The following is a 41,365-nucleotide window of genomic DNA, read 5'->3' as shown; positions in this document are numbered from 1 at the left end:
AATAAAAAGGGAGCCAGTAGGCTCCCTTAAATATTATGGCTTAACTGTTCGCTGAAATTAGAACGAACGGCTGTATTGTACGCCGTATAGCCATGCATTAGCACGCGTAGTTGCTGTTACGCTTCCAACTGGCATTTTTGATTCTTCAACGTTAATATCTTTGCCCATAAGGTAAGTCAAGCCAAAATCGATGTTTGATTTGTTATCAATATGGTAGGTGAAACCACCAGATAGCCATTGGCGATCTGAATCAGGTACAGAGATTGATGTTAGCTTATCTTGTGCACTAGTATCGTACATGTAACCCGCACGCAGTTCCCAATCGTTGTTTAGGTAGTAAGTACCACCGAGTGCGTAGTGCCAACCGTCTTTCCACTCGTATTTATTCAGCTCTGTACCGCCAGTTGTTTCCAACTTGTCGAATTCGCTCCAACGGATCCATTGTACGCTGTAGTGAACTGCGAACTGGTCGTTGAGTTTGTGGAAGCCAGAGAATTCAGCCATGTCAGGTAGTGGCATGATTAGCTTGTCGTTAGAGATATCGTCGGTAGCATGCTTCAGATCGCCCGAAGCTTCAAGATCTGGGCTGTAGCGGTAAGATAGGCCAAAGCGGTGATCTTCATTTACTTCGTAAACACCACCAATATTCCAGCCAAGTGCATAACCATCAGCATCAATATCAACTAGATCTGTTTTGGGTACATCAATAGGTTTTGTTGGATCCATTGGGTTTGGCACTTGGAATGCTGGAACATAACGTTGCAGTTTACCGCTACCATAGATAAGGTCTAAACCACCACCAACACTGAATTGCTCATTGATGCGGTAAGCTACGCTTAGCGCGAAGTTGATGCTTTTAACGTCAGTTAAGCCACCGAATGCATTGGCAGAAAAGCTGTCATCGAACTCAGTTTTAGTACCAAAGTTAGAGTAGATGCCACCACCGACAGTAAATTTGTCGTTGATAGGGTGAATGTAGTAAATGTTTGGTACGTATGCAGTACCGCCAACACTTTGATTACTTTGGCCAGGAATAGATTGACCTGCAAATTTATAATCGATGTCTTTAACTTGGATGTCAGTATCGATAACGTTAAGGCCAAGAGAGATTGCAGGTGCATCGAATAAAGCCATTGCTGCTGCGTTACGAGATAGTACAGATGCATTATCTGCGATTACCGCATCACCAGCGAAAGCACGGCCAAGTCCAGTTGCCGATTGACCATTAAGTTGGAAACCAGCAGCTGCCGCTTGCTGAGATGCCATTGCCACTGTCAATGCTACGATTGACTTAGTAAACAGACGCTTCTTGTTCATATTTATTATTATTCCTAATTATTTTGTGCAGATATATCTTCTACTTTGGAAGATTGCGCAAGATTGTAGGTGTGTAGCCTGGTCTATCAAAGCTGACCAGTTGCTATTTTATTGATACGTTTAACTAAAGTTAACGTTTCGTTACGGATTGTATAGCAATTGAGCGACTGTAGGGGAGGAGTAATAATCTATTATGCAACAGGGGTAACACTTTTACGTGGTCTATGTGAAAAAAGAATAAAGGCTACGCGATCTCGTAGCCTTTAATGCGTAACCTATTGAACAATAAGTAACCAATCCTTATAGGGGGATAATTATTGGTATTGCTTTATATTTGCCATTGAAGCTCAGACTTTATTGTTTTAGCAACCGGATCCATATCAGCCCCTTTCTCACCAACCACAATTAAACTGGCATTTCGGAGTGGCAGTAATACGCCTCCCATCGTTTTATCGTTAAAGTTAGTAACAGTTGGGCTTTGTTCTGGAACAATAAAGACGGTGACTTTACCTTCAGGTGTATCGACTACCATGTGAAGCGCATTTTGCTCCCCAAAAGAGCAGTGATTTACGTAGTACACATGGCCAGGTAATGATGATAATTCTGTTCCAAAAGGTTTGAGTTTGGCGTTAACCTGGCTCAATTGGACTGATTCATCTATGGTATCAATAAATGGTGCTTCAGCATGTACATGACTAAGTGCAATTTGCCCTAATGACGATGCTTCAGCAGAGCGTATTACTTCTGCATTTGATAGGATTTGGTCAAATTGCCCCGTAAATACCCCAAAAGCAAAGGCGACTGATGCTGCAATAGCTAAATGCACTCGGGTTGTTTTGGGTTTCGCCGGCGTTTGTCCTGATTGATGGAACAAAATACGATCAACCAGATCGTCTGGCACATCGACCTTTAGTGCTTTTTCAAGTTTAGTATCGAGTTGCTGTAATTCATCGGATAGCTTTCTATTCACCAAGGATGAATTCTTCGCTTCGATCATTTCAGCGCTATTATCGTTAGGATCCGCGAGAATACGCCTACGGAATTCAAGATCGTCCATTGTGATGACCCCTCTGTTCGGATTGTTTCTCTAATTGTTCTTTTAATTGATTTCGTGCTCTGAACAAGCGAGTCATAACGGTATTACGGTTTAGATCTAGAATTTCAGCAATTTCATCACCACTAAAGCCTGCCATAACCTGTAATACCAATGGTTCTCTGTATTCTGGGGTTAGCTTCATTATTTGACGGTGTAGCTGCTGTTGCTCTAATTCCATCTCATTATCTTGCTGGTGCGTGTCAGCAATGGCGTAATCATCAATATCAACTAGATCGAATTGTTTACGTTCAAAACGACGGGCATTTTCACGCCTAAGAATGGTAATTAACCATGCTTTAGCTGCTTTGTCATCTTGTAAACTGTCGAGAGAGCGCCATGCCCGCAAGCAAGTTTCTTGGACTAAATCTTCTGCAATATGCTGATCGTGGCAAAGCCAGTATGCATATCGGTAAAGATCTCGGTGCCATGCCCTAACGAGGGCTTCGTATCGTCTTTGCTTATTCATATCAACAGAGACCGAGGCATCCGGCTTTTTCTTACGAAAAAATTGTTTAATCATACTTTTGCCTAAACCAGTGATGGTTATCCTTGCAATCTGAGTGAATTGTCGCCGTTGGTTAATCAAAAAATTGTGTTTTCAGCCTTAAAATTGATCTGCTTCAAATTATGACTGCTCAGGCAAGTTATAGTAGTCCTCGTCATCTGGTAGAGATGGTTGAGCGCAAGTTCTGAGGATTCAGGGTTGCGAGCAGCAGAATCTATCTGTTGAGCAAGATGACAACTTCCTTTTGAAGGCTGACTTTACTTTCTCCTATCAGGTATTGCCTGATTTGCAATTGGCTTTATGTTAATTGACTTTATATTCATTACGTAGATTGCTTTCCGCGTAAATTATAACCATACCATATAGGTGTGGTTTTTTTTTGCCTATAGAAAAGTATATACCTAAGTAAAGGTAAGATACCTAATGAAGTTTCATACTTTAAATATCGATGTTTCTCTTCTCTTCTCTTCTCTTCTCTTCTCTATGGGCTGTGCTTTCTACTTTACTGTGGTTGTGATTACCTTCTAACTCCTCAAATATCTGGCTGATGAATAGCGAAATTATCGCTTAAAAGTATCGATGTTCATCATGTTTCTTAAAACATTCGTTTGAATTAAATAACAAATTGATTACAATTGGTGTGGTCTGACCTCTATTTTAGTGATCCTTGTTAGCTGTCGACGACGGTAAGGATCGCAATTAGCTGCAATTTAATCATTAATAAGGAGTAGCGATGACACGTCTCCAGAATCTCACCACCTCACAAGGTGAGCGCATCGCCGTTGTAAGTGGATTACGTACCCCTTTTGCTCGCCAAGCGACCGCCTTTGATGGTGTGTCTGCGCTTGATATGGGCAAGATGGTAGTGAATGAAATGCTTAATCAAGTCGATATTGATCCTAAGCTGATCGAGCAAGTTGTCTTTGGTCAGGTTGTGCAAATGCCTGCAGCCCCGAACATTGCGCGTGAGATTGTTCTGGGTACTGGCATGCACATTGGTACAGATGCTTATAGTGTGACGCGTGCTTGTGCTACCAGCTTTCAAGCAGCAGCCAATGTAAGCGAAAGTATCTTGTCGGGCACGATTGATATTGGTATCGCGGGTGGTGCTGACTCATCATCGGTATTACCGATAGGCGTGTCGAAAAAAATGGCCGCGACCTTATTGCAGCTAAGCAAAGCAAAAACCATGAGTAAGCGTTTAAAGCTGCTCAGTAAATTAAGCTTAAAAGATTTAATGCCAGTACCGCCTGCGGTTGCTGAATATTCAACAGGACTAAGCATGGGACAAACGGCGGAGCAGATGGCTAAAAGCCATGGCATTACCCGTTTGGAACAAGATGCATTAGCGCACCGATCTCATACTTTAGCAGCGCAAGCATGGCGTGATGGTTTGATCCAAGGTGAAGTGATTACGGCTTTTCCTGAACCTTATCGCCAGTGGATTGATAAAGATAATAATATTCGTGAAGATTCTAGTATGGAATCTTATGCCAAACTTCGCCCGGCGTTTGACCGTAAGTTTGGTACCGTGACGGCGGCAAACAGTACGCCATTAACCGATGGTGCTGCTGCTGTGCTCCTGATGCGAGAAGGCCGCGCTAAAGAGCTGGGTTTTACCCCGCTTGGTTACATTCGATCTTATGCATTTTCTGCCATTGGCGTAGAGCAAGATATGTTAATGGGGCCGTCTTACGCGACACCGATGGCGTTGGATCGCGCAGGGTTGTCGTTATCTGATTTAACCCTGATCGATATGCATGAAGCATTTGCTGCTCAAGCATTATCGAATGTGAAGATGTTTGGCTCGAAGAAATTTGCCCAAGAAAAGCTCGGTCGTAGCGAGGCGATTGGTGAAATCGACATGGATAAATTTAATGTCCTTGGTGGTTCTATCGCTTACGGTCACCCTTTTGCGGCAACGGGTGCGCGAATGATGACGCAAACACTGCGTGAGTTAAAACGTCGCGGTGGTGGATTTGCATTGAATACCGCATGTGCCGCTGGTGGCTTAGGTGCAGCAATGATTTTGGAGGCAGAGTAATGACACAATCAGCATTTACATTAACGTATGGCGATAACGGTGTTGCTTGGCTCAAGATCGATGTGCCTGATGAAAAAATGAATACGCTGCAATCAGCATTTGTCGATCAAGTGACAACTGTACTCGAAGAGCTGAAAACAAAGTCAGATCTTAAAGGTATGGTGGTGCATTCAGGTAAGCCTGATAATTTTATTGCTGGCGCAGACATTAAAATGTTGGCGGCATGTACAACAGCAGAAGAAGCACAGCAACTGGCCGCGCAAGGTCAGGTGTTGTTCTCGCAATTAGAGGCATTACCGTTTCATGTGGTGGCGGCAATTCACGGCCCATGTTTAGGTGGTGGGTTAGAGCTGGCTTTAGCATGTCATAGCCGCGTCTGTTCTGATGATGATAAGACTCGATTAGGCTTGCCTGAAGTACAACTTGGCTTATTGCCTGGTTCGGGGGGAACCCAGCGTTTACCACGTTTGGTCGGTGTTGCTAATTCGCTTGATATGATTTTAACCGGTAAGCAATTACGTGCTAAAAAAGCGAAAAAGATTGGTTTAGTTGAAGAGTCGATCCCCTTGAGTATTTTGCTTGATGTTGCAGAGAAGCAAGCACTAAAACCCAAGCCTAATCGTAAAAGTTCACTACAAGAATGGGCGCTGGGTGGTAATGCGCTGGGCCGTTCATTGGTGTTTGATCAAGCGGCCAAGAAAACCCATGAGAAAACCCGCGGTAATTACCCTGCGGTTGATGCAATTCTTGAAGTGATTAAAGTCGGCTTGCAAGATGACTTGAAAAAAGGCTTTGATCTTGAAGCGAAACGCTTTGGTGAACTGGTCATGAGCCCAGAATCTGCTGCACTGCGCAGCATCTTCTTTGCTACGACAGCCATGAAGAAAGAGCATGGAGCTGATGCTGAACCTAAAACGGTTAAGCGGATTGGCGTATTAGGTGGTGGTTTAATGGGGGGCGGGATCAGCCATGTATCGGCCGTTAAAGCTAAGCTATCGACTCGCATTAAAGATATTGCTAATGATGGCATTAAAAATGCCATGAACTACAACTTTAAACTGTTAGAGAAGCAGCGTAAGCGCCGCATTATTAGTAAAGCAGAGCAGCAATCTAAGATGCTCTCTATTTCAGGTGGTACCGACTACACTGGCTTTAATCATGTTGATGTGGTTATCGAAGCGGTATTTGAAGATTTGAATCTTAAGCATCAAATGGTGAAAGAAATCGAGGAAAACGGCAACGCGCAGACGATCTTCGCAACCAATACTTCATCGCTACCTATTCATCAAATCGCTCAAGCAGCTGAACGTCCTGAAAATGTGGTTGGCTTACATTACTTTAGCCCAGTAGAAAAGATGCCCTTAGTTGAAGTTATTCCACACGAAGGGACATCAGAGCAAACTATCGCCACCGTAGTCGCACTCGCGAAGAAGCAGGGTAAAACCCCGATTGTTGTTGGCGATAAAGCAGGTTTTTACGTAAACCGCATACTGGCACCATACATGAATGAAGCCGCGTCGGTGTTAATGGCTGGCGAACCGATTGAGCATATTGATAATGCCTTGCTTGATTTTGGTTTCCCTGTTGGTCCTATTACGTTACTTGATGAAGTTGGTGTTGATATTGGCGCGAAAATCATGCCGATCCTTGTCGCTGAATTGGGTGAGCGTTTCCAAGGTCCAGACGTTTTCGATGTGTTGCTTGCGGATAACCGTAAGGGGAGAAAAACGGGTAAAGGCTTCTATAAGTACGACAGTAAGAAAAAAGAAGTCGATAAAACCGTGTATAAACTGCTGAATATTGAGCCACAGCAGCATGCTGCCGCAATTGATATCGCTCAGCGTTGTAGCTTAATGATGCTTAACGAAGCTGCCCGCTGTCTAGATGAAGGTGTGATTAAATCGGCGCGTGATGGTGATATTGGGGCAATTTTTGGTATTGGTTTTCCACCATTCTTAGGTGGCCCATTCCGCTATATGGATCAAGTGGGTATCGAGCGTATTGTCGAGCTATTAACTGACTGCACTGATAAATACGGTGAACGCTTCCAGCCATGCGATAAGTTGGTGGCGATGGCGAATGAAGGCCAAACCTTTTATTCGTAGCTGATTTGTACTAATACCTGCACGTTTTATCAGTGACGCGCTTTATTGAAGGTCTGCCTTGTGCAGACCTTTTTTATGGGGGCGTCTTTCATCGTCACTATCACTCATTGTTTTAATATCAACTTGTTGGTGGTTTAGGGTAAGAGCGTAAACGAAAATGGCTTTCGATAAAGCGAGGCCGAATAAAATGATAAAGCAGTAAGGCCAGACTAAGTGCAATGAAAACGTGTAAGTGCAAAACGACAACGGCAATGGTCGAAAACAAAATAATAGTAACAAAAGCATAGATAAGAATATCGAGCTCATCGTGCATTAGCTCTTGTTGGCAATGTGGGCAGCGAAACGATTCTTCGTATTGGCTTAAAAGAGGCGCATGGATATTGCGCTTACAGTGAGGGCAGACATGTTTCATCATTAACCTTTAGTAGATGAATGACGTCCTTATCAGTAACAAAGATCTGTGATTGTAGGTCTTCAATACAAGCTGGCAATTCACTGTGTTAATTGTGTCGATAAGAAATGCTTCTCGTATAGGGCTTTTTTAGCTTATTTATTGTTCTAAAAAGAAATATAGCAAAGGCGCTGAAATTCTCTGTTGCGGAATAGAATAAAAAAACGACCAGAGAGTAACTGGCCGTTAGGTAAATGTCGTCGAAATGAGGTTAACGCGCTTGTTTTTTGAACTCATCAATAGAGTCGATAGGTTGGCCTATATTTAATGGCTCAAGATTCGCATGTGCACCACCTTGGCAATGCATGACCACACGGTTTGCCGTTCGGGGTTTGACGATATCAACAATGAAACGCACCATGTCGGCACGACTTAACGATTTTAGCGCTTCAATGACTTTCTGACGCTGATTAAAACTTTCGTCCTTGTTACCAATACTCACCCAGAATCGTTGGGCGCGGGTGCGTAAGTTAGTATCAGGGTCTGATATTTGGGCAATTAACCCTTGTTTACTGGCTTGCCATTGTTCTTCATTTAATTCGAGTAACACTAATGCGAATTCATTGGTGAAATCATCAATCGCTTCAGACAAGTAACTTGGCCCAGCAACAGGGGATTGAATGTATAAGATCAGCCCTGGGTGGCGGTTAAGCGGTAAATTGGCGGTCCCCACCATATAGCCTAATTGCTGCTTGGTACGTAATTCATGGAAGAAGGTGGTCGACATCAAGTGATTTGCCAGCGTATAGATGGCGATTTTACGCGGTGTCGTTTCTCGCGATTGGTAATACATCAAAATGGCTGAGTCAGCATGGTTACAACTGATCTCATGCGTTTGTGTGCCGCCTTCGCCTAAACGCACTAATGGGCGTTGTGCTTCGCCATATAGTTGGTCGGTAACCCGGAAAGCATCTTTGAGTATTTCCGCCAGTGCGAGAGCATCGTCTTTTAGCCAGTTACCGTAGACGAAAGTATCGATATGAAGCTCGGCAAACATGGCTTCAACAAATTCAGGGAGCTCATCCAGCTCTATGGATTCTAACGCTTCAATTAATGCTGGGTAAGGCGGATTATTGGGTTGTAATAACCCCGTAAGTTCATTGAAGAGTTGGGATATGGGCTTGTCTTCCGCAGCATTACGCCAATTGCGAAGCATCTGTGCTTTGATGTTACGAAAACGCTCTGGGTCAAAGTTACGATTGCCAAACTTATCCAGAATCAGTTTCATCAATAAGGTTTGTTTTTCACTAAAGCCTGACAGTTGTAATGTTACACCGCCTTGGTGCGCATATAAGTTATAAGACATGCCTGCGATTTCAGCAGGGTAGGTACTCTCATTAATTGCTTCTAATAACATCTCTACACATAAACGTGTTTTGACAATATTTCGGGGTGAACTAACAGCGTGTGGACTATCAATCGCCACATAGACCACCCCTTTAGGTACGCGGAATTCATGCTCTTGTTTGTGCCATAAACGAAACCCTGGTAAATCTTGAATAAGTTCGGGGGGCTGTTCGGCATTGTCTGCAAGTGGGTGCGGATCTAGGCTTTCACAAATAAATGGGTTCGGTTCGGGCAGCGTTAACTCAGACGATACGGTAACATTTTGCCAGCGACTCAGTTGAGCGTCAGTAAAGGGTACTACCGAGTAAGGTGTGTGATACCACTGGGCAATTTGGTCATAGTGCTGGCCTTGTGCCACGAGCACTAAACGCATGTTGTCAGGTTTAAGGTACCCTAATAAACCTTGAATAAGCTCTTCATCATATTCCGCCATCATGTAATCGCCATAGACGATATCTTCAGGCGTGTAGTGTAGTAGGTTCATCACTAAATAACTGACGGTATCAAGTGGGCGGCTTTTTTCTTGATAACGGAATGCAAACTCTAACACTGAACGTTTTTCGTTATAGCGCCACTCGTTTAAGCCCTGTGTTTTAATTAATTCAATGTATTGGAAAACCGATTCAACGATTTCATCGATGTTTTCAAGCCCTTTGGGTGTCAGGTTTAATCCCACTGTAAATTCACGGAAGTTATCGCCACTCACACCGCCACCTGCTGCAAGGGTGTTGATTAACCCTCGTTTTTTCAAATATGACATCAGGCTACCTTGCCCTTCATTACCCAGCAAATGGGCAATGTAAGACAAGGGTTTCTTATGATAAAAAGCATCGACTGATGGCATAGTGAAAGACAGTGTTAACTTACGAACTTCTTTAATGGGTTCGATTTGTATGAAACGAGCTGTTTCTTTTTCGGTGACTAACGGTATGTCAATTTTAGGGCGCGGCAAACCGTTTGAAGGAATGAGGCTGAAAAAGTCAGTGGTATATTGCTCCAGCTCGTCTAATGACTGTGGGCCAAGTAAGACTAAGCCCATCACACTGGCTGAATAATGGGTTTGATAAAAGTTGATGAGCTCATCGCGTACCGAGGACTGATCGCGATCATTGAGTGTTGTTAGATCCCCGACAGAAAACTTTGAAAATGGGTGAGCGGGGTTGGTGGTTTCTTTATGTACTTGATATAAGCGACGTACATCGTCTTTTATTTTTAATTTGTACTCGGAGTCAACGGCTTGTCTTTCTTTGTCGACAGCATCTTCATTAAATAAGGGCGCCGTAAAAAACTGACCGAAGCGATCTAGTCCTTCTTCAAAAGTGTGAGGACTGACTTCAAAAAAGAAGGTGGTATTTTCTGTACCTGTCCACGCATTGTTACTGCCGCCACTGCGATTAATGAAGGTTTGGAAGTCGCCGATGACTGGGTATTTTTCCGTTCCAAGAAACAGCATGTGTTCAAGAAAATGAGCCATCCCTTGACGGTCGATAGGGTCATCAAAATGGCCTACATTGACCGTTAATGCGGCTGCAGATCGGGGAGCATCTTCATCATGTACTAATAAGACCTTGAGCGCATTAGGCAAGGTCAGACAGCGATACTGTTTGGGATCATTCGGACTAATGTGCACAGGAGAGCCTATATTATTATGATAATTAGGCTAATTATGACGCTCAACCTTCATGCTGGCAAACTTAACACGCTAACTATGTTGACTTTATTATCATTTTTATCACTTTTTAATTGAGCAATTAACATGGGTTATTACGTACAAATGATAATCAAAGGATTATTGCGAGTCTATTAACGGACATTTGAAGAAACGCTAGTTGAAAATAGCGTTTCTGAGGTCACGGAATAGGAATAGAATTGCCGCAATAGCTATTCAGCATCGGCAAGGCTTGTTAGCATTGTGACGAAATAGAGTATCGGATTAGATCATGCGAATTTTTATTATGCGTCATGGTGAAGCTCAAAACTTTGCCCCAAGTGATGCCGAGCGCCCCCTCACACCACGAGGTGAGTCGCAGTCACGTCAAATGGCGGAACATTTAGCAGAGCAGCTAGATGGCCAACTCGATATGGTATGGGTAAGCCCATACTTACGTGCGCAACAAACGTGGCAAACCATGGTCGATTGCTTACCATCTGCGGCGAAAGTAATGACAGTGGATGACATTACACCCTATGGTGAAGCCGAACAGGTTGCTGCGTACATTAAAGCCGTTATTGGTGTCGAACGCCCCGACACTTTATTGGTTGTATCACACTTGCCATTAGTGGGTTACTTAACGGCAGAGTTAGTTGCCGGTATACAGCCCCCAATGTTCCAAACATCAGCGATTGCGTCTGTAGAATATAATCCAGACACTGACGTTGCTACCTTCCTTGAACAAGCGATTCCGCACGGTTAATTCACCGTGCTATATCATTATTCGCGATCTTTTCTTGTTGGTGCAGTTTTTGCTTAAGAAACGGAAAGGATTGCCGATAAGGTAACCACAAGGGATGGTTTGGCGTAGACCAAGATCGTCATTAGCACCTTCAACAAAAGAATAGCGGTAATGAAAACAAAACTTCTGGCAGTAATTTGCACTCTGTTTCTTTTTGGTTGTGTTCAACCACATCAAGGGCCAAGCATCAATGCAAATGGTGCAATTAAATGGGCTAATGGCTTCAGTGAAGAAATGCACATATCGGCATCTGGCAGCACGTTAACGTTCGCTGCGCCAGACTCTTTCGGTCGCAATGGTGGCGGTATCGCGATTTTTTCACGTATCGACAGTGCACGTAATGGTGACTGTGAACACTACTACAGCGAAGGTGCATTAAAAACACGTATGCAAATCTGCAAAAGTGGTGAAGTTACGTTAATTAAAGAAGGGAAAGTGATTAACGTTGGCGCACTGGCTAAATTCGTTTATTAGGCCAATACACATATTTAGTTATCAATGGGGTAGTTTTAGTGTGAGCCATTAAAGCTATCGTTGATAAGAAGAAGCGAGGAGACCAATGGTCTCCTCGTTTTTTTGTTTTTCCTGCGCACGTTAATTTACCAAATAAGTATTAACGCTCAGGGATGTCTAATAAGACCAATAAGGCACCATTGCCGCCAAACTCCAGTGGTGCTTGGTGGAAAGCCATAACATCTGGGTGTTGTGCTAGCCATAGCGGTGCTTTGGCTTTCAGAATGTGCTTGCCAATACCATGCATAACACAGGCACAAGACACTTTTTCTTTGATGCAGGCGGCAATCATTGCGGCCAGCTCTCGCTTCGCTTCTTGCTGTGTCATACCATGCATATCTAGATACATGTCAGGCACATATACCCCACGGCGAAGCTTTTTCACTTCATATTTAGACACGCCAGTGCGGGCATATTGCATTGGCCCGTTCTCATTTAAATGAGGCTCAAACTCGTCAGAGAAATAAAACTCATGGTTTTGAGTTTCTTTTATCGAGACTTTGGGCTTATTGACGTTTGTGCTCTGTCGGCGTGATGTGATTATGGTATCATGCGTCAACTTTTTTACGCCCTTTACCGCATCTTGGAAGAGAGAGAAGTCATCTTCCAACGCAGGATCTTTTTTAGTCATAATGAATTTCCAACAACTCGATAGCGGTATTGTAGCGTCATTCGGAGGCTATTTTGGATAAGATTTTTGTCGACGAAGCCGTCAACGAACTTCATACATTGCAAGACATGCTACGTTGGACGGTAAGTCGTTTCAATGCTGCGGGTCTTTTTTATGGTCATGGTACTGATAATGCGTGGGATGAAGCTGTTCAGCTTGTGCTTCCAACATTGTATTTGCCGCTAGATATTCCATCAGATGTGCGTGAGTCACGTTTAACAAGCAGCGAGCGTTTACGCATTGTTGAGCGTGTTATTCGTCGTATTAACGAACGTACTCCTGTGTCGTACCTAACGAATAAAGCCTATTTCTGTGGATTAGAGTTCTTTGTTGATGAGCGTGTACTTGTTCCACGTTCACCTATTGGTGAGCTGATTGAAAACAGCTTTGAACCATTTTTAAAAGAACGTCCAACACGTATCATGGATTTGTGTACGGGCAGCGGTTGTATTGGTATCGCAACAGCGCATATGTTCCCAGAAGCAGAGGTCGATATTGTTGATATCTCTACCGACGCACTGGCAGTAGCAGAACAAAACATCACGGATCATGGTTTAGAGCAGCAAGTGATTCCACTGCGTTCGGATCTATTACGTGATGTACCAAAAGACCTTTACGACCTTATCGTGACAAATCCACCTTACGTGGATCAAGAAGATATGGATAGCCTGCCTGACGAATTCCGTCATGAACCTGAGCTTGGTTTAGCGGCGGGTAGTGATGGTCTGAAGTTGGTTCGCCGTATTTTGTCAAATGCACCTGATTACTTGAAAGAGAATGGTGTTTTGATCTGTGAAGTGGGTAACTCCATGATCCACATGGAAGAACAATACCCGAACATTCCATTCACTTGGATCGAATTTGAAAACGGTGGTCATGGTGTATTCATGATGACACGTGAGCAATTGATCGATTGCCAAGACGAGTTCGCTCTTTACCGCGACTAACTCAAGAAGTTAGCGCTTAAAGTGTCGACTTGAATAAAAACGGAGCCTCGCGCTCCGTTTTTTTTCTGCATATTTAATGTTGCTGATTTGACGCTATTGCTGCTTACTGACTAATGACGCCATCACTTCCGCGCGATTATCTAAATAGTCTTTTAGACCAGCACGGCGAAGATCACAAGACGGGCAATCACCACAGCCATCACCAATAATGCCGTTGTAACAAGTCAGTGTTTTCTCGCGAACAAAATCTAACTGATGTTTTTGATCTGCTAAAGCCCACGTTTCGGCTTTATTAAGCCACATCAAAGGCGTTTCGATAGTGAAAGTTCTATCCATTCCCAATACCAATGACTGATTAAGTGATTTCACAAATTCGTCACGACAATCAGGGTAACCCGAAAAGTCTGTTTCACACACACCAGTAATGACAGATTCAGCACCAATTTGGTAAGCGTAAATCCCCGCCAGTGTTAGAAATAGGATATTACGGCCTGGCACAAAAGAGTTCGGTAAGCCGTTGGCTTGCAGCTCGTGTGAAACCTCAATGCTATCGCGAGTTAATGAGCTAATTGCCAATTCATTCAATAAGCCAACATCCATCACTTTATGTGCAGTGATGTTGAGTTCTTTACAGATAGATTCGGCTACTTCAATTTCAAGCTTATGACGTTGACCATAATCGAATGTAATACAGTGTACTTCATCGTATTGGGCAATGGCTTGGATAAGGCAAGTAGTGGAGTCTTGACCACCACTAAAAACAACTACGGCTTTGCGCATGAATCTTTGTCCTTCAAAGTGTTCGTACCGAAAAACAGTCGGTAGGGATCTATCTTTGTTCTGGCACCCTTAATCATGGTGAGAAAAGGGCCTTTCAAAGAGAGGCCAACAGCAGATTTTCTATTGGCGAGGCAATGCTACCTTACCCTGAGTGTAGAAGGAAGTAAGCAGGAATAAGCATGGATAAAGAAACGATAAAGGGGCCAATATACGACGTTAAAAAAAGCCGTAAACATGTATTACGGCTTCTGTATCTTCCTATTTACGAGGTGTTAATGACTAGTTGAATTCACCTGTTTGCTCAAACTGCTCAAGTTGTTGTAAGTAGCCTGAGATATCACCAATGTTTTCGCGTACCCACTCTAGATTGAAATAGGTATCTAAGTAGCGCTCACCACTGTCACATAGCAAGGTCACAATTGAACCTGTCTCGCCGCGTTGTTTCATTTCAATGGCCAATTGCAATACACCATAAAGGTTCGTACCAGTAGAAGCTCCAGCTTTACGGCCTAATAGTTTTTCTAACCAGTGTACTGTTGCCACACTGGCAGCGTCAGGGATAGTGCGCATTTCATCGACTACTCCTGCAATAAAGCTGGGCTCTACACGCGGGCGGCCTATGCCTTCAATACGGCTGCCTTTATCACCAACGAGTGCTGCATTTTGTGTTTTATAAAATTCGTGAAAAACAGAGTTTTCAGGGTCAACCACACACAGTTGTGTCGTGTGCATTTGATAGCGAATGTAACGGCCGATGGTCGCAGATGTACCGCCAGTGCCTGGGCTCATCACAATCCAGCGTGGAATAGGGTGCTCTTCTAATGCCATCTGGCTGAATATGCTGTTGGCAATATTATTATTTCCCCGCCAGTCAGTGGCCCGCTCAGCAAAGGTGAACTGATCCATGTAATGACCATTCATCTCTTTTGCTAAGCGGCGAGATTCGTCATAAATTTCGCTAGGGCTATCCACAAAATGGGCTTGGCCACCATAAAATTTTATTTGTTCTATTTTTTTACAGGCTGTTTTGCGCGGTACAACGGCAATAAAAGGAAGACCAAGCAAACGTGCAAAGTAGGCTTCAGACACGGCAGTGCTACCTGATGATGATTCAATGATTGGAGTGTCTTCATTGATCCAGCCATTACAAAGTGCATAAAGAAAGAGTGAGCGTGCTAAGCGATGTTTCAAGCTACCTGTTGGGTGCGTACTCTCATCTTTTAAATAAATATCAATACCGTCGAGGATTGGAATGTCTAATTTGATAAGGTGCGTGTCTGCTGAGCGTTGGTAATCCGCTTCAATTTTACGAATAGCAGTGTTAATCCATTGTGAGTTATTTGTCATTTTTTAAACCTCAGCAGTCTGTTTTTTTTCTTGATACGGATTATCTTAGTTATTAAATGGGATAAAAACTTTGCTATATTTGCTTGAATAACGCTAAATGTAGAAAAAAATTCTCTGAATGTGAGGTTAGTTGTTAATGAAAGCTCCAATCGATCAAGTTGATAGGACATTACTTAGGTTGCTACAACAAGATGGTACCTTATCGCTTGCGGAATTAGCGGATAAGGTAAATTTAACAACAACCCCTTGTTGGAAACGTTTAAAGCGTTTGGAAGAGAATGGAATTTTACGCCAGCGTGTAGCCTTACTTGACCCTATTCTTCTGGGGTTATCATTCACTGCTTTTGTTCAAATCAAAACCAGCAACCACTCGAAAGAATGGTACAACACCCTAGTCGAAGCTGTGGATGATTTTCCTGAAGTGATGGAGTTTTATCGTATGGCGGGTGAATACGACTATATGATGAAAGTGCAAGTTGCCGATATGGCTGCCTTCGATCAGTTTTATAAGAAAATGGTGAATAGCATTGAAGGGCTCACGAATGTGACGTCGACCTTTGCAATGGAGCCACTGAAATACACTACGGCTTTACCTTTATAGTTTCTTCTCTACATATTTTTTAAAGCCCGCTTTATGACAATTTCGCATAAAGTGGGCTTTTTTATGTGATTTTTAGAATAAATCACGTTTCATATCCATTATGCCATCTGGCTTATATTCGCATATTTCAAATGGTGTATTTTTGATGCAATAAAGGTGATGCGAGTCAATTTTGGCAATAAAAATTATTATCATTACTGTTATTTACATTTTGAAACATATATAGTGCGAACAATTCTCGTTTAGCATCTGTTCGGTGACACTCATTTGTTGTGCAAATAACCGTGATGGAATAATAAAAAAGGAAAAACCGTGAAGAAGTCAACGTTAACGCTTGCCATTGCCGCAGCCGTTTTTGCATCGACTGCGAGTGCCGCAGCTCAAGTTAAAGTGCTTGATAAGACTCATCAGCCAGCAGGTAACTTTCTAGCATATACCGAATTTGAATTATCAGGAGAGCCTTTAGCAGAATCGCTAGGCCTAGATCTTGATGTGTTAGACCCGAATATTGCAGATGATCCAACACCATTTGATTTTGCTGCAGGTATTGAAAGTTACGAGTACTCAGAAGAAGCGATGTACGCGTTGAACTACCAATCGCAAATGGGTCCACACCTTGTTAACGGTCCTGTTAACCAAGCGCGTGGCGGTAAACTTGCTGATTTAGGTAAACGTGTTATCGAAATGGCGGGTGCGGTGGGTTTCCCAGCGAGCGAAATTCCGCAAAACATGTACCCAATTTCGATTCCATATGTTTCGGGTAACCCTGAGTTTGCACAAAAGCCTGACACCACCACAGTTAACGGCGATGAAGTCGAGATTACGACGGCGAAAGGTAATAGCAAAACAGTTCAAACGGTTGTTCCCGCTTATTTCCGTGACTACAAAACATTGGCTTGGGATGAAGCGAGCTTTGATAAAGCATTCAACCCTGCTGCAACTGGCGGTATTTTGCTGAAAGAAGTGATGTGGTCACAAGATTTCTTAGGTGGCATGCACGTCACTGCGACAGATGAAGAAGTAGAAGCTGAATCTGCTGTTATGGATCAAGACGGCAAGCACAGCCTAGGAGTTTCTGCCGCTGATGGCTTTAACGGCATGATGCTGACTGAAATGTCGATTGATAAGATGCTTATCATGCAACAGCAATTAGGCTTTGATGGTAAGAAGCTGGGTGTGAAATTCGGCCCTGATTACGATCCAGCGAAAGGCCCAATTTGGTTCGCGCACAAAGTGGCCGTGACTGAAGGTGAACAAAACGGCGTTAAATCCATTGCGGGTCTAAAAGTAACGGATGGCACATCAACACTACGTGATACTTGGTCAACACTATGGCCTGTAGCGGAATTCTTTGCATTCAGTGATCAACGTGAAGCAAACAGCGCGCAAAATCCTGCCTTCTTAGCGGTATTTGATGGTGCTCCATTTACGGCGGCCCCTGCGGCTAACACTGATGCGAATGAAGGAAATGATGTCGTTGCTGACGATGCTTTCTCGTTAGCGAACAACATCTCAAACCTTTTATTTAAAAACATTGCAGCGCTGCACTACAACCAAGCGAAAGGTACGTTTGTTACCGAATTCAAAGATGGTAAGCAAGGCAACCAAGTTGATACTTACGATGCTGCGTACTCGATTGTTGCACTATCGATTTACCAACGTGCGAAAGATGCATTGCCTGTTGGTTATGCTTCTGCAGAGTCTGGTGATGTAGACCTGAAAACCGCAGCGGGTAAAGACGCATTAGCGATGATCAAAGGTCAGGCTGACTTCATCATTGATCACCTTGTAAGCAGCAACGGCCTTGTGTTTGATGGCCTAACGTTAAATAAAGTGAACACCCTCAACAAAGACAAATCACTGGATGCACAGTTTGCTGCTATTCGTGGTTTGGTCGCCGCTTACCTTGCAACGGATGATGTGAAGTACAAGCAAGCTGCCCGTTCTATTTACCTAGCGGTAGAGAAAAACATGTTTGATAAAAACATCAACACATGGGCAACCGTACCGGGTAAAGCAACTATCCACACTCCGTACACTGAAGCGGCAATTTCAGGTGGTCTGCGCGAAGCGATTCTCCACCTGAAAAACGAAGAAGGCGAGAACGAGCCAGCACTAGAATTAACTACCCTAACGGATCGTTATGTCAGCTGGTTCCGCACTGTGATTAATGGCGGTATGCAGTTAGCAGAGTGGATGGGTGATTCAGGTGAAAACCAAATTAAAGGTAGCAGCTCAACGGATACAGATGAAGATGGTGTTCATCAAATCATCGCGGCTGGTGGCAAGTTTGGTACTGCAATGACAATGGCAAATAAGGCCAGTGTTAAATAACCAGTCACCATAATTTGTTACGGATTAGGCAGCGATTTTGTATCGCTGCCTTTGTCGTTTTTATCATTTTGATTATTTATTGTGTTTTTTATCGGTAAGTAATGACGGGTAGTGAGTAAGAATTGTTATGGCTGCGCATAGTGTGTCGGAACAGCTTCCGAAGTCTGGGTGGTTTAACCAATGGTGGCTGAGTTTGGCTTATCACCATAAATGGGCTGAATCTTTACTCTATATGATGTTTTTCAGCGGGATCTTGCTTTGGGATCGCGTTGGGGTGACGTGGCAGGTTGAGCGTTGGTTACTGTTGGCACACATGCTGGTAGGCGCAACCTTGTTCAGTCTTATTGTTGGCGCATTTTGGGGCGCTCACCGTCGTCTGATCGTTAAAAGTAATAAGCCATTTCTACGCCAAACCGGCACTTTGATTGAGTGGCTCTTGATAGCGTGCAGCCTCAGCGGCTTCTATCTGATTTTTTACGGTAACACGGGCAACCCCCTTGGTGTCGTAATGCAAAATATTCACTTCTATTCATCTTGGTTACTGGCTCCATTGGTGTTTCGCCATGCAATGCGCTGGAGCGTGTTAAACCTATCGAAATTTTTTAAGTGATGAATAGCAAAAACAGTAAAAATTGTTTGGGGAAAACATGTTAGCCAGTTTTTTAATTACTCTACGAGAAGGGCTGGAAGCCTTCTTGCTTGTGGGCATCGCCTTATCCTATTTAGCTAAACTTAATGCCCGCCAATACAATAAATATATCTATTTAGGGGTGTTTGTCGGTTTGTTGCTTTCATTGGTTGTGGCTGTTGTGTTCCAAGTGGTCGTCGATCAGTTTAGCAACGAGCTATACCGTAACTATTTGATGGCAGGGATCCTCACTTTTGCGACTGTCGTGCTGACTTACATGGCGATCTGGATGCAGAATCAGGCCAAAAACCAAGTCGCGCAGATGCAGCAAGATGTATCTGATATGGTCAGTTCGGGCAACTTATTTGGCTTGGTCTTTTTGTCTTTGTTGGCGGTGTTGCGTGAAGGTTTTGAGACGATTTTATTTTTCTCTGCCTTGATGTATTCAAACTTTGGTGAATTCAGCACCCAAGATGCCTTAATTGGTGCTGTCGCAGGTCTGTTACTTTCACTGGCAATCGTGTGGTTGATGTTACGTACAACGCGTAATGTTCCGTTGCGATCTTTTTTCCGCTGGACCAGCCTACTGATCATTGTGATTGCAGCTGGGCTGTTATCGTCGGCAGTGAACATGTTGCAAGCGGCACACGTATTGCCTGTTCTTCATGCGCAGCTTTTTGATATTTCGCACATCCTCGATGATCGTGGAGTGTTTGGCACTTTCTTACGTGCTTTGTTTGGCTACAACTCTTCGCCGGGGTTATTACAACTCGCGGTTTGGGGCGGCTACATGGTGACATTTATCTTTTTCTGGAATCGAGGTTATAAGCAAGCATGAGTACGGCAGCTGAAAATAAACATATTGCGGTATTAGGTGCCGGTCCTGCGGGTTTGATGGCGGCGTGGGAGTTAATGGAAGCGGGTTACCAAGTGACCATTCTAGATCGTGATGATCATGTTGGTGGCATGTGTGCCACTCAGACTTTTACGGGGCAACATGGTGATTACCGATTTGATTTTGGTGGCCACCGTTTTATTACCAAGAACCCCAAACTGCTGGCCTTCGTGGATTCACTGATGGGTGAAGAATTATTGTTCGCCCAACGTAAAAGTGTCATTCGCTACCGTGGCCGTATTTATCAGTATCCCTTGGCGCTGGTGGATTTGATCAAGAATGCACCTTTACCGTTGTTGGTGGGGGGCGCAGTCGATTTAGCGAAGCAAATCTTTAAGCCAAAACCACAAGATCAATCTTCGGTGAGTTTTGCTGAGTGGATTGAAAGCCGCTTTGGTACCACCTTGTATAAGCACTTTTTTGAAGGTTATACCGGCAAATTATGGGGCATTGATCCTAAGTTTTTATCTGGTGACTGGGCGTCACAGCGTATTAGCCTGATGGATTTGAAAGACGTCGCACGTCGTTTATTACCTGGACGCCGCTCGTCGGTGCGTACTTACGCTCGCCAATACCGTTACCCTAAACTGGGCTTTGGTCAGCTGTATACTCGCCTTGCTGAAGAGCTTGAAAAGAAAGGTGTCACCATCGTTTTAAATAGCGATGTCTGCGGTTTGACGGTCAATGCTAACCAGCAGATTGAGCAAGTTGAGTACCGTCATCAGGGGGTAACGAAAACCCTTAGCTGCGATAACGTGATTTCGACCTTGCCACTATCCTTGATGTGTCAACTGACAGGATTCGACAGTGGATTAGAGTTTCGTTCATTGCGCTTTATGAATATGCCAATGGAAACTCAAGATATCTCTGACAACACTTGGCAATACCTTTCTGATCCTGAATTGCTAGGCACGCGTCTGCAAGAGCCCAAACGCCGTTCTTCATTTATGGCACCTGAAGGACGCTCTTCTGTGATGATCGAAATTCCATGTAATAAAAATGATGATGTGTGGAACATGGACGGTGATCGTCTGCAACAGCGTGTTCTTGCGGATCTGGCGTCATTAGGTGTTGATCCTCAGCTTGCGACGGGGGAGTACTTCACGTCTTACACCGAGCATGCTTATCCGTTGATGGACATGACCTATCAAGCGAAGCGCGAAAAAGCGATCACCCACCTTTCGCAATATAGCAATTTAATCATGACAGGACGTCAAGGTACATTCCGCTATATTTTCACCGATACCGCAATGGAAATGGGCATGATGGCTGCGCAATCTGTGATTGATGGTAAAGATCGTCGTCGGAAGATTTTTGATTTTCGTAACGAAAAGACCGTGATTGAAGTCCAGAGTGTCGCATAGCTAGCCAACAGGAATAACAGATGAAACGACAAGGTTATGTTCAATTATTCGCACGGCTGTTAGTGCTTGGTTTAGTTTTATTGGCGAGCACATCAAGCTATGCCTACTCCTATGCCGCGGCAGGTAAAGAACCTGTTATTGATGGTCGTGAAGCTATTTTGACTGCTTTGAACCAGCAAGATTTTGTGGCAGTACAACGTGCCGTAGATGGGTTGACGGATGAGTTTACCTATCTACAAAAAGAGCATCAGGTTGATCTGTTTACGCCGATGCAAGCGGCAGTGGCGGCCAAGGATGCAGCAAAAGTTGAAGCGGTGATGGATCGCGCTGTGGTTGAAGAAATCATTCGTCGCTTAGACGGTGCAGGTAAAAACTTGGCCGATTATCAAGTCGCAAAAGTCTTAGTTGTAAAAAGTAAGCTGTTTCTTGATTTGATCACGCCCAAGTTGGATGACGTCCACCGCCAACAAGCAGATCTGGCTATCCAAGGCACACTAGAGTCCATAGGTAACCCTGGGGTATTTGGTGTGGGACAAGCGCCAGCGGATCCTCAAGCATTTAAGCAGCAAAGCCAATTGTTGATTGATGCGATCAGCACTTTGCACCAGTAGTAAGGCGGTGAATTAAACGTGGGCCAGCTAAAGCTTGATGCTGTAGCAAGACAGGGTAAACAAACGAGTCTTTGCCTGCTCGCTATGCCCTATAAAGTAGTTTGGCCGGGGTGCGCCCTGTTTATCCTGCTGGCTTACCTGCTTTGGTGGCATTGGATTGGGCAATTTCCACTGCAACTCACCAGTGATGATGCGCTGAATTTTGCTCGCGGTGTTGAGCGCTTTTCGGTGCTGGAGTTTCGACCTCACTTTCCGGGGTATCCTGCATTCATTGGTTTTGCGCGATTAGCTGCGCTATGGGTTGCGCCTAATGCTGCTGCGATCTGGGTGTCATTAATGAGCGCCATGCTGATCCCTTTGGCTGTCGCTCGCTTGATTTATTTATGTTCGCTTTCATTGGTTGCTGCAACGTTCGGCGGTGTCTTAGCTTTAACGCAACCTTTGCTGGCTTCAATGGCCTTAAGTGGCTTATCCGATGCACCCGCAATTTTGTTGTTGCTGGTGGCTTTGGTCGCTGCGGTGCAAAAACAGTACTGGCAGGTGGGCTTGTGGTTGGGGGTGATGCTTGCTACTCGTCCATCCTATGTCGTACTTGCTTTGGGTGTGGCAGCGGTACCATGGTGGCAAGGTCTGCATCGCCAACAGGGCTTCGTCGGGCAAACAAAGGCCTTTTTGAAAGCCAGCTGTTCATTGGCTTTGGTCGGGAGTGTGAGCCTAATTTTTATTTGGGCGCATGATGGTGCAGCTTATATCACCGAAGGGATCCGTTTTACTCAAGGACACTTTGCCATTTGGGGCAATACCGTTGAGGGGAATGATGCAACCTTGTGGCAATGGGTTAGCGCATTGCGTGAGGGCTTTGGTGGATTATTGCTATGGGCAAGTTTGCTGTCACTCAGTGCAGCTATAGCGATGGGCCGCATTAAGTCGACCTGCCTATTGGGCTTATCGCGTGCGGTTGCTTCACCAGCGTTGGCAGCTTTAGCCACGGTCGCAGCTTTGTACTGGGTATGGATCAGTGTTGGGCAAAACCCTGACAATTTACGCCATTGGGCACCGGTATTGTTTTTAGCGCTAGTGGTGATGTCAGCACAAATGGCCCGTTTGGTACAAGGTCGCCCAGTGCTGATTGTGGTGGTGGTTGGTCTTATTAGTTATCACGGTGGACGCAATATCGACACCATGATGCCATCGCTTAAGCTGGAGCAAACTCAGCTTCAATCGCCGATACAGCAGGCGATCCAATGGATCCGTACCCAACCACAAATCAAGGTGGTAGGTACAAATTACAGCGTGAATTTATTACGTGCCCAGCTTCAAGATCGCGCGGTATATGACATGTTTTACCCCAGTAGCCAGCGAGCGCTACGAGAGCAAGCGCACCAAGTTCCAAATAGTGCGTGGCGTATTTCTGGTACTCAGCTATCAGGATTGAAACTTGAAGCACAGTTTGCACCAAGGTTTATTGGTGAACGGCGCCTCTTTTTATATCAGATAAGTCAGTAATGAGACTGGCTGATTGGAAGTTATGTGAGTGTAAAGGCAAATGAATTTAAATAGTAAATATAAGCCTATTAAGCAGTTGTTTTTATTGATTGTTGTGCTGATGAGTCAATCAGTCTTCGCGATCGAAAAAAGCAGCTCGATGCTTTTTAATAGCGATAAAACGCAGATCATCAGTGCGAATTTTGATGCCGGCAGTGTCAGTCTGCTCAATCGAGAAAACGGTGACATTGAAAAAGAGGTCACCATAGGTCGTGATATCCGCCGTATTGCGCTTACCCAAGATGAGACACTATTACTGGCAACGGATTACTTAAGTGATCAGGTTGTACTCTTAGATGCCAAAACACTCGCGACCAAGCAAGTGACGCAAGTGCCATCGCGTCCATTTGGTGTAGTGTTTGATGCTAATAATCAGCAATTTTATGTCACTAGCTTTGAACGGGATAAGTTATTGGTGATTGATCGCAAAGGGGAGGTTACTCAAACCTTAGCAACGGCTTCCACGCCACGTGGCTTGGCTTTGACCGATGATGGTCGTTTGTTGATTACCCATGCGTTATCGGGCGAAGTTTCAATTTATAACGTGACAACCCCAACGCCGCAGCTTATCAAAGTGGTGCAACTTGCAGAGACCCCCGCCCATCAAGAGAAAACCACGCCACAAGGTAAGCCACGTTTATTAGATAATATTGTGATTTCGCCTGATGGTCAGCAGGCATGGTTACCCCATGTACTGTGGTCGTTTAGCCATGATTTCCACTTTCAGTCGACTGTCTTCCCTACGGTGTCGATTTTGGATTTGGAGCAGGGCAATGAACATGAAATTATTGATGAACGTAAGCAGCTATTTAAACAAATCAACATAATTGAAAGCGGTAACCGTATCCGCATCGTTTCAAATCCCCATGATGGTGTGTTTACCGCAGATGGAAAGAAAGTCATTTTCACCTTAGCGGGTTCTGAAGATTTGATGGTGTTTGATTTATCTCGCCAAGGTAAGAAAAACAAAAAACGTCACCGCCGTAAGAAGTTTCAAGGCGGGGTTAAAGCTACCCAGATTTTCCGTAATGTGCCGGGTGATAATCCGCGCGGCATTTTGGTAGCTGGGCGAGAGTTGTATGTACAAAATGCGATGTCATTGGATATTGCTAAATTTGATACTGGTGCTGTAGGGCCATTTGCCAAAGTTAAGCTGACGAAAGCAAACTTTGCCAACTTGGTGAGTGCCGATCCACTACCGACACAATTGCGCCGAGGCAAAACCTTATTTAACCGTGCCAACATGGCCGATAATCCTAAATTCCCTATGGCGGGGGATTTCTGGATGAGCTGTAATTCTTGTCACCTTGATGGCTTTAACTTTACTAACCGTCAACTGATGGAAGACGGCAAGAAGGACCGCTTTGAAAATGCAACTACTGGTCATGTTGACGTACGTAAGATGATCGCTGGCGACCCGATTGGCGCTTATATCGATATTATTCAAAAGACGCAAGGTGGTATGGGCGGCGATCCGCGTGAAGACGATATGCCACCCGTGAATGTCGAGCAACCGCCATTGGAAGCGGCAAAAATGATGATGGCTTTGAATGAATATGTTCGTTCACCAGAAAACTTGCCGTATCTCTCAACTTGGCTGCGTCTTGATGACAATAAGCGTTACACCCATCCCGATGAGTGGGTCAATTCCGCAGAGTGTTCAGATTGCCACACCACGATTTACGACCAATGGGCGGATTCTAACCATGGTATGAATATGGATCACCCTTATTACCGTTTTCAAGAAGATGTCGCGGCACAAAGCGAAGGGGAAGAGTTCCGTGTGCTCTGTCGTGGCTGCCATGCGCCTCAAATGGTGATCAATGGTGAGAATAAGCCATTTTCCGACTTTGGTGATATGCGAGAAAAAGGTGGCAAGTCACTCAAACTGGCATTGGCTCATGGTCAGTCAGTGAATGAACGAGGTACTGGGTGTGTGTTCTGTCACCGTGTGACCAAAGCGGAAAATGCAGGTGGTAACACCGACATGACGGTTAACCTTAAAGATCGAGACAGCTATGTGTTTGAAGATGCGAAAAACAGCATGCTGAAATGGCTATCAGAAAAACAAATTAATGCGATGCCAGAACCACATAAAGCCTCTTACTCTAACCCTGAGCTTTATCAGAGTTCATTGTATTGTGCGACATGCCACAATGAATTTACTACGGGGCAAGGGGCGAATGTGAATGACAACTTCGGTGAGTGGTTAGCATCCCCATTTAATGCACCTGGAAATCCAGTCCAGAATAAGACGTGTATTGATTGTCATATGACGCAAGATGTCACTAATTTTGATAATAAAGTCGGTGGTCAATCAACCAATGACGGCCCAATGAAGTCGAACTTACGTTCGCACCACTTGGTGGGCGGAAACTACTTCTTTACTGGGATGCGTAATCCTGAGCATAAGAAGATGAGTATCGACATTCTAAAGACGGCACTGAGCTTAGACGTTGAAAAACAAGGTAACCAACTAACGGCTAAAGTGACCAATGTGAACTCAGGCCATGATATGCCTGGTGGTGCTCGCCGCCAGGTGTGGTTGGAAGTGATTGCCACTGATGCCAACGGTAAGCAGGTATTTACCAGTGGTGTGATGCAAAATGGCGTGATCCCGAAAGATGCTCATAAATTTATTAAAGTAGGTGTTGATAAAGACGGTAAGCCTGTCGGATTGCGTTTCTGGCGCTATGTCAAAATTGGCAAAGACACCCGCATTAAATCTGGTGAAACCCGCAATGAGGTGTTTGAATTACCTGCTGATGTGCAATATCCGTTAACGGTTTCAACTCGAGTGCTATATCAAGTGTTTGCCAAAGGCTTAACGGATAAAGTACGCGCCGCATACCCTGATGAGCATATCCCTGATCCTGAAGTGATTGAATTGCAGGCTGTGACGAAGACGTATGCGACTAACAATGGGTGACTCAGAGCGTCAATAGCAAAGTATTAAGCTTGCAGTAATCGACTAAAATACCGCAACAAACTGAAAGAGGCTTATCCAGAATAAGCCTCTTTTTTTTTCGTTAATATAATCACCATTAAATGCTAACTGTACAAAGTGATATATGCCTAATCACAGACTAGAGGTGCTCTTAACTTAGATGGATGTCTGCTTTTTTATTAAGGATTAAATAAGTTGTTGAATAAAAATACCATAGTTAGATAATTATCAGTGTTAATGGGATGTTTCAGATTCATTCCTACCTAAGATCTTCTTCGAGATCGACTAAAAAAGACGATAAAGCATTAGCTCTCACCTATTTGATGCTTACATTTTGGCTGTACCTGATGTCTGTGGAGGGATGATGCAGATTTTCTGGCAACTTCGTTGGTTCTTTATACAAGAGTGGCGCCGATACGGTGGCGCAATCATGATTTTGGGTGTGGTGGCGTTATTTGAGCTAGTCCCCCCCAAGGCTATTGGCTGGGTAGTGGACAGTGTTGTGGCAGGCGACATGTCGACATCAACCTTATTACTGAGTTTAGCTGGGCTGATTGCTTTGTGGGGCGTGGTATATGTACTGCGTATTATTTGGCGAGTTTGGCTATTTAGTGCGGCGGCAAAATTAGGGACAGTGATCCGTAACCGCTTATATCGTCATTTTTCATCACATCCTCCCGTCTTTTTTGAACGGTTTAAAACCGGTGATTTGATGGCCCGTTCTACCAACGATGTTAACTCGGTGGTGCTAACCGCAGGTGAAGGGGTATTAACGGCTGCAGATTCATTACTCACTGGTATTGTCGTGCTATTGGTCATGACAACCCAATACAGTTGGGAGCTGACGGTACTGGCGTTACTGCCTATGCCGATAATGGCTATTGCGGTATTTTTTCTGGGGCGTCAATTACACACACGCTTTGGTGTTTCACAAGCTGCGTTTTCTAACCTTACTGATAAAACCCAAGAAACGCTTAATGGCGTACGGATGATCCGTGCTTTTGGGCTTGAGCAGCGTCAACAGCAAGAGTTTGATGCGGTTGTTGATGATACTGGCCGAAAGAACCTCGCAGTAGAAAAAGTCGATGCACTGTTTAATCCAGTAATCCAAATCACCATCGGCATGTCCTTCTTTTTGAGTGTCGCTGGTGGTGCGTATTTTGTCTCGACGGGGCGTTTATCGCTTGGTGATCTGACGGCCTTTACCTTGTACCAAGGCTTGATGATTTGGCCAATGCTTGCCATGGCGTGGTTGTTTAATATTCTGGAACGAGGTTCCGCGGCGTGGAAGCGGTTGCAGCATATTTTTGATGAAGCCCCTGAGATTGTCAGCGGTGAAACCGCTTTAGATAAACATCAGCAAACCTTGTCTGTCGGCATTGAACAATTTACTTGGAAAAGTCAGCAGTTTAGTGTGCTCAATGATGTGAAATTTGATTTACCCGCAGGGCATATGTTGGGGATCGCAGGGCCTGTCGGTAGCGGTAAATCGACCTTGCTGGGGTTATTATTGCGTCAGCAAACCTTGATTGATGGCTCAATTAAATACGGTGATATTAGTATTGAATCTGCCAACTTAGATCATTGGCGCAGCCGCTTTGCCGTGGTGAGTCAAACGCCGTTTCTGTTTTCTCGTTCGATTGCCGATAACATTGCGTTAGGGCAACCTGATGCAACAGAAGAGTCTATTCGTGAAGCGGCGAGATTGGCCTGTATTGATGATGACATTATGCAGTTTCCCGAAGGCTACGCCACCTTAGTGGGTGAAAAGGGTATTACACTTTCTGGCGGACAAAAGCAGCGCATAGCAATAGCGCGAGCTTTACTGCTTCAGGCTGAAATTTTAGTGTTAGATGATGCACTATCTGCGGTAGATGGTAAAACCGAGCATCAAATCTTAAGTAATTTACGTCGTGAACAGACACGGCAAACGGTGATTGTGATTGCACATCGCCTAACAGCTTTAGAGCAAGCAGAAGAAATTCTCGTATTACAGCATGGCTGTATTGCTGAACGTGGCACGCATAAAGCCTTAATTAAGGCCGAGAGTTGGTATGCAGAAATGTACCGTTACCAGAAATTAGAACAAGCAATCGAGGGGGCGTAATGAAAGGGGCTGTTAATCCGAAAATACTAAAACGCCTGCTGAGTTATGGCTTAACAGATAAGCGAAAGTTAGCGATTGCCATTGTTTTCTTATTTGTTGCATCGATGGCGGATGTGGCGGGCCCTTGGCTGATGCAGCATTTTATCGATAACCATATAGCCAAAGACGATTACCCTTTAAAGGTGATGGTTGGGCTTGGTGCGAGCTATGTTGGCTTAATGATTATTGCCGCTCTATTTCAATATTGGCAGGCCATTCGTTTTAATGATATTGCAATCGGGGTGGTGCAAACGGTTCGGAAAGAGCTGTTTGGCAAGATTTTGAATCAGCCATTATCGGCATTTGATTATATGCCGACGGGGCGATTGATCTCTCGGATCACTAATGACACGGAATCAATTAAAGACTTTTATATCTTCGTGATTTCAACGGTCGTAAAAAACATCGCGCTAATTAGCGTTATGTTGGTTGTGATGAGTATGCTGAGCTGGCGTTTAACGCTAGTGGTCATGGTGCTGCTACCGATAGTCGTCGGCGTTATGATCATTTATCAGCGCAAGAGTGCAGACACTTACCGCCGTATGCGTGATTTACTGTCAGACATTAATGCCTCGATGAGTGAATCAATTCAGGGCATGAGCTTAATCCAATTAATGCGCCAAGAGCGTGCGTTTAGCCAACAGTTTGCCGAAATCAATAAGGAGCACCTAGCTGCTCAAGTGAAAGTAACCAAGCTAAATGGCCTATTGTTACGGCCATTAATTGATTTACTCTCCGGTATTGCGCTGATCTCTTTGGTTGCTGTATTTGGCGTCAGTGGCGTGGAGCTTGTTGGGGTCGGGGTCTTATATGCCTTTATTAGTTACCTTGGTCGTGTGACCGAGCCATTGATAGAACTGACCCAGCAACTTTCATTATTACAGCAAGCCCTGGTGGCGAGTGAGCGTATTTTTGGCTTTATTGATGCGAAGCAACAAGCCTATGGTGAAGATAAACAACCGTTAGCCACCGGTGCAATACAGTGCGATAAGATCACTTTTAGTTATGATGGTAAACAAACCATATTGAAAGATATCTCCATTGATTTACCGCACCGTGGTTTCCTCGCATTAGTGGGACATACTGGCAGTGGAAAGAGCACATTAGCCTCGCTTTTAATGGGCTTTTACCCGGTAAAAGACGGGGAAGTTCGTATCGATGGGCGACCATTGGCAAGCCTTGAGCAAGCCGTATTACGGCAAGGTGTCGCCATGGTGCAGCAAGACCCACATGTACTCAGTGATACTGTGCGCGAAAATATTTGCTTAGGCCGTACCGTCAGTGATGACGCGGTTTGGCAGGCGTTAGAAGATGTTGGTTTAGCGGCGCAAATTCGTCAATATAGCGATCTATTGGAGACCCGATTAGGTGGTGGTGAAGTCAATTTATCGGCAGGGCAAAAGCAACTATTAGCATTGGCACGGGTATTGGTTGCGAAGCCTAAGCTTCTGATTTTAGATGAAGCAACCGCCAATATTGATTCTGGGACCGAGCAAAATATTCAACGCGGTCTGGCGTTGCTACGTCAAGATATGAGTATTGTGGTGATTGCCCACCGTTTATCAACCATCATGGATGCTGATGAAATTGTGGTACTCAGCCGTGGTGAAATTATCGAGCGAGGCACACACCAACAACTATTGACCGAGCAGGGTCACTACTTGCAGATGTACCAGCTGCAGCAGGCAAGCGAACACCTTCAACAGCTAGAAAATGATGGTATGGAAGCTGCCTCAGCATAATGTTGATGAAATTGAAATATTGAGTGGTCATTGTTAGCATAATATTGCTTAACGATATGATTAATATGAATGATTTTACCTAACCCTGACAAAGCCTTAGTAAGTGGCAGTATGCTTATTCATGGGCTCAATGCTTTGTGAACTAGCATAAAGTCAAACGCCACAGAAACCGGCGTCGTTTCTGTGGCGTTTTATCATTTGTTATACGGCTGTAGTCTTGATGCCGTTAGCACTATTTATGGTGACGCATCAGCCCTTCTTGGACGGCAGAGGCAACAAGTTCACCTTTTTGATTGTATATTTCACCGCGAACAAGACCACGAGAACCACTGGCTGATGGGCTATCGATCACGTACAGCAGCCATTCATCTAAGCGGAATGGGCGGTGGAACCACATTGAGTGATCTATGGTAGCCACTTGAAGCTTAGGTGTTAGCAGCGTTACTCCATGTGGTTGCAGGGCGGTGACTAAAAAGCCCCAGTCTGAAGCATACGCCAATACATACTGGTGAATACGTAAGTCATCTGGCATTTCGCCATTGGCTTTTATCCATAAGTATTGTTTTGCCTCTGTTTTGGTCGGGCTTAATGGGTTGATAACATTAACCGGACGTACTTCAATAGGACGATCACGGCTAAATGTTTCTACCGCTTGCTTTGGTAAGTAATCAGCAAGAGATTTCACTAACTCTGTTTCAGATTTAAGTGTCTCAGGTGCTGGAACATCAGGCATAGTAGATTGATGGCTATAGCCTTCTTCTTCTCCCTGATAAGAGGCCGTTAAATAGAAAATAGGACGGCCATTTTGAATTGCTTTTACGCGGCGAGTACTAAAGCTTTTACCGTCGCGTAAATTTTCAACATCATAAATAATGGGCTTTTGCGGGTCGCCCGGACGAAGAAAGTAGCTATGGAATGAATGAACATGACGGTCCGCTTCCACGGTTTTCTTTGCAGCAGAGAGCGATTGACCAATAACTTGGCCACCATAAACTTGGGGTAACCCGAGATGTTCACTTTGCCCACGGAACAAACCTTGTTCAAGAGGTTCTAAGTGCAACAGCGTGAGAAGTTCAGTCAGTTCTTTGCTCATCTGGTATCCATTATTAATGATATTGAATGTTAAAAGATAAGCACTATCTTGCTGATAGTCTAGGTAATTGCTTATCTTTGATTAAGAGTTTTACGAGGACTTCGCTATAATTTCAAGTTAAATCGCATCATGATGTCCAACCTTAACGATATATATGGGGTTTATATCAAACGATTTAAAGGCGAAAGTAGTGAAAGTCATAATGAATGAATCGTAGGGTATTATGAGGTTAACAATGAAAAAGGTTATTACAGTCTTATTGGGCTTAGCCGCAGCATTAGCAGTAACGGCATGTTCAACAATTATTCAGCAAGACAAAGGCATAGATACAGTGGAAGGAACAGTGAGCTACCGTGAGCGTATTGCAATACCAGCGGAAGCCAAAGTGACAGTGACCTTGTCTGATGTGTCTTTAATGGATGTTGCAGCCGAAGTGATCAGCCAACAGTCTTTCCTCGCTGATGGTAAGCAAGTCCCGTTTAGCTTCCAGCTTGATTATGAAACCGATGAAATTATCGCCAATCATACCTATGCTGTGAGTGCGCGCATCGAAGTCGATGGTAAGTTGATGTTCATTACAGACACTTCAAACCGCGTGATTACCGATCCAAATAAGACTGAAAAGATTGATTTGATGTTAGTAAAAACGCATTAAAAATCCGCGTATTACTAGGTACTCAGTTTGAGAGCAAAGCATTGGCTTCCCCCCAATGCTTTGAATCTCCTTTAACGGCAGACTTCCCACCGATAAATACGTAACGATAGCTTTCCGCCATCACTTACGGTAACCCCTTCACTACGTAATTTTTCACGCTGACGCGCAAGATCATCCCCCGTTAATGAAATCATCCCTTTAGCGTTAATCACTCTGTGCCAAGGAAGTTTCGAGCCTTCAGGTAAGCGAGACATCAGCTTTCCGACTTGCCGAGCATAACCGGGAAAGCCTGCTAATCGTGCGATATCACCGTAGGTTGCTACCGTTCCTGTCGGAATTTGATAGACCACGCTATAGATTTGCCCAGTAAAATCGTCCATATTAAGAGTTAGACCGTAAGAAATAGACTGCTATTTTTCTATGTCCTACCGAACAACGCAAGGAGGTGCTGCCATGTTGTATGCCGCGTTATTAGTTCTGGTCAGTGTTGCATTAACCGTATTAGGTGTCACTGCACTCGGATACAGTGATGGGCAGCTACCTGCTCTCGCTTTAGCTATTCCTGCTCTCTGGCTTCTTCCGCAAGGAGGAATGGCAGCATGGTTGCTGCTTATTGGCCTTGGCGCGTACGGCATGGTCTTGCCTGAGCAGCCTCTGGCGCTTTCCATCAGTATTTTTATGATGCTGCCTGTCTTTAATATTTGTATGTCTCAAAAGAGTAGTTGGCAACTGGGTGCATTGTTAGTTTCCATTATTCTCGCCATGGATGTCGGGTTGATGGCACTGCAAAGCGAAGGCAAGTTGCCTGGAAGTAGTTTGTATACTGTGGTGCAAATATTAGCAGTGGGTGTTATTTGGTTTGCTTGTCGCAGTTGGCGACCGATAGAAGGTAATACATGGTGGCCACTGTTTCTTGTGGTGCCATTATGGGTTGGTGGCATGCAACACGCTGCGTTAGTCGCATTATGTATTACTGGCTTAATTGCAGCGATGCAGGGGATGGAGAAGGTTAAATTTGGTGATTGGGTGCCTCGTCTGTCTTGGGTACTCCCAGCTGTGGGGTTTGCTACCTTGGTCGTCGTACCACACTTTGATGTACCCAACCCAATATTGGTAGCTTGGTTACTGATACTCGGTGGCGCATTGCTAGGTGAATACTTGCTGGAAGATCCTGAAGAGGTATAACTCGGCTTAGTACAAGAAATAGCTCAGAAATGAGTTAATTCAAACGGATAAGGCAGTAATGCTCGAGTTTTGTGTAATAAAACACCACTTAAACGAGAGTTTACCGAGAACGCCTTGCAAAGCTACAAGCCTTAGTAGATAATCCATCCCGTTCTCGTCGAGAGACAAAGAATCTATGGAGGCCCCCTTTGGTCCTCCCGCAACACTAACTTGTGAACCTGGTCAGGCCCGGAAGGGAGCAGCCACAATGAGCGACGTGTGTGCCGGGATGTGGCTGGAGGGGGCTTCCACCCATCTGCCGTTTGGTAATCTCTATAGAACTCTCACTTCAACACCCAGCTATTCTTTTTTCGTTTCATTTCTCTATCTCCTGATACTATATTCCTTGCACCGTTTGTTATCTCAAGCTGACTATTTCCCGTTATCTCTTACGCCCTCTGTTCACATTAATACCACTATTTCTTCTTTTGTAATTCACTTAATAAATTGAATTTTAAATGGTTTGTTTTTCGCATGTATGTTATCAAATATGACTTGATGTTGATCAATTGTGGTATTTTTGTTCATAGCTACGCTTAAAGGTACTGATACTTTCCGCTATACAAGCTAAATAAAAATGAATGTAAGGAGAATAATAATGAAGCTTTCGACCATTGCTGTTTTTGTTGTCGCTGTATTCATCCCCTTTAGTACAGCTCAGGCAAAAGAGACCACCTTAGAGAGTAGTAAACTGACTACGAGCTTAATCCTTGATGGAAAAATCGATGCGGCGTGGAATGACGCTAAATCGATATCTCAGAAGCTAACTAAACTTCCTTACAAGCCTAACAACGGTTATAGCGGGATCAAAAGAACAAGTGTTGAAATGAAATCGCTCTACGACGATGAATACGTTTATTTTCTGGTTACTTATGCCGATCCCACAATGAGTATTGATAGGTTTCCCTGGATCAAGCAAGACGATGGTAGTTGGAAGCAGTTATCAAATAAAGACAGCACAGGGCATGACAATACTTATTATGAAGATAAGTTTGCGGTTTATTGGGATATAAATACGCAAGATTTCGCCCAAAAAGGTTGTAATGCCGCCTGTCACAGAGCAGAGGGCGGTATGAATGCTGGGCGTAAAGATAATAACCCTGCACGTAAATACACCAAAGAGGGTGAGTTCATTGATATGTGGCATTGGAAAGGGGTGAGAACCGCCGCGCATAATCAGTTGGATGATCAATACGTTGATAGTAATACCGACCCTAAAGAGAATAAAGGGTGGGGGCGTAAAGGGGACAGTAAAATCAGTGGTGGCTATGTTAATAACATTAAAGATGGTCAGCCCGCATTTGTCTCAGATAACTTAACCAATGAAACGTTACTAATCCTAGATTCCGAGAAGAAGCCATTTACGGTTGAATACAATAAGACCGATCGCATTCCAGGGCTAACAGGCAAGCCATTTGTTGGTTCTCGTGGTGATGTTGAAGTCGCTGCTCGCTGGAATGAAGGTGTATGGGTACTTGAAATGAAACGTAAGCTAGTGACCACAGGAGAAAATTCAGAGACTCAAGATGTCCAATTTAATGATCTAACCAAGGTTTATCCATTTGGTATTGCTGTCTTTGATAATTCACAAATCAATCATATATATCACCGTGGGGTACTGAATTTTAAGTTTAAATAAAGTATCAGGTAGATTAGGCAGGGCCAATTTATATTGGCCTACTCTCATTTTTATATGAATGAGTATGGTTATGGTTGTCATTTTTGGTCGTTTTTTATTCCAGCTCTTATTATGCCTGACACTATTGTCACTTTTATTGGGGTCATACCCAGCTGGAGCGATTGATTTAAAAACTAAAGCTTTTTCATCTCAAGCCAACGATGATGCTCAAATGGCGGTGTTGATAAAAGAGAATAAGCGGTGTATTCGCTGTCATCACAAGCCGCGTTTAATTAAAGGGATAGAAGCGATTACGTCTGTTGGTGTCCATGCGAGTTCTGATTTTTATAACAATTGTACCGCCTGTCATGGCCCTAAGGGCGATCACCCTAAAAGATCTGATACGATAATTTCATATAAGATTCAGGGCGATATGTCCGTTTTCACTCAAAACAAGCAATGTATAGCCTGCCATTCACCTGATCATTTGCGAAGTAGTGAGTGGACGCATGATGTACATGCCACCAAGTTGCTCTGCTCAACCTGCCATAGTTTGCATCGTGAATTTGATCCAATCATAGGGATAGATAAAAAAATCCGAATTGGATTGTGTCGAACTTGCCATGAAGCGATTCAGCGCGCGTTGAAGCTTAGGTTAAATAATTAGGTGACTGATATGATCAAGCGTATCGCTTTACTATTCGCAGTTGTGTTGCTTAACGTTGCCTTTGCTGGAGAGCTACCGAACCCAGATGAGGATAATCTTGCGAATTTTCACCTGTTAGATGAGACCTGTAGCGGCCAATGCCACCAAGAAGAAAAGCCATCAGAGGATCTTGAATTCGAGTTCAATAGTTGTGTCGAGTGCCATGATAGTTTATCAAATTTGGATGGGCCTCAGCACAATATTAAACATCAAGAGAGTGAAGGGATGGAGTGCGTAGAATGTCACTTTCCACATGAGGAGTTCGACCCCAAAGAGATCTGTACTGATTGCCATGATGAAGGGTGGAAGGCATTAGGCGTCATGCACCGTGAGTATAGAGGCGGCATGAGCAATAACAATTTACCGTATTTAGTTGTTCTGACGTTTTCTACGTTTTAAATGTCGCATTGATTCTCTTGCACCAGACGACTACCTGCCAGCTCAATGACTGTATGAAATCGCTATTAAGACGGAAATAGAATCATTACTGATGAAGGAATATAGTGGGGGCCTCTTAAAATTGAGAGGCCTAATTCAGTGTGTCTGGTGACAGCGATTAGTTTTGATTACGATCGTTTTTCTTACTCTGCAGAGAAAGATCAGTGAATGCCGTAATGTTTTGTTTTGATTCTAGCCAAGCACGGTTGGCATCGCCTTCGATGATCGCTTCAACAATACCAGTATGGCTGATACCACTTTGCGAAAGGTCGTAATCATTATGGGTGAGTTTGATGTAACTTTTTAGTTGATTAGAAATCTGTTCATATATTTTTATGAATTTATTGCTCTTACTGATTTCGACAACTTTTCTATGCAATTCAAAGTCTTTTTCACAAACGTCGAAGATATCCAAGGTTTCTGTGCCACATAATTCACAGAATTCATTGTAAATACGACTTAACTCATCTTTATCATCTTGGGTCGCTTTTTCTGCTGCCATTACCGCTGCTTGTGACTCAATGGCAACACGTAAATTGTAGAGCTCCCACAAATCATCGTCTGACAAAGTGAAGACATGCCAGCCAACATAAGGTTTTTGTATCACTAAGCCTTCATGTGAAAGTGAGTTCAGTGCCATGCGAACAGTACTGCGCGAAAGCTCTAGTTCTTTCGATAGCGTACTCTCAACAATTTTATCGCCCATCACTAGCTGACCCGAAACTATCATATCTCTAATAAATTCAGTGGCTTGCTCTTCTAGGCTCTGTTTGTTGATCTTCATTTTCATGATTTGTTCTTAGTGCATGCTTTAAGTTATTGAAAAATATAACACGAACTTGTGATGTTTGTCATATTTTGTCATCTGTAGATCTGTATACTGCCGATTGTCGGACAATAGACAATTAACTGTTAACGATAGACAGAGAATATAATAATGAAAGCAATAAAACTTTCTTCTACAGACAACGTAGCCACGCTATTGGGTAGTGTAGAAAAGCATGAATTAGTTGAAATTATTTCCGCTAACAATGAAGTGATTGCACAAGTTAATGCCCTACAAAAAATCACATTCGGTAATAAGATTGCGCTTGGCGATATCCCGCTGGGTGAGCACATTTTGAAATGTGGCCATTCAATTGGTAAATCGATTGTTGAAATCCCGCTAGGTCAACTTGTTCATGTTCAAAACGTTCGCAGTGAACGTTTAGACATTCCAGACGCAATAATCGAAGAAATCATCAAGCAAATGGGGATCGAGCAATAATGAGCGCGACATTTAAAGGCTACCCACGTCCAAACGGTACATTTGGTATTCGCAATAATGTAATGATCGTTGCGATTGATGAATGTTGTGAAGGTATTGCACGCAATATCAGCAAAGAAATTGATGATTCAGTTGTTGTTACTAACCATTACACCTGTATGTATGGTGGCAACGAAGAAATGATCGATACCATCATTCACACGGCAACTAACCCAAACATTGCTGGTGTGCTGGTTATCGCGATGGGTTGTGGCTCTATCGATCCTGAAATGGTGGCAGGGCCTGTTCGTCAACAAGGCTTCCCCGTTCATACCCTGACGGTTATTAAGAACAAGGGCACTGTCGAAACAATTAAAGACGGTATCGAACTTGCGAAAGAACTAAAAGCATACGCAGACAGTGTCGAGCGTGTAGATACACCTGTTTCCGCGCTACGTATCGGTATTAAGTGTGGTGGTTCTGACACCTCTAGCGGCCTAGCTTCTAATCCTTCAGTAGGCGCGGCATCAGACAAGCTTGTAGATATGGGCGCGATCACCATGGCGGGTGAGTTACTTGAACTGCTGGGTTGTGAAGAGATCCTAAAAGCGCGTTCAGTTACCCCTGAAGTGGGCGAGAAGATTGAGCGCTTGATCGCTGAAGACCTAAAACGCTGGCATGTTATCGAAGGCACTGAAACGATGTCTATCGGCAACAGTGTGGGTGGCCTTACAACCATCGATGAAAAATCACAGGGTGCAATGCACAAAACAGGTACTCGTCCTATTCAAGACTGCCTGCGCATTAACCATATTCACCGTGAAAAACCAACCGTTCCAGGTTTCTACCTAACAGAAACAACCATGTTGTGTGGTGGTGCTGCAATGCACTTTGCATCACTTGGCTGTCAGTTAATTCTGTGGACAGCAGGCGCTGCGGGTTTCAATAACTCGATTGTTCCGGTTATTCGTGTGTCAGGTAATACGTCTCTTATCACTGCAGATATGGACATTAATGCTTGTGGAATCATGGATGCAACAGACACGATTGATAACGTATCAAACCAGATCATCGACAAAGTGTTCGCGGTAGCAAGCGGTGCACCAACCAACTTGGAAGGTGTTGGTTTTGCTTATGCTTCGCTATATCAAAAAGACCAGCGTTTAGAGCATGTCATCGGTATTTGCCCTCAATAATCATTGTTGCCTTTAAAAAGGGTCTTCTGAGCCCCTTTAATTGAGAATAAAAAAAATGAGTAAACCTATTCCTAATAAATCACTTGGGTTAAGCCTTGCGCTTGTGTGTGCTGCTTTATGGGGTGCTTCGTTCCCGCTAGGTGGTGTTCTTGCTGGTAAACTTGATCCTGTTGTTTTAGCTATCGCACGTTACGCGATTGCAACATTAGGTTTTGTTGTTCTGTTTGCTTTTTCTAAAAAGCACACTCTGAAGAAAATCCAAAACAAGAAAGATGCAATCTTGCTAATGAGTGCGGGTATTTCAGCACAAGCGATATTCTTTTACTTTACGATTCTTGCTTACGAATTCACCTCATCAGGTGAAATCGGCGTTATCAATGGTATGGCCCCGTTCCTAACCATGCTAGCGGTATTTGTTATCGATAAAATTAAGCCGTCGGCGCCAAAAGTCTTTGCCGTTGTTTTGTCTCTAGTGGGGGCGGCAGTTATTGCTTATGACCCATCGAATAAGATCCAAGGTATTAACCTAGGTCACTTATTCGCACTGTGTGGTGTACTGGGTTTTGTTACTTACAACTACATCTTAGGCAAATTCGGTTCAGACCTAAACTCTCGTTACGACACCTTCTCTAGCTGCTTCTACCAATTCGCAGCTGCAACAGGTGCGCTACTTATCGTTGGTCTAGTAACGGGTGCTGATTTTAGCTCGGCAGTGGTACTGGTGGAGAATGGTAAATACATCGCAACTATCTTGTCGCTAGGTCTTCTATGTTCTGGTATTGCATACGCGGTATGGGAAGTGGCAACACTGAAAACGCAAGATGCAGTTATCACCACAATGGCACTGAACGTCCTACCATTATTTGCGATGATCGTTGCTTACTTCCTACTAGGTGAAGTGATGACAATGCAAAAACTGGCTGGTGTGGTAACAGTAGTTGTCGCGCTTTGTATCTACACAGTTGGTGACAAATTCAAGAAACCCGCTGTTGTTCAAGAAGCTGCAGCTTAATTAGAACACGCTACTAACTCGCTGTTAGTCCCTATGCTGGCAGCGAATTTCAAGCTGAGTCTAATTGCTCCACGATTGGACTAAGTACTGAATATATTTAATATCAGAGAAACAAAATGCAATTTAACGAATTGAAAATCACTGAAGTAGAAGTTATTCACCTGCGTGTTCCTGCTCTTGATGAAGCTTGTGAATGGGGTGAGGATGGTGTTCTTATCCGCGTACACACAAACGCAGGTATCACAGGGGTGGGCGAGTCTGATAGCTCACCTATGATGATTCAAGCTTGCATTAAAGCTACTCAAAGCCACGGTTCTTCTCAAGGTCTTGAACGTCTTCTTGTTGGTGAAAACCCGCTAGAAATCGAACGCCTATACACTAAGATGTACAACGGCACTCATTATGCTGGCCGTCGCTCAACCATGATCCACGCTATCTCTGCTATTGATATGGCGCTATGGGACATCGCGGGTAAATTCTACAAAGTGCCTGTATGGCAGCTTCTAGGTGGTAAATTCCGTGAAAAGATCCGTGCATACGGCACGTTTATTCCTTCGGCAATTAAAGAAGAAAACATTGCTCGCACAGCTGAATTGCTAGCTCAAGGCTTTACTTCACTGAAGTTTGGTGGCGGTCCGTTAGGTAAAAATGCAGAGACTGATTACGAGATCATCAAGACCGTTTGTGAAACCGCTCGCGGCATCAACAAAGACGTCGAAATTGCAATCGACCTAGCAAGTGCATGGCGTACAGCTGGCCACACTATTGAAATGGCTAAGAAGCTTGAAGAATTTAACCTGCTATGGATTGAAGAGCCGATTACTGATGATGTTCTTGCGGGCTACCGTAAGATTTCTCAATCGACGTCACAAAAGCTGGCTGGTGGTGAAACCTTGACTACTCGTTACGAGTTTGCGAACTTCATTGAAAAGTCGGGCGCTGATTTCGTACAACCTGACGTGACGCGTTGTGGTGGTATTAGTGAGATGGTTAAGATCTACGACATGGCGCACATGGCAGGGATGAAGCTAGTTCCTCACGGTTTCTCAACCGGTATCTTAATTGCAGCCACTGTGCACTTCCTCGCTTCTCGTGAGCATGGTGACCTGATTGAATACTCGCAGAGTACAAGTCCACTGTTTACGTCACTGGTTAAAAACCAAATTGCTTTTGAAGATGGTTATGTTGCAGTGCCAAACACCATAGGCTTGGGTGTTGAACTTGATGAAGAAATTATTGCTAAATACCGTGTAGAATAACTCAAACGGTAGAAATTAAGTGAGGTGGGCTGCTACTCACCTAATTAACGCTTTACCACGTCCTCACTAGGAAATGACCAAGAAGTCATTAATTGAATATTAATGACAGCTAAATGTCTGGTTATTTTTGTCTAGTCTAAAATTGAAGAGCTTAGATGCGAGAGTATTTAGGCTCTTTTTTTGTGTGATAATTCACATTGATATTTTGTTTTATTTGCATATATCCCCACTTAATCATCCTTTTGTTCGCAGTGTTATCCAATCGTGTTTTTCGTGTCACAATTATCATTTGAATGCTGTTTTTTTGTCGGCTTATATATTATGGTGGCGAAAATTCGCTAGTGAAAAATGCACTATGCAGTGATATTTACTGCTCAGTGTTGTCCGCATAATAGGTCTGTGATAAATGTTGTCTGAAGCTAAAACAAGAAAAAAAATACTTTCAAATGCAACAGATCTCTTTGCTCATAATCCATATGGAAAAGTGACAATTAGAAAAATTGCGCAAAGTGCTAATGTTAGCCCTAGTT

Annotated in this window: 36 protein-coding genes and 1 other RNA gene; 26 read left to right on the top strand and 11 right to left on the bottom strand. The window is 43.9% G+C overall.

Features of this window, described 5'->3' with window-relative positions:
* Nucleotides 1-57: 57 nt before the first annotated feature.
* From ASV53_RS05600 to ASV53_RS05590, 3 genes are all read right to left on the bottom strand, one after another.
* Nucleotides 58-1,317 (bottom strand): outer membrane protein transport protein, encoded by a 1,260-nt coding sequence (locus ASV53_RS05600; protein WP_094956377.1) that lies wholly within the window; start codon nt 1,315-1,317, stop codon nt 58-60.
* A 328-nt stretch (nt 1,318-1,645) separates the two neighbouring features.
* Complete coding sequence (locus tag ASV53_RS05595; protein WP_094956376.1) at nt 1,646-2,374, bottom strand: DUF3379 domain-containing protein; 729 nt, start codon at nt 2,372-2,374, stop codon at nt 1,646-1,648.
* A complete protein-coding gene (locus ASV53_RS05590) occupies nt 2,361-2,933 on the bottom strand; it encodes a sigma-70 family RNA polymerase sigma factor (RefSeq protein WP_094956375.1) in 573 nt (190 codons plus the stop codon). Before ASV53_RS05590 ends, ASV53_RS05595 begins: the two co-directional genes overlap by 14 nt.
* A gap of 718 nt (nt 2,934-3,651) precedes the next feature.
* Here ASV53_RS05590 and fadI point away from each other — a divergent pair.
* Nucleotides 3,652-4,962, top strand: a complete 1,311-nt coding sequence (fadI, locus tag ASV53_RS05585; RefSeq protein ID WP_094956374.1) for an acetyl-CoA C-acyltransferase FadI — start codon at nt 3,652-3,654, stop codon at nt 4,960-4,962.
* A complete protein-coding gene (fadJ, locus tag ASV53_RS05580) occupies nt 4,962-7,067 on the top strand; it encodes a fatty acid oxidation complex subunit alpha FadJ (protein ID WP_094956373.1) in 2,106 nt (701 codons plus the stop codon). Before fadI ends, fadJ begins: the two co-directional genes overlap by 1 nt.
* 118 nt (nt 7,068-7,185) lie before the next feature.
* Here fadJ and ASV53_RS05575 read toward each other — a convergent pair whose 3' ends face one another.
* Both ASV53_RS05575 and ASV53_RS05570 read right to left on the bottom strand, forming a co-directional pair.
* Nucleotides 7,186-7,482, bottom strand: a complete 297-nt coding sequence (locus tag ASV53_RS05575; protein ID WP_141226230.1) for a hypothetical protein — start codon at nt 7,480-7,482, stop codon at nt 7,186-7,188.
* Nucleotides 7,483-7,729: 247 nt separating this feature from the next.
* Nucleotides 7,730-10,495: an insulinase family protein gene (locus ASV53_RS05570; protein WP_094956372.1), complete on the bottom strand. Its 2,766-nt coding sequence runs from the start codon at nt 10,493-10,495 to the stop codon at nt 7,730-7,732.
* Nucleotides 10,496-10,805: 310 nt separating this feature from the next.
* Between ASV53_RS05570 and sixA the strand changes: the two genes are divergently transcribed.
* The gene (gene sixA, locus ASV53_RS05565) at nt 10,806-11,279 is read left to right on the top strand and encodes a phosphohistidine phosphatase SixA (protein WP_094956371.1); all 474 of its coding nucleotides are present in this window, start codon (nt 10,806-10,808) and stop codon (nt 11,277-11,279) included.
* Nucleotides 11,280-11,429: 150 nt separating this feature from the next.
* Nucleotides 11,430-11,792, top strand: a complete 363-nt coding sequence (locus tag ASV53_RS05560) for a hypothetical protein (RefSeq protein ID WP_189337830.1) — start codon at nt 11,430-11,432, stop codon at nt 11,790-11,792.
* 139 nt (nt 11,793-11,931) lie between these two features.
* On the opposite strand, the gene smrB is transcribed toward ASV53_RS05560, so the two are convergent.
* Nucleotides 11,932-12,462 (bottom strand): endonuclease SmrB, encoded by a 531-nt coding sequence (gene smrB, locus ASV53_RS05555; protein ID WP_062689779.1) that lies wholly within the window; start codon nt 12,460-12,462, stop codon nt 11,932-11,934.
* 53 nt (nt 12,463-12,515) lie between these two features.
* Between smrB and prmB the strand changes: the two genes are divergently transcribed.
* On the top strand, nt 12,516-13,448 hold the full coding sequence (gene prmB / locus ASV53_RS05550) for a 50S ribosomal protein L3 N(5)-glutamine methyltransferase (protein WP_094956370.1): 933 nt from the start codon (nt 12,516-12,518) through the stop codon (nt 13,446-13,448).
* A gap of 93 nt (nt 13,449-13,541) precedes the next feature.
* Here prmB and queC read toward each other — a convergent pair whose 3' ends face one another.
* A complete protein-coding gene (gene queC, locus ASV53_RS05545) occupies nt 13,542-14,228 on the bottom strand; it encodes a 7-cyano-7-deazaguanine synthase QueC (protein ID WP_094956369.1) in 687 nt (228 codons plus the stop codon).
* Between the two features lie 279 nt (nt 14,229-14,507).
* Nucleotides 14,508-15,575, bottom strand: a complete 1,068-nt coding sequence (locus ASV53_RS05540; RefSeq protein ID WP_094956368.1) for a PLP-dependent cysteine synthase family protein — start codon at nt 15,573-15,575, stop codon at nt 14,508-14,510.
* Between the two features lie 136 nt (nt 15,576-15,711).
* Between ASV53_RS05540 and ASV53_RS05535 the strand changes: the two genes are divergently transcribed.
* From ASV53_RS05535 to ASV53_RS05490, 10 genes are all read left to right on the top strand, one after another.
* Nucleotides 15,712-16,176, top strand: a complete 465-nt coding sequence (locus tag ASV53_RS05535) for an Lrp/AsnC family transcriptional regulator (protein WP_094956367.1) — start codon at nt 15,712-15,714, stop codon at nt 16,174-16,176.
* 312 nt (nt 16,177-16,488) lie between these two features.
* On the top strand, nt 16,489-18,510 hold the full coding sequence (locus ASV53_RS05530; RefSeq protein ID WP_094956366.1) for a hypothetical protein: 2,022 nt from the start codon (nt 16,489-16,491) through the stop codon (nt 18,508-18,510).
* A 127-nt stretch (nt 18,511-18,637) separates the two neighbouring features.
* Nucleotides 18,638-19,120, top strand: a complete 483-nt coding sequence (locus ASV53_RS05525) for a hypothetical protein (RefSeq protein ID WP_094956365.1) — start codon at nt 18,638-18,640, stop codon at nt 19,118-19,120.
* A 37-nt stretch (nt 19,121-19,157) separates the two neighbouring features.
* A complete protein-coding gene (locus ASV53_RS05520; RefSeq protein WP_094956364.1) occupies nt 19,158-19,976 on the top strand; it encodes an FTR1 family iron permease in 819 nt (272 codons plus the stop codon).
* Nucleotides 19,973-21,397: an FAD-dependent oxidoreductase gene (locus tag ASV53_RS05515; RefSeq protein ID WP_094956363.1), complete on the top strand. Its 1,425-nt coding sequence runs from the start codon at nt 19,973-19,975 to the stop codon at nt 21,395-21,397. The genes ASV53_RS05520 and ASV53_RS05515 overlap by 4 nt, the downstream gene beginning before the upstream one ends.
* A gap of 20 nt (nt 21,398-21,417) precedes the next feature.
* Complete coding sequence (locus tag ASV53_RS05510) at nt 21,418-22,008, top strand: hypothetical protein (protein ID WP_094956362.1); 591 nt, start codon at nt 21,418-21,420, stop codon at nt 22,006-22,008.
* An 18-nt stretch (nt 22,009-22,026) separates the two neighbouring features.
* A complete protein-coding gene (locus ASV53_RS05505; protein WP_239928735.1) occupies nt 22,027-23,514 on the top strand; it encodes a hypothetical protein in 1,488 nt (495 codons plus the stop codon).
* Nucleotides 23,515-23,554: 40 nt separating this feature from the next.
* Nucleotides 23,555-26,482, top strand: coding sequence for a cytochrome D1 domain-containing protein (locus ASV53_RS05500; RefSeq protein WP_094956361.1), 2,928 nt, complete (start codon nt 23,555-23,557; stop codon nt 26,480-26,482).
* A 382-nt stretch (nt 26,483-26,864) separates the two neighbouring features.
* A complete protein-coding gene (locus tag ASV53_RS05495; RefSeq protein ID WP_094956360.1) occupies nt 26,865-28,607 on the top strand; it encodes an ABC transporter transmembrane domain-containing protein in 1,743 nt (580 codons plus the stop codon).
* Nucleotides 28,607-30,388: a SmdB family multidrug efflux ABC transporter permease/ATP-binding protein gene (locus ASV53_RS05490; RefSeq protein WP_094956359.1), complete on the top strand. Its 1,782-nt coding sequence runs from the start codon at nt 28,607-28,609 to the stop codon at nt 30,386-30,388. Before ASV53_RS05495 ends, ASV53_RS05490 begins: the two co-directional genes overlap by 1 nt.
* A gap of 232 nt (nt 30,389-30,620) precedes the next feature.
* On the opposite strand, the gene tesB is transcribed toward ASV53_RS05490, so the two are convergent.
* On the bottom strand, nt 30,621-31,481 hold the full coding sequence (gene tesB, locus ASV53_RS05485; RefSeq protein ID WP_094956358.1) for an acyl-CoA thioesterase II: 861 nt from the start codon (nt 31,479-31,481) through the stop codon (nt 30,621-30,623).
* 235 nt (nt 31,482-31,716) lie between these two features.
* Between tesB and ASV53_RS05480 the strand changes: the two genes are divergently transcribed.
* Nucleotides 31,717-32,136, top strand: coding sequence for a YbaY family lipoprotein (locus ASV53_RS05480; RefSeq protein ID WP_094956357.1), 420 nt, complete (start codon nt 31,717-31,719; stop codon nt 32,134-32,136).
* Between the two features lie 71 nt (nt 32,137-32,207).
* Here the strand turns inward: ASV53_RS05480 and ASV53_RS05475 are convergent, their stop codons facing one another.
* Nucleotides 32,208-32,516: an MGMT family protein gene (locus tag ASV53_RS05475; protein ID WP_094956356.1), complete on the bottom strand. Its 309-nt coding sequence runs from the start codon at nt 32,514-32,516 to the stop codon at nt 32,208-32,210.
* A gap of 73 nt (nt 32,517-32,589) precedes the next feature.
* Between ASV53_RS05475 and ASV53_RS05470 the strand changes: the two genes are divergently transcribed.
* The 5 genes from ASV53_RS05470 to ASV53_RS05450 all read left to right on the top strand — a co-directional run bounded on the left by ASV53_RS05470 (nt 32,590) and on the right by ASV53_RS05450 (nt 36,083).
* Nucleotides 32,590-33,321 (top strand): VP0952 family biofilm-associated protein, encoded by a 732-nt coding sequence (locus tag ASV53_RS05470; RefSeq protein WP_094956355.1) that lies wholly within the window; start codon nt 32,590-32,592, stop codon nt 33,319-33,321.
* 186 nt (nt 33,322-33,507) lie between these two features.
* Nucleotides 33,508-33,604: signal recognition particle sRNA small type (gene ffs, locus ASV53_RS05465), an RNA gene on the top strand.
* A gap of 354 nt (nt 33,605-33,958) precedes the next feature.
* On the top strand, nt 33,959-34,999 hold the full coding sequence (locus tag ASV53_RS05460) for an ethylbenzene dehydrogenase-related protein (RefSeq protein WP_094956354.1): 1,041 nt from the start codon (nt 33,959-33,961) through the stop codon (nt 34,997-34,999).
* 70 nt (nt 35,000-35,069) lie between these two features.
* The gene (locus tag ASV53_RS05455) at nt 35,070-35,645 is read left to right on the top strand and encodes a cytochrome C (RefSeq protein WP_094956353.1); all 576 of its coding nucleotides are present in this window, start codon (nt 35,070-35,072) and stop codon (nt 35,643-35,645) included.
* A 9-nt stretch (nt 35,646-35,654) separates the two neighbouring features.
* Nucleotides 35,655-36,083 (top strand): cytochrome c3 family protein, encoded by a 429-nt coding sequence (locus ASV53_RS05450; protein WP_094956352.1) that lies wholly within the window; start codon nt 35,655-35,657, stop codon nt 36,081-36,083.
* Nucleotides 36,084-36,240: 157 nt separating this feature from the next.
* Here the strand turns inward: ASV53_RS05450 and ASV53_RS05445 are convergent, their stop codons facing one another.
* A complete protein-coding gene (locus ASV53_RS05445; protein WP_239928734.1) occupies nt 36,241-36,912 on the bottom strand; it encodes a GntR family transcriptional regulator in 672 nt (223 codons plus the stop codon).
* A gap of 147 nt (nt 36,913-37,059) precedes the next feature.
* Here ASV53_RS05445 and ASV53_RS05440 point away from each other — a divergent pair, with 147 nt between their 5' ends.
* The 5 genes from ASV53_RS05440 to ASV53_RS26220 all read left to right on the top strand — a co-directional run.
* A complete protein-coding gene (locus ASV53_RS05440; protein WP_062689820.1) occupies nt 37,060-37,389 on the top strand; it encodes a hypothetical protein in 330 nt (109 codons plus the stop codon).
* Nucleotides 37,389-38,564: a UxaA family hydrolase gene (locus ASV53_RS05435; RefSeq protein ID WP_062689821.1), complete on the top strand. Its 1,176-nt coding sequence runs from the start codon at nt 37,389-37,391 to the stop codon at nt 38,562-38,564. The genes ASV53_RS05440 and ASV53_RS05435 overlap by 1 nt, the downstream gene beginning before the upstream one ends.
* A 55-nt stretch (nt 38,565-38,619) precedes the next feature.
* Complete coding sequence (locus tag ASV53_RS05430) at nt 38,620-39,576, top strand: DMT family transporter (RefSeq protein ID WP_094956351.1); 957 nt, start codon at nt 38,620-38,622, stop codon at nt 39,574-39,576.
* A gap of 116 nt (nt 39,577-39,692) precedes the next feature.
* Complete coding sequence (locus ASV53_RS05425) at nt 39,693-40,835, top strand: mandelate racemase/muconate lactonizing enzyme family protein (protein ID WP_094956350.1); 1,143 nt, start codon at nt 39,693-39,695, stop codon at nt 40,833-40,835.
* Nucleotides 40,836-41,241: 406 nt separating this feature from the next.
* The coding region (locus ASV53_RS26220) for a TetR/AcrR family transcriptional regulator (RefSeq protein ID WP_141226229.1) at nt 41,242-41,365 on the top strand (124 nt) is incomplete at its 3' end.

The organism is Photobacterium sanguinicancri (assembly GCF_002265265.1).
Taxonomy (GTDB): Bacteria; Pseudomonadota; Gammaproteobacteria; order Enterobacterales; family Vibrionaceae; genus Photobacterium; species Photobacterium sanguinicancri.
Note: the sequence above shows the minus strand (reverse complement) of the source record. Positions and strands in the feature narration are given on the sequence as shown.

What these genes read in the sequence shown, in the direction of transcription:
- ASV53_RS05600 (WP_094956377.1), bottom strand. Translation starts at nt 1,317, where the DNA reads ATGAACAAGAAGCGTCTGTTTACTAAGTCAATCGTAGCATTGACAGTG.
- ASV53_RS05595 (WP_094956376.1), bottom strand. Translation starts at nt 2,374, where the DNA reads ATGGACGATCTTGAATTCCGTAGGCGTATTCTCGCGGATCCTAACGAT.
- ASV53_RS05590 (WP_094956375.1), bottom strand. Translation starts at nt 2,933, where the DNA reads ATGATTAAACAATTTTTTCGTAAGAAAAAGCCGGATGCCTCGGTCTCT.
- fadI (WP_094956374.1), top strand. Translation starts at nt 3,652, where the DNA reads ATGACACGTCTCCAGAATCTCACCACCTCACAAGGTGAGCGCATCGCC.
- fadJ (WP_094956373.1), top strand. Translation starts at nt 4,962, where the DNA reads ATGACACAATCAGCATTTACATTAACGTATGGCGATAACGGTGTTGCT.
- ASV53_RS05575 (WP_141226230.1), bottom strand. Translation starts at nt 7,482, where the DNA reads ATGATGAAACATGTCTGCCCTCACTGTAAGCGCAATATCCATGCGCCT.
- sixA (WP_094956371.1), top strand. Translation starts at nt 10,806, where the DNA reads ATGCGAATTTTTATTATGCGTCATGGTGAAGCTCAAAACTTTGCCCCA.
- ASV53_RS05560 (WP_189337830.1), top strand. Translation starts at nt 11,430, where the DNA reads ATGAAAACAAAACTTCTGGCAGTAATTTGCACTCTGTTTCTTTTTGGT.
- smrB (WP_062689779.1), bottom strand. Translation starts at nt 12,462, where the DNA reads ATGACTAAAAAAGATCCTGCGTTGGAAGATGACTTCTCTCTCTTCCAA.
- queC (WP_094956369.1), bottom strand. Translation starts at nt 14,228, where the DNA reads ATGCGCAAAGCCGTAGTTGTTTTTAGTGGTGGTCAAGACTCCACTACT.
- ASV53_RS05540 (WP_094956368.1), bottom strand. Translation starts at nt 15,575, where the DNA reads ATGACAAATAACTCACAATGGATTAACACTGCTATTCGTAAAATTGAA.
- ASV53_RS05535 (WP_094956367.1), top strand. Translation starts at nt 15,712, where the DNA reads ATGAAAGCTCCAATCGATCAAGTTGATAGGACATTACTTAGGTTGCTA.
- ASV53_RS05525 (WP_094956365.1), top strand. Translation starts at nt 18,638, where the DNA reads ATGGCTGCGCATAGTGTGTCGGAACAGCTTCCGAAGTCTGGGTGGTTT.
- ASV53_RS05520 (WP_094956364.1), top strand. Translation starts at nt 19,158, where the DNA reads ATGTTAGCCAGTTTTTTAATTACTCTACGAGAAGGGCTGGAAGCCTTC.
- ASV53_RS05515 (WP_094956363.1), top strand. Translation starts at nt 19,973, where the DNA reads ATGAGTACGGCAGCTGAAAATAAACATATTGCGGTATTAGGTGCCGGT.
- ASV53_RS05510 (WP_094956362.1), top strand. Translation starts at nt 21,418, where the DNA reads ATGAAACGACAAGGTTATGTTCAATTATTCGCACGGCTGTTAGTGCTT.
- ASV53_RS05500 (WP_094956361.1), top strand. Translation starts at nt 23,555, where the DNA reads ATGAATTTAAATAGTAAATATAAGCCTATTAAGCAGTTGTTTTTATTG.
- ASV53_RS05495 (WP_094956360.1), top strand. Translation starts at nt 26,865, where the DNA reads ATGCAGATTTTCTGGCAACTTCGTTGGTTCTTTATACAAGAGTGGCGC.
- ASV53_RS05490 (WP_094956359.1), top strand. Translation starts at nt 28,607, where the DNA reads ATGAAAGGGGCTGTTAATCCGAAAATACTAAAACGCCTGCTGAGTTAT.
- tesB (WP_094956358.1), bottom strand. Translation starts at nt 31,481, where the DNA reads ATGAGCAAAGAACTGACTGAACTTCTCACGCTGTTGCACTTAGAACCT.
- ASV53_RS05480 (WP_094956357.1), top strand. Translation starts at nt 31,717, where the DNA reads ATGAAAAAGGTTATTACAGTCTTATTGGGCTTAGCCGCAGCATTAGCA.
- ASV53_RS05475 (WP_094956356.1), bottom strand. Translation starts at nt 32,516, where the DNA reads ATGGACGATTTTACTGGGCAAATCTATAGCGTGGTCTATCAAATTCCG.
- ASV53_RS05470 (WP_094956355.1), top strand. Translation starts at nt 32,590, where the DNA reads ATGTTGTATGCCGCGTTATTAGTTCTGGTCAGTGTTGCATTAACCGTA.
- ASV53_RS05460 (WP_094956354.1), top strand. Translation starts at nt 33,959, where the DNA reads ATGAAGCTTTCGACCATTGCTGTTTTTGTTGTCGCTGTATTCATCCCC.
- ASV53_RS05455 (WP_094956353.1), top strand. Translation starts at nt 35,070, where the DNA reads ATGGTTGTCATTTTTGGTCGTTTTTTATTCCAGCTCTTATTATGCCTG.
- ASV53_RS05450 (WP_094956352.1), top strand. Translation starts at nt 35,655, where the DNA reads ATGATCAAGCGTATCGCTTTACTATTCGCAGTTGTGTTGCTTAACGTT.
- ASV53_RS05445 (WP_239928734.1), bottom strand. Translation starts at nt 36,912, where the DNA reads ATGAAAATGAAGATCAACAAACAGAGCCTAGAAGAGCAAGCCACTGAA.
- ASV53_RS05440 (WP_062689820.1), top strand. Translation starts at nt 37,060, where the DNA reads ATGAAAGCAATAAAACTTTCTTCTACAGACAACGTAGCCACGCTATTG.
- ASV53_RS05435 (WP_062689821.1), top strand. Translation starts at nt 37,389, where the DNA reads ATGAGCGCGACATTTAAAGGCTACCCACGTCCAAACGGTACATTTGGT.
- ASV53_RS05430 (WP_094956351.1), top strand. Translation starts at nt 38,620, where the DNA reads ATGAGTAAACCTATTCCTAATAAATCACTTGGGTTAAGCCTTGCGCTT.
- ASV53_RS05425 (WP_094956350.1), top strand. Translation starts at nt 39,693, where the DNA reads ATGCAATTTAACGAATTGAAAATCACTGAAGTAGAAGTTATTCACCTG.